We start from the raw sequence: 57,671 nt of genomic DNA, 5'->3' as shown, positions 1-57,671 counted from the left end.
CTCGGCCAGAAAGTCTCCCTGGACATGTTCGAAGAGTCAGCCGGCTTGATGCCGTCCCAGGCCTGGAAGCGCGCCACCCGGCGCCAACCGTGGTTCCCGGGTGAAACCGTGATCCTCGGCATCGGCCAGGGCTACATGCAGGTCACCCCGTTGCAACTGGCCCAGGCCACTGCGCTGATCGCCAACAAAGGCGTGTGGAACCGACCGCACCTGGCCAAGACCATCAATGGCGTGGCGCCGGTGGATGAAAACCCGATGCCCAATGTCGTCCTCAAAGACCCGCGGGACTGGGAGCAGGTCAACCACGGCATGCAGTTGGTAATGCATGACCCACGTGGCATTGCCCGCGCAGCTGCAGCCGGTGCGCAATACCGGATTGCCGGCAAGAGTGGTACCGCGCAGGTGGTGGCGATCAAGCAGGGCGAGCGCTACAACCGCCTCAAGACTCTGGAGCGCAACCGAGACAACGCCTTGTTCGTCGGCTTCGCTCCGGCGGAGCACCCGCGCATCGTGATTTCAGTAATGATCGAAAACGGCGAGGCCGGTGGCCGGGTGGCGGGTCCGGTGGTGCGCCAGATCATGGACGCCTGGCTGCTCGATCAGGAAGGCCACCTGAAGCCGCAGTACGCGACCCCCAGCAAGGCGCCGGGTGATCCTCACGTCTGACGCTACGAGGGCATGATGCCGGTCATGCCCCATCCCTTTTTAAAGGTTGCGCATTGGTCGATGTCGCCTACTGTCAATACAGGAGGTGTCTCATGCACGAATCAAATGAAATCAAACGCAAAGTCCTGCTCAACGCTCCACGTCAACGCGTCTGGGAAGCACTGACCGACGCCGAGCAATTCGGCAACTGGTTTGGCATCGCCCTCAAGGGCAAGCAGTTCGCACCGGGTCGGGCCATTGAAGCCCCGATCACGTACCCCGGTTACGAGCACGTGGTGTGGAAGGCGAAAATCGAGCGCCTTGAGCCACAGGCGCGGTTCTCTTTCAGCTGGCATCCCTACGCCGTAGACAACGACGTGGATTACGACACGGAAACCCCCACCCTGGTGGAATTCACCCTTGAGGATCACGCCGAAGGCATCCTGTTGCGGGTGGTGGAGTCAGGTTTTGACCGGATTCCCGACGCTCGCCGCCAGAAAGCCTACAAGAAGAACTCCCGAGGCTGGGACGATCAGATGAACAATATCGAAGAGTACCTGGCGAAATCCCATCAGCCTTGAGCTGATGGGACGCCACAGCCGTCAGCCTTCGTGGGCGGTGCTGATTTCCAGGGTGTCGGTGTAGGTCACCAACACGCTTTGGCCGACCTTGAGGTCTTTGAGGCCGGCGCGGATTTGCGGTTTTTCCACGGTCAGCACTTTGGTCTGGCCCGCCGGGTTTTCCAGGGTCACCTGGTTTTTGGCCAGGTCGATATGGGTGATCTTCAACTGTACCTGCACCTGGCGGAAGGCAGCACCGCCCGGGTTCGGGTTATCTGCGGTGGCGCGCAGCACGCCGGTTTTCTCGGTGGCATCCGGTGCGCTCTTGTCGATGTCGGTGTCCAGTACGGCGGCGACCGAGTGGGTCACCAGCACCTTGACCTGATCGCCGACCTTCAGATTCCCCAAGTCTTTGGCCTGGTCGCTGAGTTGTACATGCACCTCACGACCTTCGGCGCCTTGGAGCACCACCTGATGATTGGCGGCATCCACTTTAAGCACCTTGGTGGTCACCTCATCGGCTTCCAGGGACTTGGACAGCGGGATATCGGCGGCATGTGCCGTCAGGGCGCCAGCGGACAGCAGGGTTGCCAGGGCAATCGCCTGGCGAAGAGGGCGGAATACTTTCATTGAATGGACTTCCATGTGAGAGGAGACCTTGAGTCTAGTGGCGAGTTCGCGATTCGCAAACTCGCCACCGGATTGAACGGCTACTTGATCACCACCGGATTCACCGGCGCACCACTGCCTCCGACAATCTTCAACGGTGCGGCGGTGTAGAGGAATTTCCACTGGCCGTCGTCCGCACAGTCGGCCGCCAGTTCTTCCAGCAACACGATTTCGGTGAAGGCGATCCCCAGGTTGCGCATCAGCGCGCAATGCAGCGGAATCTGCACCCCGGACACCGGGTCGGTGATCACTTCGTTGGCGATGGTGTCGGTCACCAGGTTGGGGATTTCCATGTCGTGGAACCACTCCACCAGTTCCCGGCTGTAGGTCAGCCCCGGCTCCATCAGGTCCTTGAAGAACTCGGCTTTACCCAGTTCATAAAACGCCCCCATGGAGCCGGTGCGGATGATCAGGATGTCGCGCTTTTCAATGGTCACGCCCTGGGCCTTGGCGGCTTCAAGCAAGTCCAGGTGGTTGAAGGTTTCGCCACGGCCCAGGCACTTCTTGCCGCGATGGCGGGCCATGTCGATCAGCACGGCGCGGCCCACCACGCCGCGTTCGGCAATCGCCAGCACGCTGGCCTTGGCCATGCCGCCGACGGTGGTCTGGGCGTCGTAGCCGTTCCACAGTTGATTGTCGTACCAGGCGTGGCCGAGGGCGTCGTACTGGGTCGAGCCTTGCAGCTGCATGAAGATCACATCGTCGGAATACGCCGCGCCGCCGGTCATGTGCGGCTGTTTGCCGAAGTGGTAATGGCTGTGGTCGAGGGTATTGAAGCGCATCGACGGGTTGCGCGCGGGCCACATCGGGTCACCGTCCGGGTGGCCGATCTGCACTTGCAGGGTAAACGTCTTGCCCTGGCGTACCGAAGCAACGCCCCGCAGTACTTCGGCTTCGGTCAGGTAATTGAGGGCGCCGACTTCGTCGTCCGGTCCCCATTTACCCCAGTTCTTTGGCAGGCCTTCAAGCAATTCCCGGGTGTTCGGCTCGTTCTTATTATGAAGATCACACATAGCAATTCCGGTCCCTGTGAGAGTGAGTTACACGCAGCGCCCGCCATCGACTTCAAGGCACGTGCCGGTGATGAACGCCGCTTCGTCCGACGCCAGGTACAGGCAGGCGTTGGCCACATCTTGCGGGGTGGAAAAGCGCCCCAGGGGAATGGTCGCCATGAACTTCTGGCGGTTTTCCGGGGTGTCCGGCACGCCCATGAATTCGCTGAGCAAGGCCGTGGCGCCCACCACCGGATTCACGCAGTTGACGCGGATATTGTCCGGTCCCAGCTCTGCCGCCATGGTCTTGCTCATGACCACCACTGCACCCTTGCTGCCGTTATACCAGACCAGTCCCGGACGCGGACGGATCGCCGCCGTCGAGGCAATGTTGACGAACACACCGGCGCCCTGGCCGCGAAAGTGCGGCACAAAATGCTTGGCGCTGAGGAAGATGCTTTTGACGTTGACTGCAAATACCCGGTCGAACTCGGCCTCGTCGACTTCCAGCATCGGCCGGTTGCGGTGGGTGGTGCCGGCGTTGTTGATGACGATGTCGAGGCCGCCGAACTGTTCCAGGGTGCCGCGCAGCAGGGCGCCCATGCTTTCATCATTGGCCACGTTGACCTCGATGAAATGCGCATGGCCGCCGCTTTCGGCGATTTCATTGACCACCCGCTGGCCACCGACGGCATTCATGTCGGCGACGATGACCTTGGCGCCCTGGCGGGCAAAAGTCTTGGCGATGCCCTCGCCAAAACCCGAGCCGGCGCCGGTGACGATCGCAACTTTATTGGCTAAACGCATGGTGTGTTCTCCGTTCTTGTTGTTGTGAGGAATCAACCGTGTTTGATCGCAATGGTCTTCAAGGTGGTAAAGCCCAGCAGCGCCTCGAAGCCCTTTTCCCGGCCATAACCGCTGGCCTTCACGCCGCCGAATGGCAGTTCGACGCCGCCACCGGCCCCGTAGTTATTGATGAACACCTGGCCGCAGCGCAGCTTGCGGGCCAGGCGCATTTGCCGGGCGCCGTCGCGGGTCCACACGCCGGCCACCAGGCCGAACTCGGTGCCGTTGGCCAGGCGAATCGCTTCGGCTTCGTCGTCGAAAGGCATCACCGCCAGCACCGGGCCAAAGACTTCCTGTTGCGCCAGGCGACTGTCTGGCGGCACGTCGCGAAACAGCACCGCCTCCTGGAAATACCCACCGCTGCCAGCCTCGGCCACCACCGTGCCGCGGGCAGCGACGGTGATCCCGGCCTGTTCGGCTTCGCGAATAAACTCGCGCACCTGGCGTTGCTGCTTCTGGTTGATCAGCGGGCCCATGTCCAGGTCCAGCGCCGAAGGCCCGGCACGCAGCTCGGAAAAACGCTGGCTGAGGCGCGCAATCAGGCTTTCGTAAATGCTGCGCTCCACCAGCAAGCGGCTGCCGGCGGAGCAGGTTTGCCCGCAGTTCTGCACGATGGCATTGACCAGCACCGGCAGCGCTTCATCCAGGTCGGCATCGGCGAACACCAGTTGGGGCGACTTGCCGCCCAACTCCAGGGTCACCGGGCAGTGGCGCTCGGCGGCGGCTATCGACACCGCCGTGCCGGTGGCGGTTGAGCCAGTGAAGGATATGTGATCGATGCCCGGGTGCGCGCACAACGCCGCGCCGGCTTCGTAGCCATAGCCGGTCACCACATTGATCGCGCCGGCCGGAAAGCCCACTTCGGCAGCAATCTGCGCCAGGCGCAGCAACGACAAACTGGCATCTTCCGCCGGCTTGACCACGCAGGCATTGCCCGCCGCCAGCGAGGCGCCGACACTGCGCCCGAAAATCTGCATCGGATAATTCCACGGGATGATATGCCCCGTCACGCCATGGGGTTCGCGTACCGTCAGCACGGTGTAGCCCGCTTGATACGGCAAGGTTTCGCCGTGCAACTTGTCGGCGGCACCGGCGTAGTACTCGAAATAACGGGCGAGGGCGGTGGCATCGGCACGGGCGACTTTCAAGGCCTTGCCGGTGTCCCGCGCTTCGATCTGCGCCAGTTCCTCATGATGCTCCAGCACGGCCGCGCCGAGCCTGGCCAGCAGGCGACTGCGCTCCACGGCAGACAACGTTCCCCACGGCCCATCGAAGGTTTCCCCCAGCGCCTGCCGTGCGGCACTGATCGCCGCATCGATATCGGCGGCCGTGCCACGGGCAATGCTCGAATAGGTTTCGCCGGTGCTCGGGTCGATCACCGGGATGTCTTCCCGCGAGGTCGACGCCAGCCATTGATTGGCGATGTAATGTGCGTTGGTCATGTTCAGCTCCTGTTCCCTGCGACGCATTCGGCGATGGCGCGGCCCACTTCGACGGTGCTGGCGCTGCCGCCCATTTCCCGGGTGCGCGGGCCTTCGGCAAGCACCGTTTCGATGGCGGACACGATGGCCGCCGCGGCTTCCTGATAAAGCGGATTGCCGTCGCCCAGGTGCTCGATCATCAGCGCTGCCGACCAGATCTGCCCGATGGGATTGGCCACGCCGAGGCCGGCAATGTCCGGCGCCGAGCCGTGCACCGGTTCAAACAACGACGGGTAGCGCCGCTCCGGATTGAGGTTGGCCGACGGTGCAATACCGATGGTGCCGGTGCACGCCGGGCCCAGGTCGGAAAGGATGTCGCCAAACAGATTGGAGGCCACCACCACATCGAACCAGTCGGGATGCTGCACGAAGTGCGCACACAGAATGTCGATGTGGAACTTGGCCGTTTTCACGTCCGGGTAGCGCCGGGCAATCTCGTTCACCCGCTCGTCCCAGAACGGCATGGTGATCGAAATACCATTGGATTTGGTCGCCGCCACCAGGTTTTTCCGGGGCCGCTGTTGCGCGAGCTTGAAGGCGTAGTCCACCACGCGGTCCACGCCTTCGCGGGAGAAGATCGACTCCTGCACCGCAATTTCCCGCGTAGTGCCTTCCCACATGCGCCCGCCGACACTGGAGTATTCGCCTTCGGTGTTTTCCCGCACCACGATAAAGTCGATGTCTCCCGGCACGCGGCCGGCCAGCGGGCAGGGCACGCCGGGCATCAGGCGTACGGGGCGGATATTCACGTATTGATCGAACTGACGGCGGATCTTCAGCAGCGACTCCCACACGGCGGTGTGGTCGGCAATGATGTCGGGCGCACCGACGGCGCCGAAGAAGATCGCGTCATGGCTGCCGATCTGCTCGGCCCAGTCGTCGGGCATCATCGTGCCGTGGGCCAGGTAGTGCTCGCTGCACCAGGCAAAGTGGTCGAAGTGAAAGTGAATACCGAAGCGCCGGCTGACGGCCTCCAGTACCCGCAGGCCTTCGGGCACCACTTCGCGGCCGATGCCGTCGCCGGGAATCACGGCGATGCGGTGGGTGGAGCGGGTGTTGGAATGGGACACGCCGTGTCTCCTGTGTTGTTTTTATAGGAAGGTCTGGCGAGGGCATTCTTGGCACAGCTGCAACAACAGGGGAATTGCTAATTGTGGAATCGGCCTTCGCAAAATTCGAAGGCCGAAGATTTACGCCGGGTTGGCGCTCAGGTAGTCGAACAGCGCCAGGCTGGTCAGTGAAGGCTGTTCCTTGCGCATGCACAGGTACATCTGTCGGTCGGCCCAACTGTCGTCGATTTCGATAAAGCGCAAGGCCATCTCCTTGCGAAAAATCTGCACCGCCCCTTGTGGCAGCACGCCCACGCCCTGGCCGGCAGCGATCAAGCGGCACACTGCTTCGAAACTGCGCACCTGCATCCGCAGCCGCAACGGCATGCCGATGGCGGCGGCGGCTTCGCTGATCAACGGGGTGATGGCGGCGTTGTCTTCCAGCCCGACAAAGTCATAGCCGAGCAAATCCTCAAAGCGCGCATGGCGCATTTTCAACGGATGATCATTGGGTACGATCAGGCACAGGCGATCCTGGCAGTAGGGCTCAAAGCGCAGCTCTTCGCCGCTGGAGCGGGTGGTGACGATGCCCACATCCGCCACGCCTTCACGTACGGCCTGGAGAATTTCCCGGCTGCGCTCTTCGCGAATATCCAGGCGGATGCCCGGGTGCAAGGTGTTCCACTGGGTCAGTTGGCGCGGCAGTTCCTGGCTCATCGCCGAACTGTTGGCGTACAGGCACACCCGGCCGGTGGCGCCCTTGGCGTAGTCGGCGAGGTCGGCGTGCATGCCGTCCACCGCCCGCAGGATCGACTGCGCATGCTGGGCCAACACGTCCCCGGCCGCCGTCGGCGAAACGCCGGTGGAGGTGCGGGTCAGCAGGGCCACCTTGAAGTGCTGCTCCAGCAGCGACAGGCGCCGGCTGGCGGCAGAGAGGGAGAGGTGGGATTGCCCGGCCGCCCGGGACAGGTTGCCCAGCTTGACCGCCTTGAGGAACAGCTCGATGGAAGTGAGGTCGGGGGACATGCCGGGGTCCTTGTGCGCAGTGGGTGAAAAACTACGCAGTTGGCACGCGGCTGTCCAATATCCGGCAAACAAAAGGGCTGAAAGCAGATCTGCTTTTCTGTAGGCGCTGGCTTGCCTGCGATAGCGTCACCGAGGTGCCTGCATCGCAGGCAAGCCAGCTCCCACATTGGTTGGGGTTAGAAGTCGATGCTGGCCGACAGTTTCGCCACGCGCGGGTCACCTTGGGTCAGGTAACCGCCGAGTGCCGATTCCCAGTACTTGGTGTTGGCGACGTTCTCCACGGTGGCGCCGAGGGTGACGTCGCGCTGGTCCACTTTGAAGGTGTAGCGGGCGCCCACGTCGAAACGGTTCCAGGCGGGCAGGCTGAGGTTGTTGGCCTGGTCGGCGTATTGGCCGCCGGTGCGCAGCATGCGGCCGTCAACGGTCACGCCTTGCAGGCCGGGCACATCCCAGTCCACACCGGCATTGAGTTGGAAGCTTGGTACGCCGACGGCGCGGTTGCCGTCGTTGGCGCCGTTCTGGGTGCCTTTGAGTTCGGTGTGGATAATGGTTGCGCCGCCCAGCAGGCGCAGGCCGGCGATGGGTTCACCGAACACGTTGAGTTCTACGCCTTTGTTGATCTGGTCGCCCTGGCGAAAGTAAGTCGCAACGGGGTTACCCAGTGCGTCGACGCCGGTCACTTGGGAATAGCCATCGCTTGGCTGTTCGATTCGGTACACACCCAACGTGGCGCCATAGGTGCCCATGTCGACCTTGACCCCGGCTTCGGTCTGTTTCGAGCGGGCCGGTGCAAAGACTTGATCCCCGTTGATTACCTGGGCGTTGCCTAAGGTTGTCGGCGCGGTCGGCCCCTGTGCCAGCCCTTCAATATGGTTGGCATAGAACGACACATGGTCCCACGGCTTGAACACCAGGCCGTACACCGGCGTGGTGATGGATTTGTCGTAATTGGCGTTACGTGGGCCCGACCCGTAGTCGTACCCCTGGACCACCAGTTCCTGGCGGCGCAAACCGGCAGTCACCAGCAAGCGATCATCCATAAAGCCCAGGGTGTCGGAGATCGCTGCACTGCGGGCGAAGGTCTTGGCGGTGATGCCCGGGTCGTTCAAGTCGCCACCCACCACGCTGCCCTTGACTGGCTCGGCAACGTCCACCGGATTATAGATATTGCTGGCGTGGCCGGTGAAGTCGAAGTCATAGGCGTTGCGCGTCTGGGCCCAGATCCCGGTCAGCCCGAGGTTAAGCTTGTGGCTGACAGCGCCGGTCTGGAACTTGCCGTTCAAGCCCGCCATCAGGCTGGTGTTATCTTCCTGGTGAGCGATGCGCGAGCCGCTGACGGTGGCGTTGCCCAGGGTGTCATTCAGCGTCACCGACGAGTAACGGCCGATCTCGTTGGTGTGTTTGGCGCCGCCGGCGATGTACGCCGTCCAGTTGTCGTTGAGGTCGTACTCGGCGCGCAGCATGCCGAAGGTGTCTTCCAGGCTGCTGGTGCCCCAGCTCGGCGCGTAGTTGGTGTCAGCCGAAGGCGCGTTGGGGATGTGGGTCAGGTTCTGGCCAATCAGCACGGTGTTGCGCCCGCCATTGATCTGCTGTTTCGAGTAGACAAAATCCCCCGACAGGCGCAGGGCATCACCGCGATAATCCAGGCCGACCGCAAACAGCTTCGAGCGCTGGCTTTCATCATCAATCCCGGTATCGCCCTCACGCTGGGAGAGATTCACTCGTGCGCCAAACCGATTGTCCTCGCCAAAACGTTGCCCGATATCCAGATGCTCGCCGACCCGGCCATCGCTGCTGATATCGGTGCTGAAACGGCGCAGCGGCACATCATCGGCGCGTTTGGGTTGCAGGTTCACACCGCCGCCAATCCCGGAGCCGCCCGGCGTCACGCCGTTGATAAAGGCGTTGGGGCCCTTGAACACTTCAACCCGTTCCAGCGCGTCGGTGGACATGATCTGGCGCGGCAGGATGCCGTACAAACCGTTGAACGAAATGTCGTCGCCATTCAGCGGCAGGCCGCGAATCACAAAGGCCTGGGCCTGGTTGGCATAACCCGACGCCTGGCGCACCGACGAATCGTTGAGCAGCACATCGCCGACGTTTTCGGCCTGCTGGTCACGGATCAGTTTTTCAGTGTAGGAAGACATGCTGAACGGCACGTCCATGATGTCCTGGTTGCCCAGCACCCCCAGTTGCCCGCCGCGAGCCACCTGGCCGCCGGCGTACACCGGGGGCAGGGCGCTGGGCGTGGCTGCGTCGGCGCTGATGGTGGTGGCGCCCAATTCCAGAGCCTTGCCATCCTGACGGGTGTTCGCATCCTGCGGGGTTTCTGGAGTTGCGGCGTGAGCGGCGAGGCTCAGGGAGCAGCAAAGGGCGAGCAGGGTAGGGCGAAACGGCACAGCCAAGCGGGTGGAAATGGGCATGGTCGATCCTGACGGCGAACCGTCACTGTGAGGAAAAGGGCAACAACGTTGCGCGTCCTCGCTGCGCGGATACGACTCCGGTGAGAATGATAGTGATTGTCATTAATGTTCTGCAACAGTTTTGTGAGACTGCTCGCTGCGTGTTCGTAGGTCATTTCCGTTAAATCGCCGCGCCTTGTCACAGGCCGAGTAGAATCACGCCCTGAAAGTGATTCTCGAGGTGTGGCAAGGTGGATTTACAGCAGGGGTTTGTCCTGACCCGGCATTGGCGCGACACCCCGGCGGGCACGGAGGTCAGTTTCTGGCTGGCCACCGATCAAGGCCCAAGGTTCGTGCGCCTGCCGGTGCAGACCTCCGTGATGTTCATCCCCCAGGCCCATCGCAAGCCTGCCGAACTGCAGCTCAAGGGTGAGCGCGGCATCGAGTTGCGCGACCTGGCGCTCTGCGACTTCCACCATCGCCCGGTGTTGGGCCTGTACACCAAACAGCATCGCCAATTGATGGACCTGGAAAAGCGCCTGCGCAAAGCCGGCATCGACGTCTACGAAGGCGATGTGCGCCCGCCCGAGCGCTACATGATGGAGCGCTTCATCACCGCGCCAGTATGGTTCGGCGGCACGTCGGGCGAGGGCGGCATGCTGGTGGAGGCGCAGATGAAACCCGCGCCGGATTACCGCCCGTCCCTCAAGCTGGTGTCGCTGGACATCGAGACCACCGCCCAGGGCGACCTGTATTCCATCGCCCTCGAAGGCTGCGGCGAGCGCCAGGTGTACATGCTCGGCCCGCCCAACAAAACCGACGCAGTGGACTTCAAGCTCGACTACTGCGACACCCGCGCCGAACTGCTGGAACGCCTGAACCAGTGGCTCGCCACCCATGACCCCGACGCGATCATCGGCTGGAACCTGGTGCAGTTCGACCTGCGTGTCCTGCACGAACATGCCCAGCGCCTGAACGTACCGCTGCTGCTCGGCCGTGGCGGCGATGCCATGGGCTGGCGCGAACACGGCAGCCGCAATCACTACTTCGCTGCGGCGGCCGGGCGACTGATCATCGACGGCATCGAAGCCTTGCGTTCGGCCACCTGGAGTTTCGAATCCTTCAGCCTGGAAAACGTCGCCCAGACCTTGCTCGGCGAAGGCAAATCGATCTCCACGCCGTACCAGCGCATGGACGAAATCAACCGCATGTTCGCTGAGGACAAGCCCGCGCTGGCGCGCTACAACCTCAAGGACTGCGAGTTGGTGACGCGGATTTTCGAGAAGACCGAGCTGCTGAAATTCCTCCTGGAGCGGGCCAGCGTCACCGGCCTGCCGGCGGACCGCAACGGCGGTTCGGTGGCCGCGTTCACCCATTTGTACATGCCGCTGATGCACCGCCAGGGTTTCGTCGCGCCGAACCTGGGCGACAAACCGCCCCAGGCCAGCCCCGGCGGGTTTGTCATGGACTCGCGCCCCGGCCTCTACGAATCGGTGCTGGTGCTCGACTACAAAAGCCTCTACCCGTCGATCATCCGCAGCTTTCTGATCGACCCGGTGGGCCTGATCGAAGGCCTGCGTCACCCCGAAGACCGTGAGTCGGTGGAAGGCTTTCGCGGTGCGCGGTTTTCCCGCACCCGGCATTGCCTGCCATCGATTGTCGCGCGGGTTTCCGAAGGCCGCGAAGTGGCCAAGCGCGAACACAACGCGCCGCTGTCCCAGGCCTTGAAGATCATCATGAACGCCTTCTACGGCGTACTCGGTTCCAGCGGTTGCCGGTTTTTCGACACCCGGCTGGCGTCGTCCATCACCCTGCGCGGCCACCAGATCATGCGCCAGACCCGCGAACTGGTCGAAGCCCGCGGCTATGAAGTGATCTACGGCGACACCGATTCCACCTTCGTCTGGCTTGGCAGCGCCCACTCCCAGGAAGACGCCACGCGCATCGGCCTGGACCTGGTGCAGCACGTCAACACCTGGTGGCGCGAGCGCCTGCAGAATGAGTTCGGCCTGCAGAGCGCCCTGGAGCTGCAATACGAAACCCACTTCAGCCGCTTCCTGATGCCGACCATTCGCGGCGCGGAAGAGGGCAGCAAAAAGCGCTATGCCGGGTTGGTCACCCGCGCAGATGGCAGCGAAGACATGATCTACAAAGGCCTGGAAACCGTACGCAGCGACTGGTCGCCCCTGGCCCGGCAATTCCAGCAGGAGCTCTACCAGCGGATCTTCCACCGCCAGCCCCATCAGGATTACGTGCGCGACTACGTGCGCCGTACCTTGAGTGGTGAGCTCGACGCGTTGCTGATCTATCGCAAACGCCTGCGCCGGCAACTGGGCGACTACGAACGCAACGTGCCGCCCCATGTGCGCGCCGCGCGCCTGGCCGACGAATACAACGACCGCCAGGGCCGCCCGCGCCAGTACCAGAACGGTGGCTGGATCAGCTACGTGATCACCGTCAACGGCCCCGAACCGCTGGAAGTGCGCCAGGCACCGATCGACTACGACCACTACGTCACCCGGCAGCTGCAGCCGGTGGCGGATGCGATCCTGCCGTTCGTAAACGACGACTTCGGCACCCTGGTGGGTGGCCAGATGGGCCTGTTCTAAAACGGCTTGCCTTGCAGTGGCGGGAGCCTGCAATCTTGGCCATTGACGACCACCAGACGGCGCAACATTCCCATGACTGAAACCACCCTGACCGGTACCACGGTCGAACTCCGCCCCCTGCAACGCGAACACTCGGCCGCCCTGGTACAGGCCGCCGCCGACGGGCAACTATGGAACCTCAAAGTGACCAACGTGCCAGGCCCCGACACCGTCGAAAAGTACGTGGACATTGCCCTGGCCGGGCGTGAGGCGGGCACCATGATGCCGTTTGTGATCGTGCGCCGCGACACCGGCGAGGTGGTGGGCAGTACGCGGTTCTGGAAGGTCGACCGGGTCAACCGCAAGCTGGAGATCGGCCACACGTTTATCAGCCAGTCGGTGCAGAAATCGGGGGTCAACACCGAGGCCAAGCTGTTGCTGCTGACCCACGCGTTTGAAGTGATGGACTGTGTGCGAGTGCAGTTCACCACCGATGAATTGAATGAAAAATCCCGGGCCGCGATCCTGCGCCTCGGTGCAGTACAGGAAGGCATTGTGCGCCACGAGCGCATCATGCCCGATGGCCGCAAGCGCAACTCGGTGCGCTTCAGCATCATTGATCCGGAATGGCCGCAGGTTAAAGCAGGCTTGCAAGCCAGGCTGGCTCGCTAGGGCTTGTGGCTCAGCTCTTCCACCAACTCATCCATCCGGTCGGCGATCTTCGGCGTGGTCGACAACACAAAGCCCTTCTGCGTGCCCACATAGGTCTCGACGATGTACAGCGTGTCGCCCACATCCAGCCCCAGTTCCTGCAAGGCTTCGTCCGGCAGGCGAATGGCGCCGTCGCCGTCCCAGTCTTCGATCGTGACGCGTTTGCTGTGCATGATGGCTTCCCGTTGAACGAATGAACGGCCTAGCCTAACACCTCAAGCCACTGCAGGAGCCCCGGCAATGGCCACGATGGGCATCCGCAATCAAAAGAAACAATGAGGTGCAAGGTGGCTAAACGCCTTGCTTCGCGGGCGTCCTGACCTACGCTTTCTGAAGCTGTCGTAGGAATCATCCTTGAATTTGACTGTCGCAGACATGAAACTCAAGAACCCTGCATGGAATTCAAAGGAGGTGTGCATGCTCATCCGGTCGCTGACCCTGGCTACCTTGATGGCTTTTACGGGGCCGCTGCTGGCCGCGGATGATCTCAATCCGCTCAAGCAGGACCTGGGCAAGTCACGCCCGTTGGTGGTGGTGGAACTCGACTCCGGTAACCCGACGTTGGCCACTCTCAAGAAACAGCTGGACGAGCCTGCCAACAAGCAGTCCTTTGAAGAGCGCAACATGGTGCTCTACACCGTATCTTTCGGCAGCATTGGTGCCGAGGGCGAGAAGTTCGCCAAGGATGCCAAGGACAACAAGAAGCTCGCACCGCCTGAAACCAACGCACTGATCCGCGCGCTCAAGCTGGGCGCCGGCAGTGGCACCAAAGTGATTCTGGTGGGCAAGGACGGCGAGAAGAAACTCGAGAAGACCGTGCCACCGGATACCCTCAACCTGGCGGATTTCTTCAGCGCGATTGACCAGATGCCCCAGGCTGAAAAGGACCTTGCCGCACCGGCCGAGCCTGAGCCCGCGGCTCCAGCGGCTGCCAAGCCTGGCGCCAAGGCTGGCAAGAACACCAAGCATGCAGCGCCCCAACCTGCACTGGATGATTGAACCCCCGCAAGAGCTGGCCAGCCGGCCTTGCGGTAGAAACTTGCAGCACTGGCGTCATGAGTCATATGATAAGCGTTATCATTTGCACTCTGCGCGCCTTTCATGTCCCCGACTTCTGCGGCAACTCCCACTGACCTGGCCACGCTTTACCAGCAGCAACACCGCTGGTTGCAGCAGTGGCTGTGGCGTCGTTTGAACTGCTCGCAGAGCGCTGCCGACCTGGCCCAGGATACCTTCCTGCGTTTGCTCGCCAAGAACCAGCCCGTTGAAGTCCTGGCCCCCCGCAGCTTTCTGGCGAAGGTCGCGCAGAGCGTGCTGTCCAATCACTTCCGCCGGCAAAAGCTCGAAAGGGCCTATATGCAGGCCCTGGCCCTGTTGCCGGAAGAGTCGGCTCCCAGCGCCGAAACCCAGTGGATCCTCCTGGAAACCCTGGCTGCCCTCGACGAAGTCCTCAGCCGCCTGGCACTGCCGGTGCGCCAGGCGTTCCTCTGGTCGCAGCTCGACGGCCTCAGCCATGGCGAAATTGCCGAGCGCCTTGGCGCGAGCATCACCACGGTCAAGCGCTACATCGTCAAGGCGGGCGCCCAGTGCATCCTGCTGGACAGCCAGCGTTGATGAGGCCGTCGCCACTGTCCCTGGAAGCGGCCGAGCAGGCCATGCATTGGCAACTGGAGTTGCAGTCGCCGGATGTCAGTGAACAGACCCGTAACGACTGGCTTGCCTGGCGCCAGCAAGACCCGGCACATGAACTGGCGTGGCAGCATTCCCAACGGTTTTTCCAGCGGATGCACGACGTGCGCGCGCCGGCTCATCAGGCATTGGTGAGTGCAGCACTGCTGCCGGCATTGTCGCGGCGCCGGGTGATCAAGAACCTCGCGCTGCTGCTGGCAGCCGGCAGTGTGGCGTGGACCGCCCGGGATACCCCCTTGGTGCAGCACTGGACCAGTGACTACAGCACTGGTGTCGGCGAACAATGGCGCATCGACCTGGCGGACAACACGGAAGTCCAGCTCAATACCGACACCGCCATCGACGTGAAATACACCGAGGATGTTCGGCAGATCAGCCTGCTGCGGGGCGAAATCCTGGTGTTGCCCAACCCGGCGGACACGCGCCCGCTCTGGGTCAAAACCGCCGAAGGCCTGACCCGTGCCACCGCCAACCGCTTCAGCATTCGTCAGCGTGGCGGCTTCACCCAACTGGGCGCCGACCAGGGCGTGCTGTCGGCGCAAATCCCCATGGGCACCATCAGCCTGCAACCCGGGGAAATCATCAGCTTTGACACCAATACACTGCTGGCCCGCAGGCCCCAGCGCGACGGCGAGCTGGCCTGGAGTCGCGGCATGCTGGTCGCACAGGGGCGGCGCCTGGAAGACTTCCTTCACGAGCTGAGCCGCTACCGGCGCGGCCATCTGGCCTGTGATCCGGCCGTGAGTGACCTGCGGGTGTCCGGCACGTTCCCGCTGGGCGACACCGACCGCATCCTCACCACCCTGGGGCAAACCCTCAAGCTGGACGTGGAGCATTTCACACGGTTCTGGGTCACCCTCAAGCCGCGTCGTAACCTGGCCTGAATTTATTTTTGCCCGAGGGTGGTCCGTTTGCGTTTCTCACGAGACTCGTATCCCCAGAAGCCAACTTTACTGGGGAGCAGGGCATGCAAGCGCGACAACCGATACGTACCACATTGAAAAAGACACTGGCCGTTGCGGTGGTCCGGGGCATTGCCGGCCTGACCATGGCAGCACCGGTGCTGCTGGCGCCGGCGTGGGTGCAGGCGGCTGAGCAATACAGGTTTGATATCAAACCGGGCTCCCTGGCGGGTGCGCTGAACCAGTTTGGCCAGGTCACGCATATCCTGCTGTCGTACCCGGCGGTGCTCACCGAGGGCAAAACCAGCCCCGGCCTGCAAGGGCGGCATGACTTGGACAGCGGCCTGGCGATTCTGCTGGGCAACACCGACCTGCAAGCTGTGCACGGCAGTGCCGACAGCTATTCCCTGGAACCGCGCCCCACCGGCGGAGCCTTGCAACTGGGCACGGTGTCGATCTCCGGCAAGGCCCCGGGCTCGACCACCGAGGGCACCGGCTCCTACACCACCCAGTCCTCCAGCAGCTCGACGCGCCTGAACCTCACGCCCAGGGAAACCCCGCAATCGCTGACAGTGATGACCCGCCAACGCCTGGATGACCAGCGCCTGAGCACCCTCAGCGATACCCTCGACGCCACCCCCGGCATCATCGTGCTGCGTGACGGCCTGGGCTCGGAAAGCGACAGTTATTTCTCCCGGGGCTTCCAGGTCCAGAACTTCGAAATCGACGGCGTGCCCACCGTCACCCGCATGGACAATTACACCCAAAGCATGGCCATGTACGACCGGGTGGAAATCGTGCGCGGCGCCACCGGCCTGATCAGCGGCATGGGTAACCCAGCGGCCACCATCAACCTGATTCGCAAACGCCCGACGGCGCAAGCCCGGGCCAGCGTGACGGCCGAGGCGGGTAACTGGGACCGTTATGGCAGCGGCTTCGACGTGTCCGGCCCGCTGACCGAGACCGGCAACGTGCGCGGGCGGCTGGTGGCGGACTACAAGACCGAACACGCCTGGATCGACCGCTACAAACAGGAAACCCAACTGCTCTATGGCATCACCGAATTCGACTTGAGCGAAGACACGTTGCTGACCCTGGGCTTCAGTTACCTGCGCACCGACGTCGACTCGCCGGCCCGTTCCGGCTTGCCCACACGTTTTACCGACGGCTCGCGAACCAACCTCAGTCGTTCGCTGAACACCGCGCCGGCCTGGTCCTATAACGACCATGAACAGACCAGTTTCTTCACCTCCATCGAGCAGACGTTCGATAACGGCTGGAGCGCCAAGGCCGAATTCACCCACAGCGAAAACCAGTTCGACGAGGTCTTCAACTACGTCAACGGCTCCCTCAATCGTGACGGCAGCGGCACCACTCAATTGCCGGTGCGTTTCTCCGGCACACCGCGCCAGGACAACCTCGACCTCTACGCCACCGGGCCGTTCGACTTGCTGGGGCGTGAGCATGAGTTGATCGCCGGCGTGACCCTGTCCAAATACCGCGAAAGCGTGCCCAGCTATGGAGGCTGGCACTACGACTATTCCGGTTCGCCGGCCGGTGCGATCGACAACCTGTTCACCTGGGATGGGCATTCGGCGAAGCCCGACTTCAACGTTACCGGCAAGTCCTCGGCGGATGAGAGCCAGTACGCGGCCTACCTGAGCACGCGGTTGCGGGTCACCGATGACCTCAGCGTGATCCTCGGCAGCCGGGTGATCGACTGGAAGCGTGAAACCCAGGACCGTCCGTATGTGGGCGACGCCACGCGTACCGATGAATCACAAACCGGGGTCTACATTCCTTACGCCGGGGTGGTGTATGACCTGACCGATAACTGGTCGGCGTATGCCAGCTACACCAAGATCTTCAACCCTCAGGCGACCTGGGTGCGGGACATCAACAATAAACCGTTGGAGCCGATGGAGGGCAAAGGCTACGAGGTGGGGCTCAAGGGCAGCTTCTTCGATGAACAGCTCAACACCAGCCTGGCATTGTTCAAGCTGGAGCAGGACAACCTGGCGATCTGGATCGACACCCCGGGCGGCAACACCTATCGCAACGAGAAAGGCACCACCACCGAAGGCGTGGAGCTGGAACTCAGCGGTGAACTCGCCGAAGGCTGGCAAGCCTCTGCCGGCTACGCGTACGCGGTGAGCACCGATGCGGACGACAAGCGCATCGTCACCACCTTGCCGCGCCAGAGTTTGAAGACCTTCACCACGTACCGCCTGCCGGGCGACTTGAACAAGATCACCGTGGGCGGTGGGGTGAACTGGCAGAGCAAGGTCGGCGAGGACCTGCACACCTTCAGCCAGGGCAGCTATGCGATTGCCAACCTGCTGGTGCGCTATGACATAACGCCAAAGCTGAGCACCTCGGTCAACCTCAACAACCTGTTTGACCGGGAGTACCTCAGCTACGCGGGCAACCATGGGATGTATGGTGCGCCGCGTAACCTGATGACCAGCCTCAAGTACGACTTCTAGCGGCCGCAGGCCTGGGGTTTATGCCCCAGGCTTCTCCCCGGCCACCACCGGCGCCTTGCGCACCGGGAACGGGAAGTAGAAGAACCGCAGGAACGCCACCCGCTTGATCACCTCGCCGATCATCAACGGCACCACCACCGCCACCACCAGCCCGATAAACGCCGCCGCCACATCCGGCAACCCCAGGTGCTGCAGCAGGGCGATGGTCTTGTGCTGGATCTCGCCGTGGAAAATCAACAGGATCAGCGTCGACTGCCCGATGTAGGTCATGGCACGGGTCAATACCGCCGACGTCATCATCAACCCGGCCAGCGCCCAGCAGATGTACACACCGATCACCGCCAGGGCACTGGTCCACAGCCAATGGTCATAGCGGCGCTGGGCCAGGTCCATGGTGTCCCAGGTCGGGATGAAAATCGCGAAGTACACCACCAGCGCCACCACCATGCTCAACAGCGAACTCTGGTGTCTGCGCAGCACGTCCCGCAGCAGATAGCCGAGGATGAAATAGGTGCTGCTGATCAACGTCACGTCCAGGCTGAAGGGCAGCCCCGGCATCGTCCAGGTCTGGCCGCCGACGGTGATCGGTACCTGCCAGAACCAGTCCAGGGTCCAGACCCCCAGCAGCAACTGCACGCCCACCACCACGCAGCTCCACACCAGGGACAGGCCCAGGCGTTGCATCAGCCGCAGCATCACCCAGGCAAACAGGATCGCCGCCCAGAAATGTGGCAGGAACCACAACGCCTGCCAGGGCAGGGTGTCCACCGAGGCGTACAGCACGCCGCCAATGTCGGGCAGCAGCGGTTGGCCACGCAGGATGTCGCGCACCAGCACGTACACCAGCATCGTGGTGAAGAACGGTTTTAGCAGGGCATCGGCCTTGCGCACGGCCATTTCAACAAACGGCTGCTCGGGCTTAAAGAACACCCCCGACAGGAAGAAGAACAGCGGCAGGATGAAGACCGCGAGTATCGGGTACAGCAAGTTCGGGGAATGCTCCACGAACCAGCCGTGCCCGAACACGATGATCAGGATGCCAATGCCCTTGGCAATATCCATTTGAATCCAGCGTTTTTTCACCTGACTGCTCCCACTCTATAAACCTGCCTTGCGCCACGGCTTGAGCCACAGGCCCATGCCCAGCAACACCACGGCTCCAGCCAGGGTGCTCAACCCCAGCTGCAGCCAAATACCTTGAATCCGAAACAACACCAACGCGGCCAAACCCATCACCAGCCCACTCAATACCCAGTGCCACTTCCAGGGCAGGGCACCGAGCAAGTCTTGGCGTTGCATCAACAGCAACGCGGTGCACAGCACGCCGGCGAGGGCGGCCAGCGGGATGCCCGCCAGGCCAAACACAAACGGCAGCACGCCCAGCAGCAACACGTTCACCAGGCTGCCCAACAGCTCGCAACGCAGCGGCTGGCGAGTGTCGCCAGCGGCGTAGGCATAGCGCGCCAGCAGGGCGTTCCAGGCGCCAAATACCAGCGGCACGGCAAACCAGGCCAGCAGCAGCGGCAACGGCGAATCCACCGACTGCTTCGGCAGCAGCAACGCCACCAGGCTCGGCGCCGCCGCCACCAGGCCGACACCGGCGGGCAGGGTCAGCAGGCTGGCGGTTTCCAGGCCGCGCTTGAGCAGGGCCAGGCGCTCATCGCCCTGGCGCCGGCTCATCATGCCCAGCAGCACCTGGTTGAGGCTCATCAGGGCAATCAGCGGCAGGTTCATCAGCTTGCGGGCCAGGTTGACCCAGGTCACGGCGCCTTCACCCAGCAACGACGCCACCAATCGTTCAATCAATGCCAAGCCCTGGCTGGCGCCGTTGCTCAGCAGCAACGGCCCGATGCGCCCGCCGAGTTCGCGCAATTCCAGGGTCGACGCTCGCAGCCGCCACGGCCGCCAGCCCAGGCGCAACATCGATGGCAGCAGCGCCAGGGGCATCAGCAGGCTGCCGGTGAGGCAGGCCAACGCCAGCGAATGCGGTTGCGTGGCGGTACCGGCGAGGGCGAGGTAGGTCACCGGCGGCAGGTTGAACAGCAACGAGCCGAGCCCCGCGACCACAAAGCGCTCGTTGGCCTGCAACGGAATGCTGAACAGCGCATGCAGCATCAAGCCCGGCACGCTCCAGGCGAGGATCTGCAAATTGCTGCTGGCAAGGCTGGTGGCCGTCGCCGCAAGGCCCGGGCCGAGCAGTTGCACCAGCCATGGCGCCAGCAGCGTCAACAGCAGGCTGGTGACCAGCGCAATCAACAGCAGCGCCGGGAACAACACCGCCAGCCAGTCCAGGCGCTCGCCGTCCTTGCGTTGCAGGTACAGCGGCAAGGCGGCGGCACTCAGCACGCCTCCGGCCAGGGACATACGCAACGCTTCGGGCAAAAACAGCGCAATCAGGAACGCATCGCTGCGCTCGCCCGCACCCCAGGCCGCTACCAACAACCACTCACGGGCAAACCCGAGGCACAGCCCCAGCAGGGTCGCCAGGGTCAACCAGAACGCCGATCCGAGCATGCCTAGGGCCCGACGCTATCGAGCACGGGCTTGCGGTAGGACACGGTCTTGGCCTTTGGCAGGCGCGCCGGGAACAGGCGCCGCGCCTCCAGCACGTTGATCCCCACCATCAGCCAGAACAGCGCGATCATTACCAGCGCGAAGCTGAAGTAGTGGTCAAAAAAGCCGCTGACCAGTGCCGACAGAATCCCCGCCGTGCTGCCCAGCCAGATCGCGTTGTCCTTGGTCAGGCGGATCGGGCCGATCTCCGGCCGGGACTCGCGCCACCAGCGCCAGGTCACGGCGATAAACAGCAGCATGCTGATCACGCCGGTCTTGTAGACGAAGTTCAGCCACAGGTTGGAAATCCCCAGCAGGTGAGTGCCCGGCACCGGCGGGTCTACCTTGAAGCCAATGCCCAGCGGGTAACTGGCCACGGCCTGGGGGAACATCCGGTATTCGTCGAAGCGCACTTCGGTACTCGCGTTCTGGGCCGAGAAGATCGTCGCCAGACGTTCCTGCAACGGTGGATACGACAGCACCAGCGCCACGGCCAGCGCCACGCCGATCATCAGCAAACGCCCGGTGTACGGCACCCGCCGCGATGCCATCCAGATCAGTACCAGCGCGAGGCTGACCATCGCGCCCCGGCTACTGGCCAACAGCAGGGCGGCCGCGCCCAGGCAGGCAACGCCCAGGCCGAGGCCGCGTTTCCAGCCGGTGTTGGTGATGCCGTAGCAGAACGCCAACGGCAGCAGCAACGCCATGATCCCGCCGGTGGCATTGGGGTGCATCCACGGCGAACCCATCCGCGAGGCCATCGCCCCCAAGCCGAGGGACAGGGTGTCGAGGCTGCCGTAGTTCATCAAGGTCAGGATCGGCAGCATGCCCGAGGCCGAACGCGAGCGGATAAACACGCCGATGGACATCACCAGCATCGCCAGGGTGCCCAGCAACAGCGCGATCACCAGGGCTTCGCGGTTTTTCTGCTCAACCAGCAGCTTGGCGGCGAGGAACAGCACCGACAGGTTCAACAACCAGCGCAACCAGTTCGCCAGGCCGCTGGCCTCGGCGGTGATGCTGACCTGGCCGACGATAAACGGCACCACGGTAAAGATCATCAGCCACATCAACATCCGGTCGGTAGGGCGCCGGGACAGCGGTGGCGCAGCCGGCAGGCGCGAGAGGAAACCATGCCAGATCACCGCCGCCCACGTCAGGGCGATCAACGCTTCGCTGACCGTACTGCGAATCCCCAGGTTGAGGGTGGAGTAGGGCATGAACGTTGCCACCAGGGCGAACAGCAGCAGCCCCCAGAACGGGAACCGCAAAATCGTCACGGCAGCGGCCAGGCCGATCACCGCCAGCACGGCCTTGGCCGGGGAAAGAAAGAGGATCAACCCACCAAACAGCAGGCCGAAGACGATGGCGACGAGGCTACCCAGTGAGATTCTCAATTCAATTCCTCGATCAGTTCGGCCAGGCGCCGACGGTAGGCCTGGTGGTTGAAGCGTTCGGCCCAGCTGCGTAACTGTTCAGGCGGTTGTTCAATGGGTTGGTCGGCCAGGTGCAGCATCAATTGCACCAGGGCTGCACCGTCGGTGGGTGAAAAACGCGGCGCCAACGGCGGGGTGATTTCATCCAGCGAGGTACCGCTGGCCACCGCGACCGGGGTGCCGACGCTCAGGGCTTCGATTACCGGCAAGCCAAACCCTTCCGCGTAAGAAGGCTGCCACAGGCGCGAGGCCTTGCGGTAGAGGCCGTGCAACTCGGCGTCGGATACGCCGCTCAACGCGCGTATCCCGGGATAGCTGCGTTGGGCTTCGGGCAAATGATCAAGGCTGCCTACCAGCACCAGTTCCGGCACGCTCGGCGATTGGCGGCGCGCTTGCTGCCAGGCGTCCACCAGGAACGGCACATTCTTGCGCAGTTCCCGGGTGCCCACCAGCAGCCAGTAGTGCTCGGGCAGTTGCCGGGCCGTGAGGTCCGCCGGCACGCCGGCAAAGCCCACCACTTGATTGGGCAACACCCGAATCTTGCTCGCCGCCTTGGGAAACAGGCGCGCCGTTTCATCGGCACTGTACTGCGAAGGCGTCCACACCCGGTCTGCCGTGTGCACCGCATAAGTGATCGACAGGCGATCGCTGGCCTTGTAGATCATCGCCTTCAGGCGGTTGGCGTGGTAGTTGTCCAGGGTGATCTGAAACAGATCATGCAGCAACACCACGGTGCGCAGGCCTTTGGGTTTGGGCGGCAGCGGCAGGCCCATATTGAAGGTGCTGATGTACAGATCGATGCGCTCATCGCGCAGGGCCTTGGGCAAGAACCCCGCCTCGAAACGCAGGCGCTGGTGGGGCTGGTGCATGGCGGTCTTGGCACAGCCCCATTCCGGGCAATGGGCATTCAGGCGCAGCTCGTCCCCCAGCGGCGCGACGCTGAAGCGTTCAAGCTCGATACCGGGCATGGCGCGCAGGGCGTCTTCCAGGGCGTACACCTGGCGGCTGATGCCCGATTGCGGCGAGGTGCCGACGGTGCGGTAGTCGAGGCCTATGCGCATGCCGGCTCCTTTTGGCTCAGGGGCGACAGTTGCGCGTACACCTGCTCCAGCTGGCTGGCGGCGACGCTCCAGTCATGGGCACGGCGCACGTAGGCGCGACCGGCTTCGCCCATCGGTGCGGCGACTTCAGGCTGTTGCAGCAGGCGCACCACGGCGTCAGCCAGGCTTTCAGCGGTTTGGCCGCCGAGGTAATCCAGGCCTTGCACCAGGTCCAGGCCGGACACGCCCTGGTCGGTACTCGCCAGCGGCAGGCCGGCGGCCAGGGCCTCGAGCACCTTGAGCTTGGAGCCGCCGCCATGGCGCAACGGTGCCAAAAACACCGAGCAGCTCGATTGCAGTGTCAGCAGGTTGGGCACAAAACCTTGCCACTCGATGCGCCCGTCCTTCCAGCGCTCGCGCCAGCTCTCGGGCATGCCAAAACCGCAGACGCTCATGCGCGCATCGGGGCAGCGGGCCCACACTTTCGGCAGGATTTCATCCAGGGCCCACTCGATGGCATCGACGTTGGGCGCGTATTCATAGTTGCCGAGAAACAGCACGCGGCGGGTCGCAGGGTCCGGGCGGGCGGCGGCGAAGTGCGCGCAATCCACGCCATTGACCACCACCGGCACCGGCTTGCCGGCAATCTGCGCCAGGGTCCGGGCGTCGGCTTCAGTCACGGCGACTACTTGCGCGGCCTGGCGCATCACCCGGCGTTCCCAGCGGCCGTAGCGCCATTGATCGTAGCGAATAAAGGGCAGCGCCCAGCCCGGCAGGCGATCGTAGGTGGCCGCGCCAAGGGACGATTCGACGTTGTGTTCGGTCAGCACAAACGGCTGGGAGCGACGGGCCAGTGCATCTTCATAAGGCTGGAAGGTATAGGTGTGCTCGATCTGCACCACGTCCCAATGCTCGGCCAGCAAGCGTTCGAAGGTGTCCTGTATCGCACCCGACAGGCCATTCACACTGGCCAGCAACGGGTACGGTGCAAACAGCCCGGCCAGCAGGGTCTTCAGGCTGCGCAGCGGGCGGCGCGGCAGGATGATCACCTGCTCCAGGAAGGCTTCCAGCACCTGGCGATCGGTGAGCGATACCGCGTGCTTGTCATGCAACAGCAAGGTGATCCGGTGCCCGCGCGCAGCCAGGCTGCGCAGCAAATGAAACTGGCGCGTCTTGCCACCGCTGGTAGCGGGCCAAGGCGAGTAGGGCAGGATCCAGAGGATGCGCATGGGTGGCTTCAATCCCATAACAGAATTTGCAGGTTCGGCTTGACCGGTACATCCAGTCCATTGGTGCCACTCAAGGGTGTTTCGGTGCCTCGCAACGGGTCATACAAGGTGGCGGTGGTCATGCCCGGCAAATGCGCGCTGCCGCCACGGGCCGACCAGAAGAACCACACCTTGCGCCCATCGGCACGGGTCCAGCCGATGCTGAACAGGCCGTCGGGCAACTGGTCGGCGGTGGGTGGGTCGCCGGGGGTCAATTTGGGCCCGCTCACCTTGAGGAAATTCTGCAAGGCGGTGTACGACGGCTTCGGGTTGGTGTCGATATCCAGCAAGCCGTAACTCTGGTCGCGCACGCTGGCGCGCTGGTCCAGGTCGCTCAGGGTGAACAGGAAGATCTTGTCGAAATCCAGCGCGCTCATCAGCGCAACGCGGCGCACGATGTAGTCGGCCTGGCCTTGGGGGGTGATGAAGTCCTGCACCTCTTTCGGGCCTTTATAGTTCGACCAGCCCCACTCGGTGCTCCACAGGGTCTTGACCCCGGCCGCCCGCAGTTTCTGGTTGAGGGCGCTGGTCTTTTCGACAAAGTCCAGGTTCGACGGCGTATTGCCTTCGGGCAATTGGGTGTAGGGGTGATAGGACATCACGGTGTTCAGGCTCGGCACGCCCAGTTGCAGCAGCCCGTCGAGCATGTTCTGGCCGTTGGGCATTTCACTGAAGAACGCCATGCCGGCGGCCACCACCGGCGTGTTCGGGTTCACCACCCGCAGCGCGGCGGCGGTGACTTGCAACAGGTTGGCGTAGCCGGCCGGGTCGGCCACGGGGCGCCAGAAACCCAGCAGGTTCGGCTCGTTCCACACCTGCCAGGCCTCCACGCTGGGATAACGCTGGGCCAGCAACGCCATGCGGTTGGCGAAGATGCCCGGGTCTTTCGGTGGGAACTGGTCCTGATACGGCGAGGAGGCCGGCGCAGTGGTGGCGAACTTCGCCGAGCCCACCAGGTAGAACACCGACTTGATCTGGTTCTGCTGCAGCTTGTTCACCAGCTCGTCGAGGGTCGCGACGTTGTACTGATTCTCGGCGGTTTCCAGTTGGTCCCAGTGCAGGTCCAGGCGCACCCATTCCAGGCCCAGGGCCTTGAGCCGGTCGATCTGCTTCTGGTAACGCTCCGGGCTGAACCACAGGAACTGCGCGTTCACCCCCAGAAAATCCTTCCACACGATCTCTTTGTTGCCCTTGAGCACATGGCTCTCGGCATCGGCCGGGCGGCCCCAGAGAAAGGCGGTCAAGCCCAATGCTGCGACGACTACGAGGGTCGCCAGGTAAGTCCGTTTACGTGCCATGGTTGCCTCCTGCAATGGCGTGTTCAAACAGGCTTGCGAACTTCTGCGCGGTCAACGGCCACAGCCGTTCACGGCCAATCGCGGCGGCGCGTTCGGCCCAGTCCCTGGCCCGTTGCGGGTTGCGGGCGAGCAACAGCAACTGCTCGCTGAGCGCAGCCACATCGCCTTGTGGGTAGATGGCGCCGTTGCCGCTGGCGACTTCCTCGGCAAACGCCCGGGCATCGGACGTAATCGCACCGCGCCCGCAAGCCGCTGCCCACGACAGCGCGCCGCTGGTGCCGCGCTGGCGGCCCAGCAGGCCGAGTTTTTTCGATTCACGATACGGCAGCACCATCACATGGTGCGCCTGGATCGTCTGCGCAATCTCGCTGGCCGGCAAATTCAGCCGCCAGTCGATGGAGCCTGCCAGGCCGAGTTCGGCGATCTGGCTGTTCAACTGCTCCAGGTAATTGCCGCCTGCGCCAAACGCCATTTCGGCGGCAGTGCCACCGGCCAGGGTCAGGCGCACACGGTCACGCAATTCGGGGGCTTTTTCGAAGACGGCGGCCAGTGCCTGCAACAGGTCTTCGATGCCTTTGCCACGGTAGATAAAACCAAAATACAGCAGGTGCAGCGTGTCCAGTGGCGGCAAGGCCACGGGCGGGATGTCCAGGTTGGCGTGGTTGATCACCGCCACCTTGCCGGCGGGCAATTGCATGCGCGCCGTCAGGCAGTCGGCGCCCAGGCGGGTGAGGGTCACCAGCCGGGTCAGGCCCTGTGCGACGTGACGTTCTTCGCGCAGGGTCAAGGGATCGGCCAGCACCACTGCCGCCTGGGGCAATGGGCTGGGCAAGGATTCCAGCAGGTTCAGCGGAAAGGGCAATTGCTCGCGCCGCCAGACCATGCGTTCCGGGTCATGCACCGTGGCGGTCAACGGCAGGGCAGGGTAGGCCTTGCGCAATTCGCGCAGGGCCAGAAACTCCCCCAGCCGCCCACCGCCCAGCTCGGCGTGTACCAGGTCAACCCCTTGCCAGTCGAAACCGGCAATGGCCTGCTGGATCGCCGCCGTGCTGCCGACCACGCCCGTCAAGGGCGTGATCACATCGACGCCCAGTTGCTCCAGTGCCGTCTTGAAATGGTTCGCGTAATCGGCGATCCCGTTCTTTTCCGGCGGCAGGGGAGCGAGCAGGGCGATGCGCATCAGAACGAACCCCGGTATTTGGCGATGGTTTTCAGCACCTTGACCGGCACCTCGAACTTGCGGCGGTTGATGATGATGCCATCGACCTTGCCGAACGCCGTGGTGAGGATCGACAGCGCGTGTTCCACCACCGGCACCGTGCTTTTTTGCGCTTCCACCACCAGTGCAATCAGGTCGGCACGGCGCAGGTTGATGAACGCATCGCGGTTGTCCAGCAGCGCCGAGGCATCCAGCAACACCACCTGGCCCGGAATCGCCGGCTCAATCCCGCCGACCCGCACCCGCACACCATTCTCTTCCAGCAACTGGCGCAACTGCTCGACGATAAAGCTCACGCCTTCACCGTGTCGCGCCGAGGTCAGGCCCAGGGTCAGGCCCTGTTCGGCAATCCGCTCCAGCGGCAGCAAGCCATACAGGCGATAGATGCTCGCGTTGAAGGCGTTGGTGCTTTGCGCGGTGCTGGTGTCCAGCTCCGGCAGCGTGGTCCACAGCGGCAGGCCGAATTTGCCTTCCACCAGGCCGCCGTCGTGGATCCGTTGATCCAGCAGGTAGCACAGGTAGATCACCAGCAGCCCCACCACGATCGAGAACGGGATCGCCAGCAACAGCATCAACAGGGTTTTCGGGAAGACGCGCCCAGGGTTGAGGGTGGCTTCTTCGATCACCGCGATGTTACTGATCTGGCTCTTGTCCAGTTCACGGTCGATGCGCGATTTTTCCAGGCTGTCCACATACAGCGCGTAGTTTTTCTCGGTGCCGTTCAGCTCACGGGCCAGGCGCGCCAGTTCCGGCTCGATGGCCAGGGCGTCCTTGCGTTGGGCTTCCAGTTCCGTCAGTTGTTTTTGCTGTTGCACCAACTGTGTACGCAGGGACTGGTTACGGCTGGTTTCATCCAGCAGCACCCGTTGCAAGTGGATTTCCAGGGTGTTCGGCGCGCGGTTCTCGGAGCTTTGCACCGTGTCGCTTTCACCGGCAACCTGGGCCTGCATGGCGCGGATCGAAGCGTCCAGGGCTTTGACCGGCGGCGCGTTATCCGTGTAGGTACGCATCATGTCGGCTTTTTCCAGGAGCTTCTGGTTCAGCAGGCGACGCAAGTCTTGTTGCTGCGGGTTCAACGCGATCTGGCGAACCGTGGTCACCTCTTTGGGCTGGCCCTTGAGTTGGTCACGGGTGCTCTGCAACGCCACGTCGGAAGAAGCGATCAGGCGAGTGGAGTTGAACACTTCGCCACGCAGCACGTTGATTCGCTCGGACAAGTCTTCCAGGCGATCGGTGATGCTCGACGCGCCGATCTCGTTCAAGTGCGTGAGGATCTGGTCCTTGTAGCTCTTGATCTGGGCAGCGCTGGAAGACACCTGGCCTTCATAGAACGCGTACAGGCTCTTGCGGCCCAACGCCTGGGTGCGTTCGTCGATGTAGGTTTCGACCCAATCCTTGACCACCGCCTGGGCGATTTGCGGGTCATCCCAGCGGAAGCTGATGTCCATCACCGTAGAGCCGACGGCGTGGGTTACTTCGAAGTTTTTCTCGAGGCTTTTCGCCAGGCGTTCCACCGGGGTGGTTTCTTCGACGATACCGACGGTTTCCAGCACCACTCGCACCCCGTCAAACACGGCACTGATGCCTTTTTTGACGTACCACTTGGTGCGCTTCCACACGCCTTCCGGCGGTTGCATCTTGTCCATCACGTCCAGGTAATGCTCGGCCACGGCGCGCACGATGGGGCGCCCGGTCAGCAGGCGTTCCTCGTCGACAATCGGGTCGCGCTGGGTGCTCGGCATGACGATCGGCTGACGGTTGTCGACCTCGATCGGCATCGTCGAGTCACGCCCCGGTTTTACCAGCAGTCGCGCGGTGGATTCATACTTGGCCGGCAGCAAAAACGCCCCCAGCAAAATAATCACCAGCGCGGCAAGCGCCGCCAGTTTGAACTCGTGCTTGAAGATGAAGAACAGACGCAGAAGATCACGAAAAGAACGGATCTCGATCATGGGATGTCGCTCCTTTAGTGGTTCGTGGTGTAGCTGTAGCCCACACCAATGGATTTGGTGAAGGGAATCAGCTGGTTCAGGTAAGTGTCCACGCCCTGGATCCGTTCGCCGACGTTGGACTTGGGTACAAACACCACGTCACCGCGTTGCAGCGCCACGGGCTTGCGGCCCAGTGCGCCGTTCTTCAGGTACTGGCTGAAATCGAGAAAGTAGGCGTGGTAGATGCCTTGGCCATCTTCACGCAACAGGGCCACCATGCTCGCGTTGCCCACCGAGCTCACGCCGCCGGCACCGAGAATCGCCTGCTCCATGGTCGGGGCCGTGGCGATGGAGATCGCCGACGGGTTTAACACCGCGCCGCCGACAATCACCGTGTTACCCGGTGCCTGGTTGATGTTCACCGTCACCCGCGGCTCGCGATACACCGGTGCGAGCTTCTGGCTCAGCTCGGCGGCCACTTCCGCCGGCGTTCGCCGCGCCACCTGGATCGGCCCCAGGAAGGGGTAGTTGATCTTGCCGTCGTTCTGCACGGTGTACAGCGTCAGCTCGTAAATCGTGCTGACGTTGAACGCCGATAGGGTCGGCATTTCCCCGGCATCGCGCACGATGCGCAGCTGGTCGCCGATGCGGATACGCTCCACCGCCGGCGGCAACTGGGCCATGCGGTCGAGGGCCTGCTTGCCCTCATCCACCGTTTTCCCGTCGGGCGCGACGATCCGCGCCGGGGTATTGCAGGCGGCCAATGCGATCATGGCCAGGACGAGCAAGGTTCGTTTCATCAAAGGGGTCTTCCTGTAGGTCATGATGCTCACCTCCAATAACCGGGGAACATGCTGATGCGCCGCTTAAGGGCGAGGGGGAGCTGGCGCTCCAGATGGCCCAGCCGGTAGCCGAGCAATTTGAACGCGCTGCGCACCAGTACTTCGGGTACGCGGTGCAATGCACCGGCTTCGCGTAATGCTCGAAGCTCGGCCAGTACATAGCGTTTACCTTCACCGCCGGCGTCGCCAAAAGCCTGGCGAATCCACGGCTCGCGGCCGTAGAAAACACCAATGTCGAAGTAGCGGTGAAACTCATCCATGAGACGGTAATCGTGGGAGTGATAGACCAGGGCGGTGGCGGCATAGCGCACCTTGTAGCCTTCCAGCAGCATGCGGGCGGCGACGTAGGCGTCCTCGCTGCCGATCACATCCGCGGGGAAGCCACCGACGGCTTGCAGGGCGCTGCGCCGGTACACCGAAAACGAATCCGAGCTGAAGCAGGTCTTGATCCCGAGCTCCGGCGCATCCGCCAGGCTTTTGCTTCTGCTTTGTGGCGGGTAATTGAAGTGGCGCGACTGGGCGCCCAGCACACCGGCATCCGGGTGCGGCAACTGGCGGCCATACGCGACGCCATTGAGCGGGTCCAGCTGCAGCTCGCCCACCAGGTTGGCGAAGGTCTCGGGCTCGGCGGGAATCGCGTCCTGGGTCATCACGATCAGCACGTCGCCGTCGACTTGTTCGCTGGCCCAGCGGCGGGTGCCGCCGTGGTTGAAATCCTTGGCATCGATCACTTCGACCCGTACGCCGAACTCGCGAAAACGTGCCACGGTGTCATCGCTGGAGGCACTGTCGACCACCAGGGTTTCGTCCGGTTGCAGGGTTTGCATGCGCAGCGCCGGCAGCAGCCGGTCGAGGTGGCTGGACGCGTTGCGGGTCGGGATGATCAGGGCGGTACGCATCACTTCTTCACTTCGGCCGGAGCCCGGCCGTAGATGTCGTCAAAACGCACGATGTCGTCTTCGCCCAGGTACTCCCCGCTCTGCACCTCGATCATCACCAGGTCGATGATGCCGGGGTTGGTCAGGCGGTGTTTGTGCCCGGCGGGAATGTAGGTGGACTCGTTGGCGTTGATCAGGAACTCCCGGTCGCCGTTGGTAATCATCGCCGCGCCGCTGACCACTACCCAGTGTTCGCTGCGGTGATGGTGCATCTGCAACGACAGCGAGGCCTGTGGCTTGACCACGATGCGCTTGATCTTGAAGCGGCTGCTTTCTTCCAGCACGGTGTAGGTGCCCCACGGCCGGGTCACGGTGCGGTGCAGGCTGAACGCCGGATGGTCCTGGCGCTTGAGCTCGGCGACGATGTAGCGCACGTCCTGGCTGCGGCGGGCGTCGGCAATCAGGATCGCGTCCGGAGTGTCGACGATGATCAGGTCGCTCACGCCCACCGCACCCAGTACGCGCTTGGGTGAGTCGATGTAGCAGTTGTGCACGTCATGCAGGATCGCTTCGCCGTTGACCTGGTTGCCGTTGGCGTCGCTCGGCGTGAGTTGGCGCACCGCGTCCCAGGAACCGATATCGCTCCAGCCGATGTCGCAGGGCACCACGGCCACTTGCGCGGATTTTTCCATCAGCGCCACGTCGATCGAGATATCCGGCGCAGCACCGAAGCCTTCAGCGTTCAATTCGCGCTGGCGGCAGTTGTTGTTATTCAGGCTGTGGCTGTGGTCGAGGGCGGCTTTCGCGGCGTCCAGTACGGCGGGCGCGTGCAGGGCCAGCTCCTCCAGCAGGGTGGCGGCCTTGAAGCAGAACATCCCGGCGTTCCACAGGTGCTTGCCGCCGTCCAGATAACCCTGGGCGGTGGCCAGGTCGGGCTTCTCGACGAAGCGCTTGACCCGGAAACCTTGGCCCAGTGCTTCACCTTGCTCGATATAGCCGAAGCCGGTTTCCGGGTGGTCGGGCTGGATGCCGAAGGTCACCAGGTAACCGGCTTCCGCCAGCTCGCGGGCCTGAGTGACAGCCTCGGCGAAGGCGCTTTCATCAAGGATCAGGTGGTCGGCGGGCAGTATCAGCAACTGCGCCTCGCCGCCGAAGTTTTCATGCACATGCAGGGCGGCCACGGCAATGGCGGCAGCGGTGTTGCGCCCGAATGGCTCCAGCAACAGGTCGAGGGCCAGGTGGGCCTTGTTGACCACCCGGTAATCATCGAGGGTGCGAAACAACAGGTCGCGGTTGGTCACCGTCAGCACGCTTTCCACGCCCGGCAAGTGGCTGGCCCGCAGGAACGTTTTCTGCAACAGGCTCTGGTCATCACGCATGCGCATGAAGGGCTTGGGCATGTTCTGCCGCGACACCGGCCACAGGCGGGTGCCCGAACCACCGGAAATGATGCAGGGAATTAATCCGTTGAGGGTGTTCATCAATAGACTTCCTTGGTCGAAAGGACGGCCGGGACCGTCATGAAAACGATGTACAAGTCGAGCCACACCGACCACTTCGAGATGTACTCCAAGTCGTACTCAACGCGTTTCTGAATCTTGAACAGGGTGTCGGTCTCACCACGATAGCCGTTGATTTGCGCCCAGCCAGTGATGCCCGGTTTCACCCGGTGCCGCGAGCTGTACTCGCTGACGGCCACTTCGTAGGGCACCCCGGCGGCCTTGGTCGCGGTGGCGTGGGGGCGCGGGCCGACCATCGACATGTTGCCCAGCAGCACGTTGAACAGCTGCGGCAGCTCATCGATGCTGGTCTTACGAATGATCCGGCCCACGCGGGTGATGCGCGGGTCGCCGCGGGTGGTCTGGCGGTCGGCGTTGAAGTCGCTCATCTCGGCGTACATCGAGCGGAACTTGAACACCCGGATCACATTGTCGTTGTAGCCAAACCGGTTCTGGCGAAACAGCACCGGGCCCTTGGAGTCGAGCTTGATGGCAATGGCGGTGATCAGCATGATCGGCGACAACGCCACCAGGCCCAGGGCCGCCAGAATCAAGTCTTCGCAGCGTTTGATAAACGGCGACCAGCCCCGCAGCGGCACATGGGAGGTATTGAACATCAGGATGCCGCCCACATCAGTGATGCGGCTGTGGCCATAACGCAGGGCGGCCATGTCGGGCACCAGCATCACGTTGACCGACATCTGCCGCAGGCGCTTCACCAGCCCGTTGATCCGCTGTTCGGCGGCCCAGGGCAGGGTGATCATCACCTGGTTGACCTGCTCGGAGCGGATCAGTTTTTCCAGGTCGCGGGTGTTGCCCAGCAGTGGCAGGTTGCTCAATTCCTTGGGGATGCGTTCGGTGCGGTCATCGATAAAACCGATCAGGCCGGAGCGAATATCACCGTTGCGCTGCAAGTGGTCGGCCACGTGCACCGCGGTGTCGGTGAAGCCGAGAATCACCGTGCGTTGCAGGTATTTGCCGCTGGCCATCAGGTTGCGGAACAGGCGCAGCATCACCATCCGCTCCAGCCCGAACAACCCCAGGCTGGTGACAAACCAGAACGCCAGGTTGCGTGGGCTCAACTGCGGAAACATCAGCAGAATCTGGTACATGAACAGCAGGATGCAAAAGGCCGAAGACCAGGCCACCAGCATGGTGCGAAACCGCAGACGGTTGCTGAACAGCTCCTCGGAGTAAACCCCCATGGCCTGGAACAGAATAATCGTCAGGATCGCGAAAAACAGCAGCAGGCCGAGAAAGTGGGCGCGCAGCTCAGGAGCCATCGGGTCTGGATAAAACAGCAGGATCAGTGCTGGTAAAACGGCGGTGAAGCCGTGCATCAATTTTACGAAAACCACAAAAAACTCAATGAAACCGGCCCGGGTCAAAAACAGGCTGTCGACTGACGACTTCTCGCGCATAAAAACATCCCTCATTGCACACCAGGGCTTCCTTGTTCGGCTGCTCATCCATAAAGGCAGGGCTTGCTTTATAAGTGGCGCCAGACGAACGGCTCGCTTCGCTGGGTAAAACGCAATTACCTATCTATCTGCAGGGAATTTGCGGGGTAATGGCTAAATGATGGTTCCGTTTATTCGATTCGTCAAGGTTTTGACTTTCTTATAAGAGTATTGTCCTAGACGCTCCAGGTATTATTAGTCGTGACAGATTGTTGACTGTCCTGGTCGGGTTCCCGGGTTTTATGAGAACAAAATGCTGGCGTTTTGGAGTGTAGGAACAAATTTGAGAATTTTCCTGCCGAGGAGGAAAACCTTTTTTTGACGGAGGTGGGATGCGGGGGTTTTTGGGGACAAGCGACGAGTGGTGAAGAGATGAATCCTTCACCCCGTCGGCGCGGTACTAGGCTTTGGGGTTGCCTTTAATGCTTAGGTGGGCTGGGAGGTTGGGAAGTGGTTAACCGAACCAGCTCAGGCGGTTGTCGGACTGAGTTTTGCGTCATGGCGGTCCCCATGGAGAGGCTTCACCAACGTCAACTCACCATCGCGATACAGCACCTCACACCCTAACCACGCCACATCTACTTGAGGCAGTATCGCTGAAGGTTTGCGCAACTCGCGCAACAACGTCGAGCCGTGGGACAAGCGCCCGCCCATCCGCGCAATCACCGCCCGCGCCGCTTGGTAGTGTGCATGTTGCCCCGGATCGAGGGTGTCTTCGAGTAAAATGTCGTCGCCCAGAACCCCTTGCACCTGCCCCGGATAAATCATGAAACCGGTGGCTTGTTCGGTGCCTTCGCGACCGTCCTGCCAGAAGCTGCCTTCGCGGCTGCGAATGTCTGGATGAGGCGCAAACCAATGCGCTCGATCCGCCATCGGCATGGCGTGGTGCAGGCGAAAAAAGATCCGCATCAGGTTGTCGCGATACCATTCGCGCACTTGCAGGTAGTAACCACGCAGGCCCGGCAAGCCGGTCGAATGGGCTAAGCGGATAAACCCCGGCCATTGGGGGAAGGCCTGTAATGGCAGATCCGTTGGGGCCGGGCGCGGCTTGGCCGGATCGGTTTCCCAGGGCAGTCGATGCGGGCTGTTTTCAAGGTCGTCATAAGCCGTCGGCGGCCGGCCCAGCAGGTCGCCGCCGCTGTTGGCCAGTGAGGTGGCGATGCACAAGTTGCCTTGCACCACGAACACATAAAACCGGGTGAACCAGTCGGCCAGTTGTTGGCCGTCAGCGCCTTGGGCGATCAGCTCGGACAGTTCTTCGTCGAAACGGCGTAAGCGCTTTTCTAACGTCAGCAAATGCCCGCGCGCGATACGCTGCATACGCAGGAACAACGGCAACGAGCGCAGCATTCGCAGCGGTCGCCAAGGCAGATGCGGGGTCGCGCCGCCGACTTCACCGGCGTAGCGGCTGGCAGAGATCCCCCAGTCGGCCAATCGGGCGAGAAACAGATCATTGTTGATGTACGACGCGCCGTCAAACACAGCGGTGAACGGCTCGTTATCCTGCAACACCCGCGAATCCCAACGCGCCATGATCGCCGGAATACTCGCCGCCGCACGTCGCTGGGCGTACTCCACGAAAACGCTCGGTTGTGGTGGCAGGATTTCGGCGATGTTGGCGGCCGTCAGGTGACGACGCCAACCGTAGTCGCTGATCGGCCGGTATTGCAACAGCCACAGCTTCGTACCGTCCCAGGCCCATTCAACGTCGCCAGGCACGTAGTGAAAGACCCGCAAAACGTCTTGTAGAAAGCGCCACAACAGGTCAGCGGTCAAGCCGAGTGAAGGCTTGAAGGTGTCGCTGCTCCAGGAGGCGCCGAGGCGGGAAATGATTGCGCGCTCGGGACTCACCTGACCATCGGCCAGTGACTCAAGATGCCCTTCCACCCATTCCAGTTCCACCGACAGGTGACGCACGAAAGCGATGCCGGACAGCTGCGGTGTGATGAAACGCTGCACCACCACTTCTTCAACACCCGCGGCGCTCAATTCGGTAATACGAGCCGGCACGTTCGAAGTCGATTCGCGCAGGAACGTAGTGCTCAAACCCGCATTCGCCGCATCGGCCTGATCCTCGCCGTAACTGGAGGAACGCACCGCCCACGTGGCGCCCGGTTGGCTGGCGAGGAACGCCGGCAAGCGTGAATCATCGCAGTCATTGAGTGACAGCGCTGGCGGCACCGCTTGCCCGGCCAACTCGGCCAGACGCAACCGACCACCCTTGGTGTGAGCGACGAATCCGCACTCACCCGACTCCAGCCACTCAGCGAACTCGGCCGGCGAGTCGATCCATGGGTAATGCCCCCAACCGGTTTTCAGGCTGATAGTCAGATCAGCGCGAGCCAGAATCGCCGACCAAGCGGCAGCCTGCTCGATGCCCAGCACATTGTCCTGATCGCCCCAGACCAACTCGACCGGATCGGTGATCCACTCCAGCAATGGCAACGCGGTGTCCGCCCGCACCAGGTCCCAGTGCGGCACAAATGCGCGGCAGCGTGCATAGCCGGCGCCCATGCGCTGGTACTGCGCGGGCGTCCAGGTCTGGTTGGAAAACTTGTGCGCAAACAGCGCGGGCTTGTTCGACAGTAGCCAGTGAATGGTTTTGCGAATGGGCAGCGGCGACATCAATGCCGGCAGCCGTCGTTGCCACAAAAACGCCCCCACCGGCGCCAACAAAACACTGCGGCAAAAGTGCCCCGGCTGACGTTGTAGCGCATGCAACACCAGCAACGCATTCACCCCGACCGCCATGATCGCGCTGCCTTTGACAGTCGCCGTCACCAGGGCCTGAGCGTAGGCGGCAAGGTCTTCGCACGGGGCTTGAGGATTATTGCCGAAGCCTGGTAGTTCCAGTGGTACCACCTGATAGCGCTGAAAATGCGGCAACGCGTCATCCCACCAATCGGCGGCACCACCGTTGCCGGCCAGCAGGTACATCAGGGGCTTGCTCATGGGTTGTCCTCAGGCTAGATCGCGCAAGGCAGCGTCGAGGGTCGGGTAACGGAACGTGTAACCCGCCTCGGTCAGACGGCGGGGCACTACGCGCTGACCGTCGAAGAACAACTGCGCCATTTCGCCGGCCAATGCGCGTACCGGCGTGGCCGGAATGTGGAACCACACCGGGCGCTTCAAGACTTTACCGACACGCTCGGCGAACACCGCCTGACTGACCGCGTCCGGCGCCACCAGGTTGTAGGTGCCGCTCAGGTTGTCGTCGGCGAATGCGCGGGCGATCACTTGAATCACATCATCGCGGTGCACCCAACTCATGATCTGTTGGCCATCGCCCATCCGCCCGCCAAACCCCAGGCGGAACGGAATCAGCAACGGCAACAACGCGCCGCCGGGGCCGAACACCACCCCCAGACGCAGCACCACCTGACGCACGCCGAATTCGATGGCCGGTTGCGCGGCGGCTTCCCATTTTGCGCACAACTGCGCCATGAATCCGTCACCCTTGCTGGCGCGTTCATCAAGACTTTCGCTAGCATCGCGCACGCCGTAAAAACCAATGGCCGAGGCCTGAACCCACAGCGCCGGTTTACGCCGGACGTTCTTCAGCCAACTGATCAATGTTTCAGTGGTGTTGACCCGACTGGCGATCAGTTGCGCCTGGCGCTTGGCACTCCAGCGTGGCCCCGCCACCGGCGCACCGGCCAAATTGATCACCACGTCGAAGGTTTCGTTGTAGCCCAGTTTGCTCAGCGAACGCAGGCACCGGGCGCGGCCATCAAACAGGTACGCCGCTTTCAGCGGATCGCGAGCCAGCACGCTGACGGTGTGACCGGCGTCGAGCAATTGATTGACCAGCACTTCACCGATAAACCCGGTGCCACCGGTCACCAGCACGCGCTTATAAGCGCCGCCCGCGAACGGGTTCGACGGCTTGCCTTCGCGCTGCATGCGCAGCGCTGCCAATCCATCGCGAATGCCCGAGGCCGTCACGCCGACAGCGAACAACGTCAGCAACCAGCCGCGCCAGCCGAAATCGATCGCGCTCAGGCCCGTCGGCAGACTCGCCCACTGCGCCAGTTGCACCCCGTACAAGGCAAAAAACGCCCCGCCATTCACCGCCAACACGGTGTGCATGATCCGCTCGATGGCCGGCAGTTTGCGGCTGCGATCCTCGACCACGAAATCCCACAGAGTCAGGCCGATCTCCAGTGCGAACAGCAACGCAATCACAATCGCCCACGTGCCCTGAAACGCCAGATGCGCCATGCCCAGAAACAGAATCCCGTAGAAACACGACCGCAGCGCGTGGATCGACAACTCCAGCCGAGCGCTGTGCCGATAAGGCAACGCGACAGTGAGTTCGTGGTGATAGAGGGTATCCAGCGCCCCGAGAATGGCTTGGGCAACAAGCAGCGCGACCGCCCAATCCAGGAGAGAAAAATCAGACATGGTTGGCGTCACTCGGCGTGTTGTTTGAAGGGGCGGTGCCGCGGTCATGGCGATAGAGCCAGAACAGCGGCGGCAGCAGGGTGAGCAGCGCGAGGCTGTCGAACCACAGGTGTGACCAGACACGAGCCTGGGCGGAGACCCACATGTCTTGCGGCGCCCACAGCACGATGCCGGCGATTAACCAGCCCCAGGCCATGGGACTTCTCAGTCGATGGCCGATGCGCACGAGGGCGAGCATGTAGAGGGAGTAGCTTTGCAGCGTGGCGCCGAATAAGGCGACCCACCATACTTGTTGGGCGCGGGCGGCGATGGGTACGGCGTCGATTGCCCAGAAGGCTTGTTCGATGGTTTGTAGGTAACCGTCGAGTAATCCCGAATGGCCGGCCCAGGTCAGCGCGAGGCTGACTAGTAGATGCACTAGGGCCGCGGCGTACAACCAAAGCACTAGTGCAGAGCGAAGGGCGTTTGATGGGGCTGGCATACCGTTTCCTAAGTGTAAGGGCTTGCGATCGAAAACAGCCGTGCTCGCAATCAACGCGATTTTCGACTCAGATTAGCTGCGACTGACGCTACCCGTGATCTCACATTAATCGGGTCGGTTCCAGCTGGGGGCGAAATGGCACCCTATGCGGTCAGCTCGCAGCAGAAGGACACAAGAACTGCATGATCCGGCTCATTGGACACCCCGGCCTTCAGCGATATCTTCTAGCGCCTGTTCGATTCGCTGTCGCTCATTGCTACGCAGCAGCGTATCAAACTGCGCCGCAGCTCTCAGGACGAAGGTCATGCGTTGGTCGATATCGGCCAAATTGGCGATGGGATTTTTGCTGAATTCAATGGTTCGGCCGTCTTCAACGGGGCGGCATTGGTTTGCCAGCGTCAGCTCAATGGCTTGGGCTGCACCGGACGGCATGCCAGTGACGTAGGAGAGATGGTTGCCACGAAGTAGGGCTACCAGTTTTGAGTCACGGTACATTGTTGGTTGAAGGATATTTCGTTGTTCGTGGTCAGCGAGATACTCAACACTTCCGGCGATATTGCCAGCGTTGATGGCCTCGAAGGCTTGCAGGATTGCCTCGTGATCAGTGCCAAATCTCAACTGCTCATGCCCTGCCGGCCACAACACCGAAGGGCGGCCACCCCCATAAATGTTCTGGCGCGAAGACAAGCAACTCTCAAACAACCTCAACCCCCGTTCCATATAAAAAACATGCAACGGATACACATCCAAAAACAACGTCGTATTCCCCATCGCCATCATCTCGTACACATGCCGGTAAAGCTGCTGCACTGCTGAAAACGGCTCGCCGTCGCGCCGCCAATCAATACCGGGCAAGGGGTTGTTGCGAATGGCCCGTTCATACTCAAGCTGCCGTTGTTCGTACTCCAGCAACTTCGCCTGTCGCTGCGTCTCAAGGGGGTTGAACAAGCTCCAGAACCCGTCCCTGGCACCTTTTCTCAGCGCTTGTGCCGCTTCATGTTCAGCCTGAATCTTTTCCATCGACTCAGACGCATGCAACAAACCACACCCCACTTGCTTGGACGCGAACGCCGCGAGCCCCGCCCACTGAAAGCGGTTATCCAGCCGCCACAACTGTGCATAAGCCACGTTGATTGCCCGGTTACGCGCCTTGGGATCGGCAATCAGCGTGCCGCCCGGCGCCACGATGGCTTCGGCCTGGTCCTGGTATGTGCGCCAGGTGTTTTCACAGGTGGGTACCTGCTGCGGGGTAAAGAATTGCGTGGGCGGGCGCTGTGTAGATCGCGCCGCTGCTGCTGTGGGTTGGGAAACGGCAGACGCTGCGGCCCTCGCCTGTGGTGGGGCGTCAACTTCAATGGTCTGTGAGCTTTGGTTTTGATTGGCGATCAGTCGGGGCCATGGGGTGCATTGGCAGTGGCAGAGGTCGTCTTCCAGTGCGGCGTTGCGTCCATTGATGGTGTCCCCCAGACGCGGGCCATCGCACACGATGACCCCGGTGGTTCCGCAAGCCGGGCAATCAATCTCGTCGCCTTCAACAGACTGGGGCACGTCGTCAATGGTGCAATCTGCGCAACCGGTGCGTACGGTGCCGTCGGCGGTGGTCTTTGCGCCTACGGTGATGTGATAACGCTTCATCCCTGATGTGTCCTTTTGTAATGTTCAGGACACGGCACGCTAGGGGAGAGGAGGAGAAGTGAGTAGTCGGACGCTTCCTGCTTTGGTGTAGGTCGGTTCTGGATCAAGGTTGCTCGCGAAAGCGGTTTTCAAGTCAATGCATGCGTTGACTGGTACGCCGCTTTCGCGAGCAAGCCCGCTCCCACAGTTTTGACCGCGTTGTTTTTAAGCCTTGCGCAGGTGCAGGCACTCAATTGAGCGGTCGACTGTGGTCTTGGCAATTTCCAGCAAATGCCACACCGCCAACAACTTCGCCCGCTCGGGGCTTCGCAGCAGTTCGCCGCAATCGAGCGCGGTGGCCGAGGCGCTGCTCAGCAGGCTGGCGGTGTAGAGAAGGGAGTCTTCGAAGCTCAGGTCTTCGTTCACGGTGTGGAAACCCTGGGAGGGCAGGTAGTGTTCGAGAGCGCGATTGAAGGCGGCGCGGTTTTTGAAATGGTCGATGGGTGGGTCGGGGACGGGTTTATTCATGGTGTAACTCCATATGTTTTAGGAGCTGACACCCGTCGCGACTAAACGAGGGTGGCGGCTATGCGCAGGTTAGTCGACCGGCCACATGGAAAACCGGCGCACCCGAAGGCGCCCTACGCACAGCCACCATAAAACTTCATGAGACTCATGCGCCATGTAAGACCCGAGCGACTAAACCCGATCACTGATGAGCAGTGACGGGGCGAAGACTAGCCACAGGTTCCAATGGGCACAAGGCCGAAAGATTGTCTCGGAAATGTCCCGCAAATCAAAGGGATTTACCCTGCTGGCCCTTTATTCATATCCGAATTGCTTCGCGAATTTTCCCCAAGGCCACCCGCAATGTCGCCAAATCAATCGACCCCAGTGCCACCCGCAACGCATGCGGCACATGCGCTGTACAGGCAAACGGCTCGGCACTGGTGACACGCACACCCTGGCCCTCAAGCGCAGCCACCACCGCATCCGCCCGCAAGCCTTCGGGCAATACAAACCACAGGTAATACGACGTCGGATGCGCAATTATCTCGCAACCCTGCAATACCTCCCGTGCCAACACCTGACGTTGGCGCGCATCCTGGCGCTTGTGTTCTTCCAGCGCATCCACCGCGCCGGATTCGATCCAGCGGCACGCCAGGTTCACCGTGAGTGTCGGTGTGCTCCAGGTTGCAACGCGAATCGCTTGCTCCAGCGCCGGCACCAACGCCTTGGGCGCCACGATAAACCCCACCCGCAACCCCGATGCCACGCTCTTCGAAAGGCCGGACACATACACCGTGCGCAACGGCGCATAGGTGAACAACGGCTTGGGTGCGGGCTCGGCGAGAAAGGCGTAGGCGCCGTCTTCGATCAGTAGAAAATCGTATCGCTCAGCCAACGCGGCAAGGCGCTCGCGATCAGCTTCGCCCATCACCGTGCCCAGCGGATTGTGCAACGTGGGCATGCAATAAAACGCCCGCACCGGGCGCCGTTTGCACAAGGCCTCCAGCGCATCCAGGTCCGTATGGCCAGCCGGTTGTGGCAGTGGCTCCAGGTCGATGCGTTGGGACTGGGCCAAGGTTTTCAACCCGGGATACGTCAGCGCATCTACCGCCAGCACATCCCCCGGTTGCAGCAGCGCCATCAGGCTCACGGACAGGCCTTGTTGCGCGCCATTGACGATCAATACCTGCTCGCCCCCTACGCGAATCTGCCGATTACGCAGGTGCCGCGCCGCCGTCTGCCGTTCATGGGCGCGGCCACCCTGTGGGGCGGAATGCAGCAGCGCATCGAGGTCGCCCGAGGCGGCGATGGCGCGTAAACCGTCGCGCAGCATCTCGGCCTGGCCGGGCAGCGAAGGGTAGTTGAGGCTCAGGTCTACGGTGCCCGGTTGCAGCGGCTGTTGCACCAGGCCCATGCCTCGCAGCAACGTGGTGTCGCGCACAAAAGTGCCGCGCCCCGGCTCACCCACCACCAGGCCGCTGGCCTCCAGTTCGCTGTACACCCGCAAGGCGGTGGCCAGGGCGATGCGATGGCTGTTCATCAGGTTGCGCACGGTCGGCAACTGGGTGCCCGGCGGTAACTTTCCGGCACGAATCCGCGTGGCCAGTTCATCGACGATCAGTTTGTAGCGGACCTGAGCCATGGCGCGTTCCTGTGCAAAGCGTATCTAGATCAATTTTTTGTTTGTATCAGGTGAGCTGATTAATCTACAGGCTTTCCCGGTGGATGGCTTGAGCATGATCGACCTCGCAACCCTGGCTGTTTTCTCTGGTGCAGTCCTGCTGCTGTTGTTATCGCCGGGCCCGAACATGGCCTTCGTCATCAGCCACGGTGTGACCTATGGCTGGCGTGGCGGTGTGGCGTCGGGGCTGGGCATCAGCGTGGCGGACCTGCTGCTCACGGCCCTGACCGCGACCGGCGTCACCGCACTGGTCGCGAGCTGGCCGCCGGCCTTCGACCTGATCCGCTATGCCGGGGTGTTGTACCTGCTGTGGCTGGTGTTCAAGACCCTGCAAAAAACACCGGCCCTGGACACCGCCCACGTCACCCGGGAGCCCCTGGGCCGGGTGTTTGTGCGGGCGATGCTCAACAGTGTGCTCAACCCCAAGGCGTTGCTGTTTTTCATGGTGTTCCTGCCGCAATTCGTCAGCCCCGAGGCGGGGCCGATCGCGCTGCAACTGGTGCAACTTGGGGTGATCCTGACGCTGATCAGCGGCGTATTTCATGCCGTGCTGGGGATTTTTGGCGGGGCGGTGAGCCGGTTTTTTGCCGGCAAACCGGGTAGCGCAGGCTTACAGAAATGGGGCCTGGCCACCGTGCTGATGGTGCTGGCCGTGCGGTTGGCGCTGATGTCTCGGCCAGCGTGATAAACCACTTATAAAAGGACGTTACCCATGTACATCGCAGCCTTTATCTACAAGCCCGGTGAACGGGATGATGAGTTCCAGCGCCTCACGGATTTGATCGACGCACTGGCGGCAAGGCTGCCGGGATATGTGGGGGCCGAGTCGTGGCGCTCGGCGGATGGCGGGTTGATCAACGCCAGTTATTACTGGCGCGATGAAGCGTCGATCCGCGCCTTTGCCAGCCACCCGACCCACCTGGAAGCCAAGCGCCTGTACCGCCGCTGGTACGGCGGTTATCACGTGGTGATTTCCAAGGTGGAACGGGCGTATGGCGACGGCACGATCGGGCATCTGGTGCCCGCCGACCGCCACGGGCACGCGAACGCTTAACCCAGCCGCGCCGCCGCCCGGGCCACGATTTCACCCCGGGTCTTGCGCGACTCGGCGGTGCGTTTGCGGGCTTCTTCCAGCACGTGCGCCGGTGCGGTCTCCGGCCGGCCGGCGTTGAACGGCGGGGCCGGGGCATATTCAATCTGCAACTGCACCAGTTGCGCCGCCGCTTCGCTGTACAGCTCGGCCGCCAGGGTCAGGGCGAAATCGATCCCGGCGGTGATCCCGCCACCGGTCAACAGGTTGCCGTCACGCACCACGCGCTCCTGCACCGGGATCGCGCCGAGCGGGGCCAGCATGTCGTGGTAGGCCCAGTGGGTGGTCGCGCGGCGCCCGCGCAGCAAGCCCGCCGCCCCCAGCACCAGGGAGCCGGTGCACACCGAGGTCACATAACGCGCGGTTTGCGCTTGGGCCTTGAGAAACGCCAGGGTTGGTTCATCTTCCATCAACGCCCCAACCCCCGAGCCGCCCGGCACGCAGATCACATCCAGCGTCGGGCACGCCTCATAGGTGGTGCTGGGGGTAAACACCAGGCCGGTGCTGGAGGTGACCGGCGCCAGGTCCTTCCACACCAGATGCAGCTTCACATCCGGCAGCGATCCCAACACGTCGTAGGGCCCGGTGAGGTCCAGTTGCTGGATGCCGGGGAACAACAAAAAGCCGATCTGCAAGGTCATGGGGACTGCTCCTGATAAAGGGATGGACGGCTTCACTCTAGTCACCTAGGCTTTGGCGCATACGCCATTCAACCCACGAATCACGCCAATCATGCCCAGAATCATCAACGTACTCGCGTTCCCCAATGTGCAGGTGCTCGACGTCACCGGGCCTTTGCAAGTGTTTGCCTCGGCCAATGACCTGGCGCGCCAGCAAGGTTTGCCCTTGCCCTATGCGGTGAGTGTGATCGCCGCCCAGGCCGAGCCGGTGATGACTTCGGCGGGCCTGGCCCTGGTGGCCGAGCCGCTGCCGGCCGCCGACGCACCGTGCGACACCCTGGTGATCGCCGGCGGCTGGGGCGTTTACGGTGCCGCCGAAGACCCGGCCCTGGTGGACTGGGTGCGCCAAAAAGCCACGCTGTCACGGCGCATGACTTCGGTGTGCACCGGCGCCTTTTTGCTGGCCGCCAGCGGTTTGCTCGACGGCTGCCGCGTGGCGACCCACTGGACCCGTTGTGAAGAGCTTGCGCGCAAATACCCACAGCTGAGGGTGGAAGCCAACCCGATTTTCATCCAGCAGGGCAACCTGTGGACTTCCGCCGGGGTGACTGCCGGCATCGACTTGTGCCTGGCACTGGTGGAAGAGGACCTGGGCCGCGCCGTGGCCCTGGAAGTGGCGCGGCACCTGGTGGTGTTTCTCAAGCGCCCCGGTGGGCAATCGCAGTTCAGCGTGACGTTGTCCCTGCAAAAGGGCGGCAACCGTTTTGCAGAATTGCACGCCTGGATCGCCGAACACCTGACCCTGGATTTGAACGTCGCCACACTGGCCGCCCAGGCGGGCATGAGCGAACGCAGCTTCGTGCGCCACTACCGCAGCGAAACCGGCCAGACCCCTGCGCGGGCCGTCGAGCTGATCCGCGTGGAAACCGCCCGCCGGCAACTGGCCGACAGCAGCGCGTCGATCAAGCGCATTGCCTTGCACTGCGGGTTTGGCTGCGAAGAAACCATGCGCCGCAGCTTCCTGCGGGCGGTGTCGATCACGCCCCAGGTCTACCGCGAACGGTTTTCCGCCCCTGTTAGAACTGATCGAAATTGAACGAATAGGAATGTTTTTGTATCAAGGTGCTATGTTACCCACAGTCCATTGCGCAGTGACTTGATCCCAGGCCTCTACGTCGCGGTTTCGACCCTTCCGGCGTACGCACTGCTTATGAATTCACTACCTCCTGTCCTTGTTGAATTGCGCGCGGCAACCGCTGCACTGCATCGACGCCTCGATACCCGGCTGCCTTTTTCCCGCATGGACCTGGCGCTTTACCGCGAGCTGATGAGCGCCTACTACGGCTTCTATCAGCCGCTGGAGCGCGCCCTGGCGCCGTGGGGCGAAATCATCCCTGGCTTGGAATGGGGACGGCGCAGCAAAACCCCGTATTTGCAGGCGGATTTGCTAGCGCTGGGCCTGGAAAACCCGCAGATCGACGCCTTGCCGATATGCCCCGAACTGCCCGCCATTACCAACGTGGCCCAAGCCTTGGGCGCCCTCTACGTGCTGGAAGGCGCCACCCTCGGCGGCCAGGTGTTGCGCAACCTGATCGAGATCAAGATTGGTGTTGGCTCCACCAACGGTGGCGCGTTCATGAATGTGTACGGCGCTGAGACCAGCGCCCTGTGGCAGCGCTTCCTCGACTGCCTGTACCCACTGCAATCCCCCGCCGAACGCCTGGAGGCGGTAAGCGTCGCCGAGTCGACCTTCCTGTGTTTCGAGCAGTGGCTGGACCACTGCGGGGTGCTGCGATGACCACGCTTGATACGCTGATAGACGATTGCGCCAGTGAGCCCATCCACATTCCCGGTTCGATCCAGCCCCACGGCCTGCTGTTGACATTGAGCGAGCCGGCGCTTGAGGTGCTGCAAGCCAGCAGCAACCTGACCGTGGCATTGGGCCTGGACGCCGAGCGCATCTCGGGCCAGGCCCTGGCCAGTGTGCTGGGCAGCAAGGCGGCGGCGCAGGTCGTCCTCGCCTTGGCCGACCTGGACGCCGACGCAGATGAACTGCACCAACTGACGCTTGAAGGCTACGCCTACGACATCCTTTTGCACCGCCATCAGGGCCTGCTGTTTCTCGAGCTGGAGCGAGCCCTGACGGTTCAGCACAGCGCCGTGAGCCAGCTCGCCCGCACGCTGCGCCGGCTACAGTCGGCCAAGACCCTCGAAAGCCTGTACCAGGTCTGCGTCACCGAAATTCGCGCCCTGACCGGCTATGACCGGGTCACCTTGTACCGCTTCGAGCAGGAAGGCCACGGCAAGGTCATCGGCGAAGCCCTCAGCGACGGCATGCAACCCTACCTGGGGCTGTGTTTCCCCGCCTCGGACATTCCGCCCCAGGCCCGCGAGTTGTACCGGCTGAACTGGATCCGCGCGATCCCCGACGCCGAGTACCAGCCGGTGCCGATCCTGCCGGCCCTGCGCCCCGACACCGGCCAGCCCCTGGACCTCAGCTTCGCCGTGTTGCGCAGCGTTTCCCCGGTGCACTGCCACTATTTGAAGAACATGGGCGTGCGGTCCTCCATGAGCATTTCGCTGCTCAAGGATGACCAGCTCTGGGGCCTGATCACCTGTGGTCACCGTGAGCCGTTGCGCGTGCCCCATGAACTGCGCACGGCGTGCACCAGCGTCGGCCAACTGCTGTCGATGCAGATCACTTTGCTCCAGGAGAAGCAGGAGCGCGGCCAGCAACGCGAAAAGGCCGCCATGGTTGAAGAGTTGGTGGCGGCCATGACGGCAGATCAGTGCGATGTAATGGAAAGCCTGCTGCCGTATGCGCAATCGCTGCTGAACCTGACTGCCGCCGGTGGCCTGGCGATTCTGGTGGAAGAGCGCCTGCATGTGTTCGGCGTTTGCCCCACGCGGGCTGAGATCCACGAGCTGTACCGGTGGGTGCGCGGGCAAGGCAAAGGCGTGGTGCACAGCCATCAGCTGTCTGCGGACTTTCCCCCGGCGGCGGCCTATCAGGCCCATGCCAGTGGCCTGTTGGCGTTCTGCCTGCCCAAGCCGGTGGACAACGCGGTGATGTGGTTTCGCCCGGAGGTTCAGTCGACGGTGGAGTGGAGCGGCCAGCCGATCAAACACCAGGAACCGGGCGGCACGACGTTAAGCCCGCGCCTGTCGTTTGAACTGTGGAAGCAGCAGGTTGACGGCAAGGCGCTGTATTGGACACTGTCGCAATTGCAGGCGGTGGAAAACCTGCGTCGCAACGCCCTGGAGCACGACCTCGCGCGCCAGGTGCAGCGTGAACATGAGGCCGTACGGGCGCGTGATGAGCTGGTGGCCGTAGTCTCCCATGACCTGCGCAGCCCGCTGACCATCCTGCTGATGCAATGCGGCATGATGCGCAGCATGCTGCCCGCCGCAGACAACAAGACCAGCCGGCGCCTCTCCAGCGCGATTGAGACCATGCAAAACGCTACGTCGCGCATGAACACGCTGCTGGAAGACTTGATCGATATCTCGCGCATCGAGGCCGGGCGCTACAGTGTTTCGCTGCAACAGCTGGATGTGGCGGCGACCCAGGAACAGATCTGCTCGATGTGGCAGCCGCTGGCGGCAGCCAAGGGCGTTGACCTGACATGGCGTTCTGCGCCGGGGCTGTGTGTGCAGGCCGACCCGGAGCGGTTGTTCCAGGTGTTTTCCAACCTGTTGGGCAACGCCCTGAAATTCACCCCGGCGGGCGGTGTGATCGAGGTGATTGCCGAGGCTGACGGTGACGACGTGTTGTTCCGGGTGTGCGACAACGGCATCGGCATCGACCCGGCGCAACTGCCGTATATCTTCGATCGCTACTGGACCTCCCGCGAGGGCAACCCCACCGGCAGCGGGCTGGGGTTGTACATTTCCCACGGCATTATCGAAGCCCATGGCGGCACCCTGTGGGCCGAAAGCGTGGCGGGGCAGGGCAGCGTGTTCAGCTTCAGGATTTTGGCTGGGGGTTAAGGCTCAGCAATTCGAAGATCGCCTCCAGGGTGACCTGGGGTGCTTCCTGGGGAATATTGTGGCCCACGCCGGCCAGTACCTCGCGCCGGTAAAACCCGCTGAAGTTCTCCAGGTCGTCATCTTCAACCGGGGCCGGGCCCACGCCGTCATCGGCGCCGCACAACGAGATGCTTGGCACCGAAATCGGCGGCGGTTGTACCAGCGCCTGCTCGATACTTTCCAGCGCCGGGTCACCCGGTGCGTACATGAAGCGGTGGCGGTAGGAGTGGACCACCACCTCGACAAAATCCGGGTTATCAAACGAGGGTGCGGTCTGGCCATACAGGCTCGGCCCCTCGGCCCAGGACGGCGACCAGAGCGCCCACAGCAACTGGCAGAACTCACGCCGGTTGGCGGTCAAGCCATCGACCCCGCGTTGGGTGTGAAGGTAAAACTGATACCACAGCCGATGCTCTGTTTCCGGCGCCCGGGGCCGGGTCGAGGCGGCAATATCCTGAATGTTGTAGCCATCGCCGGTCACCAGCCCGTGCACCCGCTCAGGCCACAACGCCGCGACGATACAGGCGGCGCGTCCGCCCCAGTCATAGCCCACCAGCGTGGCTTTTTCGATGGACAGGGCATCCATGAAATCCAGCAGATCCTTGGCCAGCGCCGCTTGTTGGCCGGAGCGCATTACATTGGCGCTGATGAAGCGCGTCGGGCCATAACCCCGCAGGTATGGCACCAGCACCCGGTAGCCACGCCCGGCGACCACCGGGGCGATCGCGTCGTAGCCGCGTGGGTCGTAGGGGAAACCGTGCAGCAGGATCACCACCTCGCCGCCTTCCTGGCCATGGGCCTCGTAGGCGATGTCGAGCATGGGGGTGCGCACGTGCAGCAACTGAGCGAGAGCAGACATGGAGGCTCCGAGGGTGGAGGGAAAGTGGTGCAACTGTAGACCAAACGAGTGACCAAACGTCATCCGAAAGGCTGCAATTGCTTTACTTGTCTAGACGATCACCCAGCAGCCCCAGGTTTTGTTGGTTGTACTCTTGCTGTGAGATGGCGGTGAGTCGTTTGGGGCCGCTTCGCGCCCCAGCGGGAGCAAGCTCCCTCGCCACAGTTGGGGGGCAGGGTTAAATTTCTGCGCGGGTGACGATGTGCTTGAAGTGATGCCGCCACAAATCCGCCCCCAGTTTTCCCGAACGGTCCAGCGACGAACCCACGGTCAAATCGCTGATCAGTGTGGGTTGCAAGCCGGCATCAAACAACGCAAACCCGGCCGCCAATAGACAGGTGTCGGTCTGGATGCCGCACACCAGTACCCGCTCCGGCGCGAGGCTTTTCAGGTGGCTGATGGTTTCAGGCGTGGGGGCGTAGCCGTGTTTGATGAAGACATAGTCGGCGGCAATCAGGCTGTTGTCGTCGGGCGCTGGCTGCCAGCCGAGTTGGCGGGCGAACGGGGTGATGCTTTCGTCGTGGCGTTCGACGGTGGCCACTGACGGCATCCGGCCCAGCAGGGCGTTGATGCCGTCCACCAGCCAGTCGGGCGGAGCGAAGGAGGGTTGTACGTCGATGATCAGTAGTACCTGGCGCATTGGAATCCTGGCTGGGATCGAAGGGCCGCGCATTGTGCACCGGGAACACTTCGTCTCCAAGTCTGGCGCGGTCTTTGTGGGAGCTGGCTTGCCTGCGATGGCGGTGTTTCAGTCATTGATGCATGAGCTGATCCACCGCCATCGCAGGCAAGCCAGCTCCCACAGGGTTACTCTGTTGTGGTCAGAGGGGGTACGGCCTTAAGGCTGCCAAACCGTTTTCTCCCCGCTCAACTTGCGGTCCAGGAAGGTCGCCGCGCTGATCAGCGCCAAATGGCTCAACGCCTGCGGCGTATTGCCCAAGTGCCGTGCCTGGTTATCAAACTCTTCGGCATACAACCCCAGCGGGTTGGCATAGCGCAGCAACTGTTCAAACTCCAGGTGCGCCTTCTCCACTTGCCCGGCCCGGGCCAGGCATTCCACGTACCAGAACGAACACGCGGCAAACGCGCCTTCGGTGCCTTGCAGGCCGTCGATCTGGCTGTCGTCGTTGCGGTAGCGGTACACCATGCCGTCACGTACCAGGCTTTTCTGGATGGCTTCAAGCGTCGATAACCAGCGCGGGTCCGTTGCGGCAACGAAGCGCACCAAAGGCATCAACAACATCGAGCCATCCAGCGCGGTGCTGCCGATATGCTGCACAAAGTGCCCGCGTTCTTCGTTCCAGAAATTGCTCCAGATGTCTGCGTAGATTGCCTGGCGGGTCTGGTCCCAGCGGGCAAACGGTGCCGGCAGCGAACGCTTGGACGCCAGGCGAATCGCCCGGTCCAGGGCCACCCAGCACATCAGTCGTGAATGCAGAAAGTGATGCTGCTCGCCGCGCATTTCCCAAATGCCAACGTCTTTGTGGTTCCACGTTTCGCAGACCTGATCCGCCACTTCCACCGTGTGTTTCCAGCCCTCGTGGGAGATGGCTTCACCGTATTTGTTGACCAGGTACACCGCGTCCATCAGTTCGCCGTAGATATCCAGTTGCACCTGGTCGTAGGCCTCGTTGCCGATGCGCACCGGTTGCGCGCCGCCGTGGCCGCTGAGGTGGCTGAGTTCGGTTTCCGGCAGTTCCTGGCGGCCGTCGATGCCGTACAGGATGTTGATTTTCATCGGCTGGTCGCAGCAGTCGCCCACGCGGCCTTTCAACCAGCGCATGTAGCCGTTGGCCTCCTCGATAAACCCCAGGCGCATAAAGGCGTAGACAGTAAACGAGGCATCGCGGATCCAGGTGTAGCGGTAGTCCCAATTGCGTTCGCCGCCGGGAGTTTCCGGCAGGCCGAAGGTGGCGGCGGCAAGGATGGCGCCGTGTTTGCGCGAGGTCAGGAGCTTCAGGGCGAGGGCCGAGCGATTGACCATCTCGCGCCAGCGTCCACGGTAGTTGGACTGGGCTATCCAGCCACGCCAGAATTTCAGGGTGCGTTCCAGGCACAGGTCGGTGCAGTCGTTTTTCACCCGGGCATCGTCCAGGCCGCCGAGGACAAATTCGGCGCCTTCTTCCTGGCCCAGGTCAAAGGTCGCGATGGCGGCGTCGCCATCGAGCTGCATGGCGTGGCTGCCGGCCAGGCGCAGGCCGGGTTGGCCGTCGGCTTCAAAGCGCACGTCAGCGTCATCCAGGGTGGCGCGGGTCTGGGCGCGTGCGTAGTCATGCCGCACCGCGCAGCGCAGGTGAATGGTCGCCTTGCCGCTGACCACCCGCACGCGGCGGATCAGGATCGGCAGGTCGTCGACGTCTTCGCTGATGGTCAGGAAATCGGTGACTTCCACCACCGCCTCATCGCTCAACCAGCGGGTTTGCAGCACGTTGGTGTCCGGCAGGTAGATCTGCTCGCGGCGGGCGTCGGGCAGGTCCGGCGTGAGCTGGAAAATCCCGGCGGCGGGGGAGTCCAGCAGCGAGCAAAAGATCGACGGGCTGTCGAACTCCGGCCAGCAGAAAAAATCGATGCTGCCCTTGTCATTCACCAGCGCCGCGCTGCGCATGTCGCCAATGATGCCGTGGGCATCGATAGCACTTTGTGGTTCGTTTTTCAGATCAACCATTGCCACGAAACTCCGGATAAAGGCTCATGCCGCCATCAATAAACAAGGTGCTGCCCACCACGTAGTCGGAGGCATCACTGGCCAGCCACACCACCGCATTGGCCACGTCTTCGACGTCACCCACGCGGCCATAGGGAATCAGTTTGAGCAGCTCCACCTCGGCCGCGCCTTCGGTGGCGGCGCGGTTGATGGCCGTGCGAATCGCCCCCGGTGCCACGCCGTTGATGCGGATGCGCTGTTGGCTGACTTCCTGGGCCAGGGTGCGCATCAGCATTTCCACGCCGCCCTTGGACGCGGCGTAATTCACGTGCCCGGCCCAGGGAATCACCTGGTGCACCGAACTCATGTGGATGATTTTTCCGGCGGCTCGGGAAACCCCTTCGCGGATGCCCTGGCGATTGAAGATACGCAGGGCCGCGCGGGCGCAGAGGAACTGGCCGGTGAGGTTGACGCCGATTACCGCGTTCCAGTCGTCGAGGCTCATGTCGACGGCGGCGGCGTCTTTTTGCATGCCCGAGTTGGCCACCAGAATGTCCAGGTGCCCGAATGCTTCCAGGGTTTGCGCAAACAGCCGCTCCACATCGGCCTCTTTCGACACGTCGGCACCAATCGCAATCGCCCGGCCACCGCTGGCATTGATCTGCGCCGCCAAGGCTTCAGCCGGCGCCGCCTGGGCGTTGTAGTTCAGCACCACCGCGGCTCCGGCCTCGGCCAGGGCCTTGGCGGCCCCCGCGCCGATTCCGGAACTGGCGCCTGTTACCAGCGCCACTTGTTGCTCCAACGAAATACGCATCGCCCACCCAACCTTTTTCAGAGTGTCCAATCAGCTGACTGATGGCGTGGTCCACAAGTTCACCGGCTGTCTGAAATACGACGATGGCTGTCTATATCTATCGTTTTCGCCACAGGGCTTTTCGCTAGAATCAATGCCTGATTGACGCGAGACCTGAGCCGATGAACAGCCAACCCCGCCCGTGGCTTGAAGCCTATGCCGACAACTACCGCAACGATGACGTGGTGCATCCCCATTGCCACGCCCAGGCGCAACTGATCCACGGGGTGTCCGGGGTGATGGTGGTCAGCACCGCCCAGGGCAGTTGGCTGGTGCCGTCCGGGCATGCGCTGTGGGTGCCCGCCGGCACCCCGCACGAAATCCGCATGGCCGGCGAAGTGCATATGCGCACGCTGTTCCTGATGCCCGAGGCGGAGCCGGGATTGGGGCGCACCTGCCAGGTGATCGAAGTGTCGGCGTTGCTGCGGGAGCTGATCGTCGCCGCGACCCTGATCGCCGGGCACAGCAGCCCGCGCCTGCAGGCCATGGTCGAGTTGATCCGCATGGAGCTGCTCGCCGCGCCGGTGGTGGCGATGCACGTGCCGGTGCCCGGCGAGGCGCGGCTGGCCCGGCTGTGCACCCATTTCATCCGCAACCCCTCCGACGACAGCAGCCTGGAATCCTGGGCCGACAGCCTGAACATGAGCGCCCGTACCCTGAGCCGGGTGTTCCAGCGCGAGTTGGGCATGAGCTTTGGCGAATGGCGCAAGCGTGCCCGCTTGGCCTTGAGTTTGAAGCTACTGGCCCAGGGCGTGTCGATCCTGGAGGTGGCACTGGAGCATGGGTATCAGAGCCCGAGTGCGTTCAGTGCGATGTTTCGTCGGTCGCTGGGTTATCCGCCGAGTCATTTCCGGCCGGGGGCGTAGTGTTGCGTCATGTAACGTTGTTGTCCGTTTAGCGACGATACATGGCCCTGACGCGGGCGAACCGGACAGGCCACCTGCCTAACCTGCAAGGCTCCTTCTTGAGCGAGCCTTGTGATGCACAGCCCTTCCTTTCATCCATGGATACCCATCGCCCTGTTGAGCGTGCTGGCCGGGTGCAGTGGCGTGCCCGGCGAGCCGTCGACGGTCACGGCGACGCCTGCGCCGCAGCTTTCCGCCGAATCGGCCGAGCCGCTGCCTGCCCGTTGGTGGCAGCTGTACCGCGACCCGCAGTTGGACGCTCTGGTGGCGCGCGCCCTGCGCCAGAACAAAGACCTGGAAGCCGCTGCCGCCCACGTCGACGCGTTGCTGGCGCGGCTGGAACAGGTGGACGGCGAGCGCCTGCCGTCCACGTCGCTGGACTATGGCCTGGCCTACGGTCGCAGCCGGGATGACCAGACCCTGGCCCAGGCCACCCACGGCCATGCCGGTGCGGAATGGAGCCACACCCCCGAATTTTCCCTGAGCTACACCCTCGACCTGTGGGGCGAGGTGCGTTACCGCATTGCCGCGGCCCGGGCCGATGCCCAAGTGGCGCGGGCGCTGGAAGACGAGTTGCGGGTGACGGTGGCCGCGCAGATCGCACGTGCCTATGCCCAGGCCTGCGTCTACGGCTTGCAGGAACAGGTGCAGTCGCACTCGGTGCAGTTGCTGGAGCAAAGCGTCGCGGTCACGCAAAAGCTGCAAAAAGCCGGCGCGGCGACGGAGCTGGACTTGAGTCGCCTGCAAGGCCTGCTGCAAGAAACCCGCGCGCCGTTGCCGATGTTCACGGCCCGGCGCAGCAGTGCCTTGTATGAGTTGGCCGTGCTCAGCGGGTTGCCGCCGGAGCAGGTCACGCCTCACAGCTGCGCCCAAAGCCCGCAACTGCAGGCGCCGTTGCCGGTGGGCGAGGGCTGGGCGCTGGTGCAACGGCGGCCGGATATCCGCCGCGCCGAGGGCCAGTTGCGCTCAGCCACATCGACGGTGGGCTTGTCCCGTGCCGAGCTTTATCCGCGGATTACCTTCGGTGCGATGCTCGGTTCGTCTGCCAGCAGCCTGGGCAAACTGGGTGACCATTACGCGACCGTTTATTCCGTCGGCCCGTTGGTGTCCTGGCGCTTTCCCAATCGGCAGATCGCCAAGGCGCGGGTCAAGCAAAGCCAGGCCGAAGCGCGCCAGGCCCTGGCACGGTTTGACGGTACGGTGCTCAACGCGCTGAAGCAGGTGGAGCAGGCCATGGCCTTGTACCAGGGCGAGCAGCAGCGTCGCCAGGCGCTGGCCGCTGCCCTGGACAACAACCGTCGCGCCTTTGACCTGGCGTCCCGCGGCTACCACGCCGGCGCGCTGGATGCCCTGCAACTGCTGGACAGCGAACGCAGCCTGGTGGGCCTTGAAGCCCGCGTGGCCGAGTCCGACCTGCGTTTGATCAACCGCCAGATCGACCTGTTCCAGGCCCTCGGTGGCGGCTGGCAGCGTGACGATCCAACCGCCCCCTTATCTGTCGCTGTCAATGGAGCCACACCATGAACCAGGCTGTTGAACCTATTCGCCTGACCGTTATGCAACGTCATCGTCGCGCCCTGGTGACCACTGCCTCTCTCGCTACGCTGGTAGGGCTCGCCGCCTTTGCCGGGTATTGGTGGCAGTGGGGGCGCTTTCTCGAAGAAACCGACGACGCCTATGTGCGTGCCGATTGGGTCGCCATCAGCCCACGGATCGCCGGGTATGTGGCCCAGGTGCTGGTGGAAGACAACCAGCCGGTCAAGGCGGGAGATGTGTTGGTGCGTATCGACGACCGAGATTTCACCGAGCGCCTCAACAGCGCCCAGGCGCAACTGCAACAGGCGCAGGCAGCCGCTACTGCACAACAGGCCTCGGTGAAAACCCTCGACGCGCAAATGAGCGAGCAGCAGCAACGCATCACCCAGGCGCGGGCCGCCTTGAGCAGTGGCGAGGCCGAAGCCCGGCGCGCGAGGCTCGATTACCAGCGTTATCGTGAATTGGTCGCGCAACAGGTGGCCAGCGCCCAGCACCTGGAAACCGTCAGCGCCAGCCAGGCGAAGGCCCAGGCGGCGATGGCGCAAGCGAACGCCCAGGTAGCGCGCCAGCAGGCGCAGTTGCAGGTCTTGCAGGCGCGTCGGCAGCAGGCCCAGGCGCAGATCCTTGAGTATCAGGCGCGCGTTGGCGAAGCCGAGTCCAACCTGGCCCTGGCCCGTAACGCGCTGAAGGACACCGAGATCCGCGCGCCGTTTGACGGTGTGGTGGGCCAGCGCAAGGTGCGGCGCCAGCAATACGTGATGCCCGGCCTGCCGCTGTTGGCGGTGGTGCCGGTGGAGCAGGCGTATGTGATTGCCAACTACAAGGAAACCCAGTTGCAGCACATGGCGCCCGGGCAGCCGGTGGATATCGCCGTCGACAGCTTTTCCGGCGCGCACTGGCACGGCCAGGTGGAGAGCATCGCCCCCGGTTCCGGCGCGGTGTTCGCGCTGTTGCCGCCGGACAACGCCACCGGCAACTTCACCAAGGTCGTCCAGCGGTTCCCGGTGAAGATCCGCCTGGAGCCCGGCGAGGCGCGGGTGCTGCCGGGCATGTCGGTGATTGCCACGGTGGACACCCGCCCGGCCGCCCGCCAGGAGCACGTTCATGGAGGCTGAAGGGCGTGTGTCGTTTCGCGCCTGGGTCGCGGTGATCGGCGGGCTGTTCGGCTGCTTCATGGCCGGGATGAACGTGCACGTCACCAGCGCCGCACTGCCGGAAATCGAAGGCGCACTGGGGGCGACCTTCGAGGAAGGCTCGTGGATTTCCACCGCCTACCTGGTGGCCGAAATCATCATGATTCCCCTCACGGCGTGGCTGGTGCAGGTGTTCTCCCTGCGCCGGGTGATGCTGTGGGGCTCGGGGATATTCCTGGTGGCCTCGGTGGCGTGCTCACTGTCGCCGAACCTGCAAGTGATGATCCTGATCCGGGTGGTGCAAGGCGCGGCCGGGGCGGTGCTGATTCCGCTGTCATTCCAGCTGATCATCACCGAACTGCCGGCCAGCAAGATCCCCTTGGGCATGGCCTTGTTCAGCCTGGCCAACAGCGTTGCCCAGGCCGCCGGGCCGTCGATTGGCGGCTGGCTGACCGACGCGTATTCCTGGCGCTGGATCTTCTACCTGCAACTGTTCCCGGGGATCGCGTTGCTGGCGGCGGTGGCCTGGTCCATCGACCGCCAGCCGATGCAACTGGGCCTGTTGCGCCAGGGCGACTGGCTGGGCATCGGCTGCATGGTGCTGGGCCTGGGTGCGTTGCAGATCGTGCTGGAGGAGGGCGGGCGCAAGGACTGGTTCGGTTCGAACTTTATCGTATGGATGACGCTGCTGGCGGTGGTTGGCTTGATCGGTTTTGTGGCGCGCCAGTTGTGGGGCGCCCACAGCTTTATCAACCTGCGGCTGTTGGGGCACTACAACTTTGGCGTGGCCAGCGTGGCGATGTTTATCTTCGGCGCCAGCACCTATGGCCTGGTGTTTTTGGTGCCCAATTACCTGTCGCAGTTGCAGCACTACAACGCCAGCGAAATCGGCGTGAGCCTGATCGCGTATGGGATGGTGCAACTGATCATGGCGCCGTTTCTGCCGCGCCTGATGAAGTGGGTCAGTGCCAAGATGCTGGTGGCCTCGGGGTTCGCGATCATGGCCCTGGGGTGCTGGATGGGGGCGCACCTGTCGGCGGACAGCGCGAGCAATGTGATCGTGCCTTCGATCGTGGTACGGGGCATGGGGCAGCCGCTGATCATGGTGGCGTTGTCGGTGCTGGCGGTGCACGGGCTGGCCAAGGCGCAGGCCGGGTCGGCGTCGGCGGTGTTTTCGATGCTGCGTAACCTGGGGGGGGCGGTGGGTACAGCGCTGCTGGCGCAATTGGTGGTGGTGCGCGAGAAGGTGCATTCGGCGCGCATTGGCGAGTCGGTGACGCTGTTTGACCCGGCCCTGCAAGCGCGTTTGCCCGATGGTGGGGTGCTGCAGGAGCAGTTGCCGGATCACCAAGTGGTGTTGAACCTGTTGGACCAGAGTGTTCGTCACCAGGCGTTTTTGATGGCCTACAGTGATGCGTTCTTTCTGGCGTGTGTGGCGTTGGCGGCGTGTGCGGTGGCGGCGTTGATGTTGCGGCGTACCTAGGGTGGTCAATGCTGTGGTTGACTTGGGGTCTCTGAGGGGTTGAGTACATATCCGTTATTTGGGTTGTTGCTGATATGGGTTCCGCTCTTACAGCGGCTCACTTTTGAAAAGCGCAAAAGTAAGCAAAACGCTCTTGCCCCACCACTCGGCACCTCGCTAGGGCTCGGTGTGCCCGAACGCAGGTATTACTCCGCGGGCCGCCGCGACGGGGCGTCCCTGCCCCGTCGCGGCTAAACCGGCGTCCTGCCGGTTTACCCGCTCCGTACTACCTGCGTTCGGCCAGCGTGGTTTAACGGGGCGCCTAAGATCAAGATCAAAAG

At 62.8% G+C, this 57,671-nt stretch carries 48 protein-coding genes (1 of these 48 running past the window's edge); 17 read left to right on the top strand and 31 right to left on the bottom strand.

What is annotated here, in order from left to right:
* Nucleotides 1-666: the 3' end of a penicillin-binding protein 2 gene (gene mrdA, locus HX875_RS31380; protein ID WP_177048786.1), read on the top strand. It extends 1,227 nt beyond the left edge of the window; the window shows 666 of its 1,893 coding nt (coding positions 1,228-1,893); its start codon lies beyond the left edge, outside the window; the stop codon is at nucleotides 664-666.
* A gap of 92 nt (nucleotides 667-758) precedes the next feature.
* Nucleotides 759-1,226, top strand: coding sequence for an SRPBCC family protein (locus HX875_RS31375; RefSeq protein WP_177048784.1), 468 nt, complete (start codon nucleotides 759-761; stop codon nucleotides 1,224-1,226).
* Nucleotides 1,227-1,247: 21 nt separating this feature from the next.
* Here HX875_RS31375 and HX875_RS31370 read toward each other — a convergent pair whose 3' ends face one another.
* From HX875_RS31370 to HX875_RS31340, 7 genes are all read right to left on the bottom strand, one after another.
* Entirely contained in the window at nucleotides 1,248-1,835 is a 588-nt protein-coding gene (locus HX875_RS31370) for a hypothetical protein (protein WP_177048782.1), read from the bottom strand.
* An 80-nt stretch (nucleotides 1,836-1,915) separates the two neighbouring features.
* Nucleotides 1,916-2,887 (bottom strand): cyclase family protein, encoded by a 972-nt coding sequence (locus HX875_RS31365; RefSeq protein WP_177048780.1) that lies wholly within the window; start codon nucleotides 2,885-2,887, stop codon nucleotides 1,916-1,918.
* Nucleotides 2,888-2,914: 27 nt separating this feature from the next.
* A complete protein-coding gene (locus HX875_RS31360) occupies nucleotides 2,915-3,673 on the bottom strand; it encodes an SDR family oxidoreductase (RefSeq protein ID WP_177048778.1) in 759 nt (252 codons plus the stop codon).
* A gap of 32 nt (nucleotides 3,674-3,705) precedes the next feature.
* Nucleotides 3,706-5,154 (bottom strand): aldehyde dehydrogenase family protein, encoded by a 1,449-nt coding sequence (locus HX875_RS31355; RefSeq protein ID WP_177048776.1) that lies wholly within the window; start codon nucleotides 5,152-5,154, stop codon nucleotides 3,706-3,708.
* Between the two features lie 2 nt (nucleotides 5,155-5,156).
* A complete protein-coding gene (locus HX875_RS31350; RefSeq protein ID WP_177048774.1) occupies nucleotides 5,157-6,263 on the bottom strand; it encodes a tartrate dehydrogenase in 1,107 nt (368 codons plus the stop codon).
* A gap of 120 nt (nucleotides 6,264-6,383) precedes the next feature.
* Complete coding sequence (locus HX875_RS31345; RefSeq protein ID WP_177048772.1) at nucleotides 6,384-7,268, bottom strand: LysR family transcriptional regulator; 885 nt, start codon at nucleotides 7,266-7,268, stop codon at nucleotides 6,384-6,386.
* Nucleotides 7,269-7,444: 176 nt separating this feature from the next.
* A complete protein-coding gene (locus tag HX875_RS31340; protein WP_177048770.1) occupies nucleotides 7,445-9,691 on the bottom strand; it encodes a TonB-dependent receptor in 2,247 nt (748 codons plus the stop codon).
* A gap of 230 nt (nucleotides 9,692-9,921) precedes the next feature.
* Here HX875_RS31340 and HX875_RS31335 point away from each other — a divergent pair, with 230 nt between their 5' ends.
* Nucleotides 9,922-12,279: a DNA polymerase II gene (locus HX875_RS31335; RefSeq protein ID WP_177048768.1), complete on the top strand. Its 2,358-nt coding sequence runs from the start codon at nucleotides 9,922-9,924 to the stop codon at nucleotides 12,277-12,279.
* A gap of 72 nt (nucleotides 12,280-12,351) precedes the next feature.
* A complete protein-coding gene (locus HX875_RS31330; RefSeq protein WP_177048766.1) occupies nucleotides 12,352-12,930 on the top strand; it encodes a GNAT family N-acetyltransferase in 579 nt (192 codons plus the stop codon).
* Here HX875_RS31330 and HX875_RS31325 read toward each other — a convergent pair.
* Nucleotides 12,927-13,142 (bottom strand): AbrB/MazE/SpoVT family DNA-binding domain-containing protein, encoded by a 216-nt coding sequence (locus HX875_RS31325; RefSeq protein WP_003208231.1) that lies wholly within the window; start codon nucleotides 13,140-13,142, stop codon nucleotides 12,927-12,929. The genes HX875_RS31330 and HX875_RS31325 overlap by 4 nt on opposite strands.
* Before the next feature lie 244 nt (nucleotides 13,143-13,386).
* On the opposite strand from HX875_RS31325, the gene HX875_RS31320 reads away from it, so the two are divergent.
* From HX875_RS31320 to HX875_RS31305, 4 genes are all read left to right on the top strand, one after another.
* On the top strand, nucleotides 13,387-13,968 hold the full coding sequence (locus HX875_RS31320) for a DUF4174 domain-containing protein (protein ID WP_177048765.1): 582 nt from the start codon (nucleotides 13,387-13,389) through the stop codon (nucleotides 13,966-13,968).
* 102 nt (nucleotides 13,969-14,070) lie between these two features.
* Nucleotides 14,071-14,583, top strand: a complete 513-nt coding sequence (locus HX875_RS31315; RefSeq protein ID WP_177048763.1) for a sigma-70 family RNA polymerase sigma factor — start codon at nucleotides 14,071-14,073, stop codon at nucleotides 14,581-14,583.
* Nucleotides 14,583-15,542: a FecR domain-containing protein gene (locus HX875_RS31310; protein WP_177048762.1), complete on the top strand. Its 960-nt coding sequence runs from the start codon at nucleotides 14,583-14,585 to the stop codon at nucleotides 15,540-15,542. The genes HX875_RS31315 and HX875_RS31310 overlap by 1 nt, the downstream gene beginning before the upstream one ends.
* Before the next feature lie 83 nt (nucleotides 15,543-15,625).
* Entirely contained in the window at nucleotides 15,626-18,046 is a 2,421-nt protein-coding gene (locus tag HX875_RS31305; protein ID WP_177048761.1) for a TonB-dependent siderophore receptor, read from the top strand.
* Nucleotides 18,047-18,064: 18 nt separating this feature from the next.
* On the opposite strand, the gene HX875_RS31300 is transcribed toward HX875_RS31305, so the two are convergent.
* From HX875_RS31300 to HX875_RS31210, 18 genes are all read right to left on the bottom strand, one after another.
* Nucleotides 18,065-19,129 (bottom strand): acyltransferase family protein, encoded by a 1,065-nt coding sequence (locus HX875_RS31300; protein WP_371317234.1) that lies wholly within the window; start codon nucleotides 19,127-19,129, stop codon nucleotides 18,065-18,067.
* Between the two features lie 15 nt (nucleotides 19,130-19,144).
* A complete protein-coding gene (locus HX875_RS31295; protein ID WP_177048760.1) occupies nucleotides 19,145-20,560 on the bottom strand; it encodes a lipid II flippase MurJ in 1,416 nt (471 codons plus the stop codon).
* Between the two features lie 2 nt (nucleotides 20,561-20,562).
* Nucleotides 20,563-21,990 (bottom strand): O-antigen ligase family protein, encoded by a 1,428-nt coding sequence (locus tag HX875_RS31290; protein ID WP_177048793.1) that lies wholly within the window; start codon nucleotides 21,988-21,990, stop codon nucleotides 20,563-20,565.
* Nucleotides 21,991-21,992: 2 nt separating this feature from the next.
* On the bottom strand, nucleotides 21,993-23,096 hold the full coding sequence (locus HX875_RS31285) for a glycosyltransferase family 4 protein (protein WP_177048759.1): 1,104 nt from the start codon (nucleotides 23,094-23,096) through the stop codon (nucleotides 21,993-21,995).
* Nucleotides 23,087-24,304, bottom strand: coding sequence for a glycosyltransferase family 4 protein (locus HX875_RS31280; RefSeq protein ID WP_177048758.1), 1,218 nt, complete (start codon nucleotides 24,302-24,304; stop codon nucleotides 23,087-23,089). The genes HX875_RS31285 and HX875_RS31280 overlap by 10 nt, the downstream gene beginning before the upstream one ends.
* An 8-nt stretch (nucleotides 24,305-24,312) precedes the next feature.
* Nucleotides 24,313-25,641, bottom strand: a complete 1,329-nt coding sequence (locus HX875_RS31275) for a GH39 family glycosyl hydrolase (protein ID WP_177048757.1) — start codon at nucleotides 25,639-25,641, stop codon at nucleotides 24,313-24,315.
* Nucleotides 25,631-26,821, bottom strand: coding sequence for a glycosyltransferase (locus tag HX875_RS31270; RefSeq protein WP_177048756.1), 1,191 nt, complete (start codon nucleotides 26,819-26,821; stop codon nucleotides 25,631-25,633). The genes HX875_RS31275 and HX875_RS31270 overlap by 11 nt, the downstream gene beginning before the upstream one ends.
* A complete protein-coding gene (locus HX875_RS31265; RefSeq protein ID WP_177048755.1) occupies nucleotides 26,821-28,812 on the bottom strand; it encodes a GumC family protein in 1,992 nt (663 codons plus the stop codon). Before HX875_RS31265 ends, HX875_RS31270 begins: the two co-directional genes overlap by 1 nt.
* A gap of 14 nt (nucleotides 28,813-28,826) precedes the next feature.
* Nucleotides 28,827-29,591, bottom strand: a complete 765-nt coding sequence (locus HX875_RS31260; RefSeq protein WP_177048753.1) for a polysaccharide biosynthesis/export family protein — start codon at nucleotides 29,589-29,591, stop codon at nucleotides 28,827-28,829.
* A gap of 29 nt (nucleotides 29,592-29,620) precedes the next feature.
* The gene (locus HX875_RS31255; protein WP_177048751.1) at nucleotides 29,621-30,532 is read right to left on the bottom strand and encodes a glycosyltransferase family 2 protein; all 912 of its coding nucleotides are present in this window, start codon (nucleotides 30,530-30,532) and stop codon (nucleotides 29,621-29,623) included.
* Nucleotides 30,532-31,992, bottom strand: a complete 1,461-nt coding sequence (locus HX875_RS31250) for a mannose-1-phosphate guanylyltransferase/mannose-6-phosphate isomerase (RefSeq protein ID WP_177048749.1) — start codon at nucleotides 31,990-31,992, stop codon at nucleotides 30,532-30,534. The genes HX875_RS31255 and HX875_RS31250 overlap by 1 nt, the downstream gene beginning before the upstream one ends.
* Complete coding sequence (locus HX875_RS31245) at nucleotides 31,992-33,431, bottom strand: undecaprenyl-phosphate glucose phosphotransferase (protein ID WP_177048747.1); 1,440 nt, start codon at nucleotides 33,429-33,431, stop codon at nucleotides 31,992-31,994. The genes HX875_RS31250 and HX875_RS31245 overlap by 1 nt, the downstream gene beginning before the upstream one ends.
* 507 nt (nucleotides 33,432-33,938) lie before the next feature.
* A complete protein-coding gene (locus tag HX875_RS31240; protein ID WP_177048745.1) occupies nucleotides 33,939-36,422 on the bottom strand; it encodes a PEP-utilizing enzyme in 2,484 nt (827 codons plus the stop codon).
* 9 nt (nucleotides 36,423-36,431) lie between these two features.
* Nucleotides 36,432-37,874, bottom strand: coding sequence for a TIGR01777 family oxidoreductase (locus HX875_RS31235; protein ID WP_177048742.1), 1,443 nt, complete (start codon nucleotides 37,872-37,874; stop codon nucleotides 36,432-36,434).
* Nucleotides 37,867-38,355 carry a cell division protein gene (locus HX875_RS31230; protein ID WP_177048740.1) on the bottom strand — a complete coding sequence of 163 codons (489 nt, stop codon included), beginning with the start codon at nucleotides 38,353-38,355 and terminating at the stop codon, nucleotides 37,867-37,869. The genes HX875_RS31235 and HX875_RS31230 overlap by 8 nt, the downstream gene beginning before the upstream one ends.
* A 192-nt stretch (nucleotides 38,356-38,547) precedes the next feature.
* Nucleotides 38,548-39,990, bottom strand: coding sequence for a PAAR domain-containing protein (locus tag HX875_RS31225; RefSeq protein WP_256348215.1), 1,443 nt, complete (start codon nucleotides 39,988-39,990; stop codon nucleotides 38,548-38,550).
* A 204-nt stretch (nucleotides 39,991-40,194) separates the two neighbouring features.
* Complete coding sequence (locus HX875_RS31215; RefSeq protein ID WP_177048738.1) at nucleotides 40,195-40,497, bottom strand: DUF6124 family protein; 303 nt, start codon at nucleotides 40,495-40,497, stop codon at nucleotides 40,195-40,197.
* A 298-nt stretch (nucleotides 40,498-40,795) separates the two neighbouring features.
* The gene (locus HX875_RS31210; RefSeq protein WP_177048736.1) at nucleotides 40,796-42,121 is read right to left on the bottom strand and encodes an aminotransferase-like domain-containing protein; all 1,326 of its coding nucleotides are present in this window, start codon (nucleotides 42,119-42,121) and stop codon (nucleotides 40,796-40,798) included.
* Between the two features lie 94 nt (nucleotides 42,122-42,215).
* On the opposite strand from HX875_RS31210, the gene HX875_RS31205 reads away from it, so the two are divergent.
* Together HX875_RS31205 and HX875_RS31200 are read left to right on the top strand one after the other, a co-directional pair.
* Complete coding sequence (locus HX875_RS31205) at nucleotides 42,216-42,845, top strand: LysE family translocator (protein WP_177048734.1); 630 nt, start codon at nucleotides 42,216-42,218, stop codon at nucleotides 42,843-42,845.
* Nucleotides 42,846-42,872: 27 nt separating this feature from the next.
* On the top strand, nucleotides 42,873-43,214 hold the full coding sequence (locus tag HX875_RS31200) for an antibiotic biosynthesis monooxygenase family protein (protein WP_177048732.1): 342 nt from the start codon (nucleotides 42,873-42,875) through the stop codon (nucleotides 43,212-43,214).
* Here the strand turns inward: HX875_RS31200 and inhA are convergent.
* A complete protein-coding gene (gene inhA / locus HX875_RS31195; RefSeq protein WP_177048730.1) occupies nucleotides 43,211-43,891 on the bottom strand; it encodes an isonitrile hydratase in 681 nt (226 codons plus the stop codon). The two genes, HX875_RS31200 and inhA, sit on opposite strands and share 4 nt — an antisense overlap.
* A gap of 91 nt (nucleotides 43,892-43,982) precedes the next feature.
* On the opposite strand from inhA, the gene HX875_RS31190 reads away from it, so the two are divergent.
* The 3 genes from HX875_RS31190 (at nucleotide 43,983) to HX875_RS31180 (ending at nucleotide 47,860) form a co-directional block, all read left to right on the top strand.
* Nucleotides 43,983-44,966: a GlxA family transcriptional regulator gene (locus HX875_RS31190; protein WP_177048728.1), complete on the top strand. Its 984-nt coding sequence runs from the start codon at nucleotides 43,983-43,985 to the stop codon at nucleotides 44,964-44,966.
* Between the two features lie 114 nt (nucleotides 44,967-45,080).
* Nucleotides 45,081-45,668 carry a biliverdin-producing heme oxygenase gene (locus HX875_RS31185; protein WP_177048726.1) on the top strand — a complete coding sequence of 196 codons (588 nt, stop codon included), beginning with the start codon at nucleotides 45,081-45,083 and terminating at the stop codon, nucleotides 45,666-45,668.
* Nucleotides 45,665-47,860: an ATP-binding protein gene (locus HX875_RS31180; protein WP_177048725.1), complete on the top strand. Its 2,196-nt coding sequence runs from the start codon at nucleotides 45,665-45,667 to the stop codon at nucleotides 47,858-47,860. Before HX875_RS31185 ends, HX875_RS31180 begins: the two co-directional genes overlap by 4 nt.
* Here HX875_RS31180 and HX875_RS31175 read toward each other — a convergent pair.
* From HX875_RS31175 to HX875_RS31160, 4 genes are all read right to left on the bottom strand, one after another.
* Entirely contained in the window at nucleotides 47,838-48,758 is a 921-nt protein-coding gene (locus HX875_RS31175) for an alpha/beta fold hydrolase (protein ID WP_177048724.1), read from the bottom strand. The genes HX875_RS31180 and HX875_RS31175 overlap by 23 nt on opposite strands.
* Before the next feature lie 217 nt (nucleotides 48,759-48,975).
* Entirely contained in the window at nucleotides 48,976-49,437 is a 462-nt protein-coding gene (locus tag HX875_RS31170; RefSeq protein WP_177048723.1) for a cysteine hydrolase family protein, read from the bottom strand.
* Nucleotides 49,438-49,635: 198 nt separating this feature from the next.
* On the bottom strand, nucleotides 49,636-51,462 hold the full coding sequence (locus HX875_RS31165; RefSeq protein ID WP_177048722.1) for a glycoside hydrolase family 15 protein: 1,827 nt from the start codon (nucleotides 51,460-51,462) through the stop codon (nucleotides 49,636-49,638).
* A complete protein-coding gene (locus HX875_RS31160; RefSeq protein WP_177048720.1) occupies nucleotides 51,455-52,255 on the bottom strand; it encodes an SDR family oxidoreductase in 801 nt (266 codons plus the stop codon). The genes HX875_RS31165 and HX875_RS31160 overlap by 8 nt, the downstream gene beginning before the upstream one ends.
* Before the next feature lie 161 nt (nucleotides 52,256-52,416).
* Between HX875_RS31160 and HX875_RS31155 the strand changes: the two genes are divergently transcribed.
* The 4 genes from HX875_RS31155 to HX875_RS31140 all read left to right on the top strand — a co-directional run bounded on the left by HX875_RS31155 (nucleotide 52,417) and on the right by HX875_RS31140 (nucleotide 57,351).
* Nucleotides 52,417-53,160, top strand: a complete 744-nt coding sequence (locus HX875_RS31155) for an AraC family transcriptional regulator (RefSeq protein ID WP_177048718.1) — start codon at nucleotides 52,417-52,419, stop codon at nucleotides 53,158-53,160.
* A 114-nt stretch (nucleotides 53,161-53,274) separates the two neighbouring features.
* Complete coding sequence (locus HX875_RS31150; RefSeq protein ID WP_177048716.1) at nucleotides 53,275-54,723, top strand: efflux transporter outer membrane subunit; 1,449 nt, start codon at nucleotides 53,275-53,277, stop codon at nucleotides 54,721-54,723.
* A complete protein-coding gene (locus HX875_RS31145; protein ID WP_177048713.1) occupies nucleotides 54,720-55,850 on the top strand; it encodes an HlyD family secretion protein in 1,131 nt (376 codons plus the stop codon). Before HX875_RS31150 ends, HX875_RS31145 begins: the two co-directional genes overlap by 4 nt.
* Complete coding sequence (locus HX875_RS31140; protein ID WP_177048712.1) at nucleotides 55,840-57,351, top strand: DHA2 family efflux MFS transporter permease subunit; 1,512 nt, start codon at nucleotides 55,840-55,842, stop codon at nucleotides 57,349-57,351. Before HX875_RS31145 ends, HX875_RS31140 begins: the two co-directional genes overlap by 11 nt.
* The last annotated feature ends 320 nt before the right edge of the window (nucleotides 57,352-57,671 follow it).

Origin of the sequence: Pseudomonas yamanorum (genome assembly GCF_013386765.1) — a bacterium.
Taxonomy (GTDB): domain Bacteria; phylum Pseudomonadota; class Gammaproteobacteria; order Pseudomonadales; family Pseudomonadaceae; genus Aquipseudomonas; species Aquipseudomonas yamanorum_A.
This window is presented reverse-complemented; position numbering and strand designations above follow the sequence as displayed.

Excerpts from the sequence above, each read along its gene's own strand:
- inhA (WP_177048730.1), bottom strand. The coding sequence starts at position 43,891 with ATGACCTTGCAGATCGGCTTTTTGTTGTTCCCCGGCATCCAGCAACTG.
- HX875_RS31340 (WP_177048770.1), bottom strand. The coding sequence starts at position 9,691 with ATGCCCATTTCCACCCGCTTGGCTGTGCCGTTTCGCCCTACCCTGCTC.
- HX875_RS31200 (WP_177048732.1), top strand. The coding sequence starts at position 42,873 with ATGTACATCGCAGCCTTTATCTACAAGCCCGGTGAACGGGATGATGAG.
- HX875_RS31210 (WP_177048736.1), bottom strand. The coding sequence starts at position 42,121 with ATGGCTCAGGTCCGCTACAAACTGATCGTCGATGAACTGGCCACGCGG.
- HX875_RS31160 (WP_177048720.1), bottom strand. The coding sequence starts at position 52,255 with ATGCGTATTTCGTTGGAGCAACAAGTGGCGCTGGTAACAGGCGCCAGT.
- HX875_RS31270 (WP_177048756.1), bottom strand. The coding sequence starts at position 26,821 with ATGCGCATCGCCCTGCTCGCTCCCCTGCCGCCGGAAAAGAACGGGATC.
- HX875_RS31245 (WP_177048747.1), bottom strand. The coding sequence starts at position 33,431 with ATGCGCGAGAAGTCGTCAGTCGACAGCCTGTTTTTGACCCGGGCCGGT.
- HX875_RS31175 (WP_177048724.1), bottom strand. The coding sequence starts at position 48,758 with ATGTCTGCTCTCGCTCAGTTGCTGCACGTGCGCACCCCCATGCTCGAC.
- HX875_RS31180 (WP_177048725.1), top strand. The coding sequence starts at position 45,665 with ATGACCACGCTTGATACGCTGATAGACGATTGCGCCAGTGAGCCCATC.
- HX875_RS31150 (WP_177048716.1), top strand. The coding sequence starts at position 53,275 with ATGCACAGCCCTTCCTTTCATCCATGGATACCCATCGCCCTGTTGAGC.
- HX875_RS31315 (WP_177048763.1), top strand. The coding sequence starts at position 14,071 with ATGTCCCCGACTTCTGCGGCAACTCCCACTGACCTGGCCACGCTTTAC.
- HX875_RS31320 (WP_177048765.1), top strand. The coding sequence starts at position 13,387 with ATGCTCATCCGGTCGCTGACCCTGGCTACCTTGATGGCTTTTACGGGG.
- HX875_RS31285 (WP_177048759.1), bottom strand. The coding sequence starts at position 23,096 with ATGCGCATAGGCCTCGACTACCGCACCGTCGGCACCTCGCCGCAATCG.
- HX875_RS31265 (WP_177048755.1), bottom strand. The coding sequence starts at position 28,812 with ATGATCGAGATCCGTTCTTTTCGTGATCTTCTGCGTCTGTTCTTCATC.
- HX875_RS31345 (WP_177048772.1), bottom strand. The coding sequence starts at position 7,268 with ATGTCCCCCGACCTCACTTCCATCGAGCTGTTCCTCAAGGCGGTCAAG.
- HX875_RS31365 (WP_177048780.1), bottom strand. The coding sequence starts at position 2,887 with ATGTGTGATCTTCATAATAAGAACGAGCCGAACACCCGGGAATTGCTT.
- HX875_RS31360 (WP_177048778.1), bottom strand. The coding sequence starts at position 3,673 with ATGCGTTTAGCCAATAAAGTTGCGATCGTCACCGGCGCCGGCTCGGGT.
- HX875_RS31145 (WP_177048713.1), top strand. The coding sequence starts at position 54,720 with ATGAACCAGGCTGTTGAACCTATTCGCCTGACCGTTATGCAACGTCAT.
- HX875_RS31275 (WP_177048757.1), bottom strand. The coding sequence starts at position 25,641 with ATGGCACGTAAACGGACTTACCTGGCGACCCTCGTAGTCGTCGCAGCA.
- HX875_RS31240 (WP_177048745.1), bottom strand. The coding sequence starts at position 36,422 with ATGAGCAAGCCCCTGATGTACCTGCTGGCCGGCAACGGTGGTGCCGCC.
- HX875_RS31295 (WP_177048760.1), bottom strand. The coding sequence starts at position 20,560 with ATGCTCGGATCGGCGTTCTGGTTGACCCTGGCGACCCTGCTGGGGCTG.
- HX875_RS31255 (WP_177048751.1), bottom strand. The coding sequence starts at position 30,532 with ATGCGTACCGCCCTGATCATCCCGACCCGCAACGCGTCCAGCCACCTC.
- HX875_RS31140 (WP_177048712.1), top strand. The coding sequence starts at position 55,840 with ATGGAGGCTGAAGGGCGTGTGTCGTTTCGCGCCTGGGTCGCGGTGATC.
- HX875_RS31230 (WP_177048740.1), bottom strand. The coding sequence starts at position 38,355 with ATGCCAGCCCCATCAAACGCCCTTCGCTCTGCACTAGTGCTTTGGTTG.
- HX875_RS31190 (WP_177048728.1), top strand. The coding sequence starts at position 43,983 with ATGCCCAGAATCATCAACGTACTCGCGTTCCCCAATGTGCAGGTGCTC.
- HX875_RS31355 (WP_177048776.1), bottom strand. The coding sequence starts at position 5,154 with ATGACCAACGCACATTACATCGCCAATCAATGGCTGGCGTCGACCTCG.
- HX875_RS31250 (WP_177048749.1), bottom strand. The coding sequence starts at position 31,992 with ATGAACACCCTCAACGGATTAATTCCCTGCATCATTTCCGGTGGTTCG.
- HX875_RS31185 (WP_177048726.1), top strand. The coding sequence starts at position 45,081 with ATGAATTCACTACCTCCTGTCCTTGTTGAATTGCGCGCGGCAACCGCT.
- HX875_RS31305 (WP_177048761.1), top strand. The coding sequence starts at position 15,626 with ATGCAAGCGCGACAACCGATACGTACCACATTGAAAAAGACACTGGCC.
- HX875_RS31235 (WP_177048742.1), bottom strand. The coding sequence starts at position 37,874 with ATGTCTGATTTTTCTCTCCTGGATTGGGCGGTCGCGCTGCTTGTTGCC.
- HX875_RS31215 (WP_177048738.1), bottom strand. The coding sequence starts at position 40,497 with ATGAATAAACCCGTCCCCGACCCACCCATCGACCATTTCAAAAACCGC.
- HX875_RS31375 (WP_177048784.1), top strand. The coding sequence starts at position 759 with ATGCACGAATCAAATGAAATCAAACGCAAAGTCCTGCTCAACGCTCCA.
- HX875_RS31165 (WP_177048722.1), bottom strand. The coding sequence starts at position 51,462 with ATGGTTGATCTGAAAAACGAACCACAAAGTGCTATCGATGCCCACGGC.
- HX875_RS31280 (WP_177048758.1), bottom strand. The coding sequence starts at position 24,304 with ATGCGCATCCTCTGGATCCTGCCCTACTCGCCTTGGCCCGCTACCAGC.
- HX875_RS31325 (WP_003208231.1), bottom strand. The coding sequence starts at position 13,142 with ATGCACAGCAAACGCGTCACGATCGAAGACTGGGACGGCGACGGCGCC.
- HX875_RS31310 (WP_177048762.1), top strand. The coding sequence starts at position 14,583 with ATGAGGCCGTCGCCACTGTCCCTGGAAGCGGCCGAGCAGGCCATGCAT.
- HX875_RS31370 (WP_177048782.1), bottom strand. The coding sequence starts at position 1,835 with ATGAAAGTATTCCGCCCTCTTCGCCAGGCGATTGCCCTGGCAACCCTG.
- HX875_RS31225 (WP_256348215.1), bottom strand. The coding sequence starts at position 39,990 with ATGAAGCGTTATCACATCACCGTAGGCGCAAAGACCACCGCCGACGGC.
- HX875_RS31170 (WP_177048723.1), bottom strand. The coding sequence starts at position 49,437 with ATGCGCCAGGTACTACTGATCATCGACGTACAACCCTCCTTCGCTCCG.
- HX875_RS31205 (WP_177048734.1), top strand. The coding sequence starts at position 42,216 with ATGATCGACCTCGCAACCCTGGCTGTTTTCTCTGGTGCAGTCCTGCTG.
- HX875_RS31330 (WP_177048766.1), top strand. The coding sequence starts at position 12,352 with ATGACTGAAACCACCCTGACCGGTACCACGGTCGAACTCCGCCCCCTG.
- HX875_RS31260 (WP_177048753.1), bottom strand. The coding sequence starts at position 29,591 with ATGAAACGAACCTTGCTCGTCCTGGCCATGATCGCATTGGCCGCCTGC.
- HX875_RS31155 (WP_177048718.1), top strand. The coding sequence starts at position 52,417 with ATGAACAGCCAACCCCGCCCGTGGCTTGAAGCCTATGCCGACAACTAC.